Source organism: Snuella lapsa, from assembly GCF_039539345.1.
In the GTDB taxonomy this organism is placed as follows: Bacteria; Bacteroidota; Bacteroidia; order Flavobacteriales; family Flavobacteriaceae; genus Snuella; species Snuella lapsa.
This window is the reverse complement of record NZ_BAABCY010000092.1, coordinates 1-57,671: the sequence shown is the minus strand read 5'-3', so window position 1 is coordinate 57,671 and position 57,671 is coordinate 1. Positions and strand designations below refer to the sequence as shown.

Annotated in this window: 39 protein-coding genes and 1 pseudogene (1 of these 40 running past the window's edge); 10 read left to right on the top strand and 30 right to left on the bottom strand. The window is 35.9% G+C overall.

Annotation, left to right across the window (positions count from 1 at the left end; translation table 11 throughout):
- On the bottom strand, positions 1-3,715 hold the 5' portion of the coding sequence (locus ABD792_RS17040; RefSeq protein ID WP_345007576.1) for an RHS repeat protein. It extends 3,083 nt beyond the left edge of the window; the window shows 3,715 of its 6,798 coding nt (coding positions 1-3,715); the start codon lies at positions 3,713-3,715; its stop codon lies off the left edge, out of view.
- Between ABD792_RS17040 and ABD792_RS17035 the strand changes: the two genes are divergently transcribed.
- Complete coding sequence (locus ABD792_RS17035; protein WP_345007575.1) at positions 3,714-4,484, top strand: endonuclease/exonuclease/phosphatase family protein; 771 nt, start codon at positions 3,714-3,716, stop codon at positions 4,482-4,484. The two genes, ABD792_RS17040 and ABD792_RS17035, sit on opposite strands and share 2 nt — an antisense overlap.
- A 136-nt stretch (positions 4,485-4,620) precedes the next feature.
- Here the strand turns inward: ABD792_RS17035 and ABD792_RS17030 are convergent, their stop codons facing one another.
- The 21 genes from ABD792_RS17030 to ABD792_RS16930 all read right to left on the bottom strand — a co-directional run bounded on the left by ABD792_RS17030 (position 4,621) and on the right by ABD792_RS16930 (position 40,476).
- Positions 4,621-7,755 carry a DUF5107 domain-containing protein gene (locus tag ABD792_RS17030; RefSeq protein WP_345007574.1) on the bottom strand — a complete coding sequence of 1,045 codons (3,135 nt, stop codon included), beginning with the start codon at positions 7,753-7,755 and terminating at the stop codon, positions 4,621-4,623.
- 6 nt (positions 7,756-7,761) lie between these two features.
- Positions 7,762-10,725, bottom strand: coding sequence for a glycoside hydrolase domain-containing protein (locus ABD792_RS17025; RefSeq protein ID WP_345007573.1), 2,964 nt, complete (start codon positions 10,723-10,725; stop codon positions 7,762-7,764).
- A gap of 14 nt (positions 10,726-10,739) precedes the next feature.
- Positions 10,740-11,597: an endonuclease/exonuclease/phosphatase family protein gene (locus ABD792_RS17020; protein ID WP_345007572.1), complete on the bottom strand. Its 858-nt coding sequence runs from the start codon at positions 11,595-11,597 to the stop codon at positions 10,740-10,742.
- Positions 11,598-11,627: 30 nt separating this feature from the next.
- The gene (locus ABD792_RS17015; RefSeq protein ID WP_345007571.1) at positions 11,628-13,220 is read right to left on the bottom strand and encodes a cellulase family glycosylhydrolase; all 1,593 of its coding nucleotides are present in this window, start codon (positions 13,218-13,220) and stop codon (positions 11,628-11,630) included.
- 178 nt (positions 13,221-13,398) lie between these two features.
- Positions 13,399-15,567, bottom strand: a complete 2,169-nt coding sequence (locus ABD792_RS17010; protein ID WP_345007570.1) for an alpha-N-acetylglucosaminidase — start codon at positions 15,565-15,567, stop codon at positions 13,399-13,401.
- Between the two features lie 446 nt (positions 15,568-16,013).
- Positions 16,014-17,549: a RagB/SusD family nutrient uptake outer membrane protein gene (locus tag ABD792_RS17005; RefSeq protein ID WP_345007569.1), complete on the bottom strand. Its 1,536-nt coding sequence runs from the start codon at positions 17,547-17,549 to the stop codon at positions 16,014-16,016.
- 13 nt (positions 17,550-17,562) lie between these two features.
- Positions 17,563-20,841, bottom strand: coding sequence for a SusC/RagA family TonB-linked outer membrane protein (locus ABD792_RS17000; protein WP_345007568.1), 3,279 nt, complete (start codon positions 20,839-20,841; stop codon positions 17,563-17,565).
- A 162-nt stretch (positions 20,842-21,003) separates the two neighbouring features.
- Entirely contained in the window at positions 21,004-22,173 is a 1,170-nt protein-coding gene (locus ABD792_RS16995; RefSeq protein WP_345007567.1) for a FecR family protein, read from the bottom strand.
- A 200-nt stretch (positions 22,174-22,373) separates the two neighbouring features.
- Positions 22,374-22,907 carry an RNA polymerase sigma-70 factor gene (locus ABD792_RS16990; protein WP_345007566.1) on the bottom strand — a complete coding sequence of 178 codons (534 nt, stop codon included), beginning with the start codon at positions 22,905-22,907 and terminating at the stop codon, positions 22,374-22,376.
- Between the two features lie 837 nt (positions 22,908-23,744).
- Positions 23,745-25,364 carry a RagB/SusD family nutrient uptake outer membrane protein gene (locus ABD792_RS16985; protein ID WP_345007565.1) on the bottom strand — a complete coding sequence of 540 codons (1,620 nt, stop codon included), beginning with the start codon at positions 25,362-25,364 and terminating at the stop codon, positions 23,745-23,747.
- Between the two features lie 12 nt (positions 25,365-25,376).
- The gene (locus ABD792_RS16980) at positions 25,377-28,760 is read right to left on the bottom strand and encodes a TonB-dependent receptor (RefSeq protein WP_345007564.1); all 3,384 of its coding nucleotides are present in this window, start codon (positions 28,758-28,760) and stop codon (positions 25,377-25,379) included.
- Between the two features lie 161 nt (positions 28,761-28,921).
- Positions 28,922-30,040, bottom strand: a complete 1,119-nt coding sequence (locus tag ABD792_RS16975; RefSeq protein WP_345007563.1) for a FecR family protein — start codon at positions 30,038-30,040, stop codon at positions 28,922-28,924.
- Between the two features lie 140 nt (positions 30,041-30,180).
- Entirely contained in the window at positions 30,181-30,753 is a 573-nt protein-coding gene (locus ABD792_RS16970; protein WP_345007562.1) for an RNA polymerase sigma factor, read from the bottom strand.
- Positions 30,754-30,795: 42 nt separating this feature from the next.
- The gene (locus ABD792_RS16965) at positions 30,796-32,967 is read right to left on the bottom strand and encodes an alpha-N-acetylglucosaminidase (RefSeq protein ID WP_345007561.1); all 2,172 of its coding nucleotides are present in this window, start codon (positions 32,965-32,967) and stop codon (positions 30,796-30,798) included.
- 173 nt (positions 32,968-33,140) lie between these two features.
- Complete coding sequence (locus ABD792_RS16960; RefSeq protein ID WP_345007560.1) at positions 33,141-34,553, bottom strand: Gfo/Idh/MocA family protein; 1,413 nt, start codon at positions 34,551-34,553, stop codon at positions 33,141-33,143.
- A gap of 39 nt (positions 34,554-34,592) precedes the next feature.
- Positions 34,593-35,924 (bottom strand): sugar porter family MFS transporter, encoded by a 1,332-nt coding sequence (locus tag ABD792_RS16955; protein ID WP_345007559.1) that lies wholly within the window; start codon positions 35,922-35,924, stop codon positions 34,593-34,595.
- Positions 35,925-36,189: 265 nt separating this feature from the next.
- Positions 36,190-36,951, bottom strand: a complete 762-nt coding sequence (locus tag ABD792_RS16950) for a creatininase family protein (RefSeq protein ID WP_345007558.1) — start codon at positions 36,949-36,951, stop codon at positions 36,190-36,192.
- A gap of 15 nt (positions 36,952-36,966) precedes the next feature.
- Complete coding sequence (locus tag ABD792_RS16945) at positions 36,967-37,842, bottom strand: RidA family protein (protein WP_345007557.1); 876 nt, start codon at positions 37,840-37,842, stop codon at positions 36,967-36,969.
- On the bottom strand, positions 37,839-38,972 hold the full coding sequence (locus ABD792_RS16940; RefSeq protein ID WP_345007556.1) for a mandelate racemase/muconate lactonizing enzyme family protein: 1,134 nt from the start codon (positions 38,970-38,972) through the stop codon (positions 37,839-37,841). Before ABD792_RS16940 ends, ABD792_RS16945 begins: the two co-directional genes overlap by 4 nt.
- A 3-nt stretch (positions 38,973-38,975) precedes the next feature.
- Positions 38,976-39,767, bottom strand: a complete 792-nt coding sequence (locus tag ABD792_RS16935) for an SDR family NAD(P)-dependent oxidoreductase (RefSeq protein ID WP_345007555.1) — start codon at positions 39,765-39,767, stop codon at positions 38,976-38,978.
- Positions 39,768-39,774: 7 nt separating this feature from the next.
- Positions 39,775-40,476: an RraA family protein gene (locus ABD792_RS16930; RefSeq protein ID WP_345007554.1), complete on the bottom strand. Its 702-nt coding sequence runs from the start codon at positions 40,474-40,476 to the stop codon at positions 39,775-39,777.
- A gap of 133 nt (positions 40,477-40,609) precedes the next feature.
- On the opposite strand from ABD792_RS16930, the gene ABD792_RS16925 reads away from it, so the two are divergent.
- Positions 40,610-41,479, top strand: coding sequence for an AraC family transcriptional regulator (locus tag ABD792_RS16925; protein WP_345007553.1), 870 nt, complete (start codon positions 40,610-40,612; stop codon positions 41,477-41,479).
- Positions 41,480-41,539: 60 nt separating this feature from the next.
- Here the strand turns inward: ABD792_RS16925 and ABD792_RS16920 are convergent, their stop codons facing one another.
- The 6 genes and pseudogenes from ABD792_RS16920 to ABD792_RS16895 form a co-directional block, all read right to left on the bottom strand.
- The gene (locus ABD792_RS16920; protein ID WP_345007552.1) at positions 41,540-43,060 is read right to left on the bottom strand and encodes an arylsulfatase; all 1,521 of its coding nucleotides are present in this window, start codon (positions 43,058-43,060) and stop codon (positions 41,540-41,542) included.
- 144 nt (positions 43,061-43,204) lie between these two features.
- Positions 43,205-44,212, bottom strand: a complete 1,008-nt coding sequence (locus tag ABD792_RS16915) for a metallophosphoesterase family protein (protein WP_345007551.1) — start codon at positions 44,210-44,212, stop codon at positions 43,205-43,207.
- Positions 44,213-44,232: 20 nt separating this feature from the next.
- Complete coding sequence (locus tag ABD792_RS16910; RefSeq protein ID WP_345007586.1) at positions 44,233-45,030, bottom strand: endonuclease/exonuclease/phosphatase family protein; 798 nt, start codon at positions 45,028-45,030, stop codon at positions 44,233-44,235.
- Between the two features lie 108 nt (positions 45,031-45,138).
- Positions 45,139-45,360: pseudogene (locus ABD792_RS16905) on the bottom strand (LamG domain-containing protein); the annotation flags it as partial.
- 42 nt (positions 45,361-45,402) lie between these two features.
- Positions 45,403-45,819: a hypothetical protein gene (locus ABD792_RS16900; protein WP_345007550.1), complete on the bottom strand. Its 417-nt coding sequence runs from the start codon at positions 45,817-45,819 to the stop codon at positions 45,403-45,405.
- A 124-nt stretch (positions 45,820-45,943) separates the two neighbouring features.
- Positions 45,944-46,930 (bottom strand): metallophosphoesterase family protein, encoded by a 987-nt coding sequence (locus ABD792_RS16895; RefSeq protein ID WP_345007549.1) that lies wholly within the window; start codon positions 46,928-46,930, stop codon positions 45,944-45,946.
- Positions 46,931-47,317: 387 nt separating this feature from the next.
- Here ABD792_RS16895 and ABD792_RS16890 point away from each other — a divergent pair, with 387 nt between their 5' ends.
- The 8 genes from ABD792_RS16890 to ABD792_RS16855 all read left to right on the top strand — a co-directional run bounded on the left by ABD792_RS16890 (position 47,318) and on the right by ABD792_RS16855 (position 55,276).
- Complete coding sequence (locus ABD792_RS16890) at positions 47,318-47,995, top strand: TetR/AcrR family transcriptional regulator (protein WP_345007548.1); 678 nt, start codon at positions 47,318-47,320, stop codon at positions 47,993-47,995.
- Between the two features lies 1 nt (position 47,996).
- Positions 47,997-49,667 (top strand): peptidase domain-containing ABC transporter, encoded by a 1,671-nt coding sequence (locus ABD792_RS16885; RefSeq protein WP_345007547.1) that lies wholly within the window; start codon positions 47,997-47,999, stop codon positions 49,665-49,667.
- Positions 49,661-51,013: an HlyD family secretion protein gene (locus ABD792_RS16880; protein WP_345007546.1), complete on the top strand. Its 1,353-nt coding sequence runs from the start codon at positions 49,661-49,663 to the stop codon at positions 51,011-51,013. The genes ABD792_RS16885 and ABD792_RS16880 overlap by 7 nt, the downstream gene beginning before the upstream one ends.
- Positions 51,010-52,428: a TolC family protein gene (locus ABD792_RS16875; protein ID WP_345007545.1), complete on the top strand. Its 1,419-nt coding sequence runs from the start codon at positions 51,010-51,012 to the stop codon at positions 52,426-52,428. Before ABD792_RS16880 ends, ABD792_RS16875 begins: the two co-directional genes overlap by 4 nt.
- Positions 52,429-52,942: 514 nt before the next feature.
- A complete protein-coding gene (locus ABD792_RS16870) occupies positions 52,943-53,323 on the top strand; it encodes a nuclear transport factor 2 family protein (protein WP_345007544.1) in 381 nt (126 codons plus the stop codon).
- A gap of 361 nt (positions 53,324-53,684) precedes the next feature.
- Complete coding sequence (locus tag ABD792_RS16865; protein WP_345007543.1) at positions 53,685-54,137, top strand: hypothetical protein; 453 nt, start codon at positions 53,685-53,687, stop codon at positions 54,135-54,137.
- 31 nt (positions 54,138-54,168) lie between these two features.
- The gene (locus ABD792_RS16860; RefSeq protein ID WP_345007542.1) at positions 54,169-54,660 is read left to right on the top strand and encodes an RNA polymerase sigma factor; all 492 of its coding nucleotides are present in this window, start codon (positions 54,169-54,171) and stop codon (positions 54,658-54,660) included.
- Entirely contained in the window at positions 54,644-55,276 is a 633-nt protein-coding gene (locus ABD792_RS16855; protein ID WP_345007541.1) for a hypothetical protein, read from the top strand. The genes ABD792_RS16860 and ABD792_RS16855 overlap by 17 nt, the downstream gene beginning before the upstream one ends.
- 302 nt (positions 55,277-55,578) lie before the next feature.
- Here the strand turns inward: ABD792_RS16855 and rsgA are convergent, their stop codons facing one another.
- Both rsgA and ABD792_RS16845 read right to left on the bottom strand, forming a co-directional pair.
- Complete coding sequence (rsgA, locus tag ABD792_RS16850) at positions 55,579-56,661, bottom strand: ribosome small subunit-dependent GTPase A (RefSeq protein WP_345007540.1); 1,083 nt, start codon at positions 56,659-56,661, stop codon at positions 55,579-55,581.
- Between the two features lie 48 nt (positions 56,662-56,709).
- Complete coding sequence (locus ABD792_RS16845) at positions 56,710-57,249, bottom strand: GNAT family N-acetyltransferase (RefSeq protein ID WP_345007539.1); 540 nt, start codon at positions 57,247-57,249, stop codon at positions 56,710-56,712.
- Between the last annotated feature and the right edge of the window lie 422 nt (positions 57,250-57,671).

The following is a 57,671-nucleotide window of genomic DNA, read 5'->3' as shown; positions in this document are numbered from 1 at the left end:
TAGATGGGTCTATAAGATAGTCTGTATATTTTGTTCTGGTAACTTCGTTTTGCTGAATTGAAATATTTTGAGGAAACCCAACAGTAGAGATAGGAATTCCATTTCCACTTTCGATTAATTTACCTGTGGTGGTATTAATTTCAATAGCGATATTAGGTACTAATTCTCCTGCTTCGGTAATGCGTCCTAAAGCATCATATACAGTATAGCTAAAGGTATTGTTAACCAATTGTTTGGCATTTTGAGAGGCAATGATACGACCTAAGGCGTCGTAAGCAAACCGGGTTTCACCACCATCAGGAGTGAATTGCCATACCAATTGATTTAACGAGTTGTATGCATACTGCGTTTTATAATCGTGTACGGGTAACAACTCAGGCTTTTCGGTAGGTTCGTTATCTGTTCGATGTTTATCGATTCTTTCATTTAACGACACCCCACCTACCTGGGCATCCAGTTCTGCCTTGGTAAACCTATTGACCCCTTCTGGCGGTACGGTTTGTGATAAGTTACCTGCCTGATCGTAGTAGTATAGTGTATATTGGTATTCTTTATCAAAATAGGTCATGTCGAAATTTTCCACAACCTCCTCAACCGCATGCTTCAAGTAAGCATTAATAAAGTCCTCGCGTTCTTTCTTTAAAAATGCTTCGTAGGCATCGTCCCTATAACTGTTATAAATACTTGTTGCCATCTCTTCACATGGGGTCTGTTGGGGAAGAGGAATCGTATAGCCTTCTGTAGTTATGGGCAATTGGGCAGGTAAGCTTATACAAGTAGTTCCTTCATTTGTTAAGGTATATAAATAATCTGAGGTAAATTGTGCCCAAGTTTGGATTTCGTCCGTTGTTGCTACATTATTTACATGGGTTACATAGGCATCGATAATGGCTTGCATGCCAGGGCTACCATCATTAGGATCATCGTAACCATATCCAAATTCCGTCGCACCAAATTGGGCAATGGTTAGATAGTGTATGGAAGTTGCCGGATCTGTAACGCCTAATTGTGTAAGGTAATAAATATAGTCGTCTGTAATATAGGCGAACTGTTTTTCACAGAAGGCTGTTTCATCAATATTATCCAGATCCTGATCGGTATCGTTGATGCTATTAATGGTAGCCGTAAATTCTGCAAACTTATCCGTACAGCTAACTGGTGTAATAGGTTGGACGACGCATTCGTCTGTTTGGCAAGGTGTACTGCTATCTCCAAACGCACCATAAGCTATTAACTGGTATAAATTTTCCGGGTTATCTGGATCTTCATAATCGATTTGGGTAATATAACCAAACCCCCCATCGTAAGGATAAGGTATCCCTCCTTGAAACTTTAGTTGAGCCTTAAAACTCAAATCTGCACCTTGTTCATATACAAAAGGTACAGGATCATACCATGTAGTTTGTAAAGGTTTAAATGTTAAACCTGTACCAAAATCGGGGTCAATTATCCAACTGCCATTATTGAGAGGGATAACTCCATTCTCATCAGTAGAGATTGCACTTCCATTTCCTTCATTTAGATTATATATTCGTTGAACACCATTAAAATTATACGAAAAATTAAAAATATCGAAAGCAACAGGATAGTACCTATCCCAGGCAAATCTATTAATTGGAGCTCTTCTCAAACCTTCTTGTTCACCTTCATTAAAAAAATAATTTAAACCGTTATTGGACAATTTAAATGATTGTCCATTTGCGATAATCTCTACACTATTATAATCTTCAATACTTCCTAAAAAATTATTCAAGCTGACTTTGATCTCAAAATCTATGAGTTCATTTAAATCCGCAGAAAAACCCTTAGGTGAAAAATAGGCCTGCTCATAAAAAAACTTACTTTGACCATTTGGTGCTGTAATGATTTTGTTTAACAACAATGCCGGCTTAAATGTTGTAGAAACAACCGCACTTCCTGATCGGCAAATTGTTTGATGAATCTCTAACAAGACGTCTTTTAGTACCTCACTTATGGGCTCCGTTTCGTTTGATAGATCACTGTGCTTGAAACTTATATAATCAGAATCGTAAACGCTGGATCCACTGGTAAACTTGACTGGTTCTCTAGAAATTAGTCGTTTGACATATCCTAAAGGAGTTCTATATTTAATAATGTCATTTGGTGTTTGAACCGTTAAAGAATCGGTTGCTGGATCCATATCTTCTGTGTCATATAAAATAAAAAATAGTTTTTTTGATTTATTATTAGCATACATGTCACCTATCTTAAGTCGCGTAGCTTCAACGTTATCATCCCGTTCATAAGACAAAAAACAGAACGTAACATCCATAGGTACGGTAATGTTTTCCGAATTAACAATATCATCCAAATATTTGTAAAGTGCATTAGGTCGATAAATATCTTCCAGTTTTAATATTCTATTTGATCCATTAAACAAAAGATTGGGTTGGTCGTAGTAATTATCCAGAATAATGGGATCTGTTGGGTATTTCTGTGTGCTTATTGTGAGTCCGTCTCCACTGGTTTGTGTGTTATAGCCCGATGTCATATTACTCCCCCCCAGTTCATTAGCATCTGTTACAATTTGAGTAAGAAAATCACGCATACCAATCCCCATTTGATATCTAATAGATGTTTGGTTCCCGTCATTAAAATCTCCATACTTAGGCCAGTTCCAAAGTAAGCCAATATGTCTATCGCAAACTGGCGGTATATAATAATTGTTTATATCATCACAACACAAAAAATTAATTATGGTGCTTTCGGTATTGACCACACTGCCTTGAGAACTTACCTTGAGATTACTATTGTTTAACCAAGTTAGTTTTACGGTTTGGCCAACTATATCTCCCTGAAAGTTTTGCGAATAATTAAAATCTAGATTTGTAATAGTATGTGTTGTAGGCAACGCACTGTCTAAGAGCATTAAAAACTGTTGACTACCATCTACCGTTATTTCATAAGTGTTACTCCCTAAAGCATTCCATATGGTAATACCGTTACCAAAAAAATCTGGTAAATATCCTTTTACGTATGTATCTAGGTTTGTAATATCAATACCTGAGCTATTAATTTGATTATTTTTAATAAGGTTATTAAGCAATACTACCATGGCCTTACTAAAATAAGTTTCTTTATTACAGGCTCCAGTCTCATCGTAGCTATTGCCACTTCCCAAGTATTGCCCCTCACTTCTGGGATTGTCTATACTGCATGTAACACGGGCCATAGTAGTTCCTGTAATGACCACCTCCTGATAACTTCCCGCAACGTCAATTTTGGCCAGTGCACTATAATAGAACTGTTGCTCTGTTGCATTATAAGTTGTTATAACCGTGCTAACTTCTAATACATTAAATCCACTGCCATAGTTGTGCCAATTAAAAGTTGAGGGAAGGTTTACGGTAACCTGACTATTAGTAAGTAATCCGTTGGCATCATTAATACTTAAGGTAAGTATTTCATTAAAGCTCCCTGAGACTGTACCGGAAGTGGAGACTGAACTTTCAGCAGCTGGAAAGGTTCCTCCGAATTCTTCAAAAAGTGGAGAAGAAATATATAACCCATTATAAATTCTTCCTTGATCCGTAACATTTCCTATTTGGGAGCTTTCTTTAAAGTAACCATCTAGGTAAAGGGTTAAATCTCTAGCTAAAGGACAAATGCCTGTATTTATATAGTAATTATAATCCACCTGTTCTGCTGTTTCATTAAGAACATCTTCAGGTTCTGCCCCAGCATTAAAAACCATGTCATTCAATATCCGATATGACAATCCAGATGATGGTAAACAAAATTGGCACCATAGAAAAGAAAACATTGTACGGATGATTCATTTTTACGATCTGGACATCATTGGTATGCAAGAAGTACTGGTAACGCAACTGGATTATTTAAAAAAGAACCTAGATCAATATAATACTGTTGGTGTAGGACGGGAAGATGGTAAAGATAAAGGCGAGTTTTCTCCTATTTTTTATCGAAAAGACCGGTTTGAAGCACTACAAAGCAATACATTTTGGTTAAGCGAAACTCCAAACAAAGTAAGTAAAGGCTGGGATGCTGCCCTCGAGAGAATTGCTACTTGGGTATTACTTAAAGATAAAATAACCGGAAAAACATTCTTTTTTATGAACACACATTTTGATCATAAAGGGAAAGAAGCCCGAAAAGAAAGTGCAAAACTATTGAAACAAAAATCGATTGCATTGGCTGGAGATTTACCATTTATACTAACAGGTGATTTTAATCTCATTCCAGAATCGGAAGGCATAAAAACCTTAACCGCTCCTAATGGGAAGTATACTTTACTCCATTCGAAAAAAGTAGCCATTTACACCTATGGGCCTAATTGGTCTACTTGTGGTTTTGATAACCGACCATTTGAAGTACGAAAACTAATTGATTACATTTTTATACGACATGTTAAAAAGGTAAAACGATATGCTGTCCTTGCTGAGACCTTAAACGACATTTTTTTATCAGATCATTGCCCGATATATGCAGAGATAGCATTATAAAGCTTAATTTATATAAGCCACACAATTGTTGCTGATAGCATATATCATGGCTTTAAATCGTTATTTTCTAGAGAAAAGCATCAATATCAATTTCTTATTATAAGCAATAAAACCGCAAACAACATGTTTGTTGCGGTTACTTTTCAATTATGCTTAAAAGATCTATTAACAGTTCAAATTCTGTATCCACGAATTTTGTATCGTACACCTGTACCTCTGTCCCAGCTGCCATTATTTCCTGTTGAATTTTATCTGGATTGTTATTCTTATACTTAGCTTCAACCCATTTTAAATAGGTATTGGTTTTATCATGCTGCAAAACTTCATGTAAAAGCTGATCTGCTTCCTTAGTGTTTCCTGCTTTTTCCAATGCTACGAGCTGTAAATAGAGTTTGGTACTTTCATTTAAATACTTTGGGGTATTGTGCTCTGCAATTGTAGCATATGCCTTTAGTGCTTCGGAATGTTTATCCATCTGCTCCAAACTAAAAGCTACAATGAAATTATCCAGCCGTTCATCGACATCGTAATGCTTTCCAACTCCCAAGTTTTTGGGCCACAGTTTGGCTTGTTTGGCATAATCTATTGCTTTCTTGTAATTGTTTTTCCTTAGGGCTTCGTAAGCGGCTCTTACGCATGATTCGTGATAAATGGTTCTCCCAATGGTGGCCCCTTCATATGGCAATACATTAAAGGTCTTTAAAAAGTCTATACATGCATCGTACTTCTTTAAGCCTATGAGTGCTTTGGCATAATGCATTCCAAATTGAGACTTTTCAGGGTATAGCTTTAAAAACTTTTTTGCTTTTTTTAAAGCGGCCTCCAATTCATTTTTTTCCAGATAGTGTTCTATTAAGGCCATATTTACTCTCCAATTAGACGGCTCTAAACGGTACGCCTTTTCGAGCAGGTCACCAACAAGCTGGTTTTGGTCTGTAAAAAGTTTTGCCTTTGAAAGGTAGAACACAGGCGCATCGGGCAGGTTTCCGCAAGCTTCAAATGCTTTTTTTGCTTCGGCAATTAGTCCTTTGTTCCAATAGATAAGTCCTAAATAATAGTTTAGTTTCCAATGGTCATTTTCGCTTATGAGGTGCTGTAACATATCCACACTCTCTATGCGATGTGGAAACACCAAATCTACCGATTGGTTTAGTGCTTTGTTTAAATAGTCTGTTCCATTTCCTTTATCTAAAAAAGCCGACCATAAAAGTACCATAGGCTGTTCTGGGGCTAACTTCAATATTTTTAAAGCTTCTTCTGAACATCCAAAACTTTTATACTTTAAAGCCAATTCCAAATAGGTTTCGTACGGTAGCTCATTAGTAATTTGCTTATTGAATTCGGTATCATTTATTGCGTTCAAGAACACTTGCTCGGAATTAACGAATACATTGGTGGCATCCAAATTTGTGATGGCTTTAAGTTTTTCCAGAGCCAATTTTGGTTGGTCTTCCTTTCTATGGATAAGGGCTTGTAATTCGTGGGCAGTTATGTTGAATGCGTTATAACTTAAGGCCTTATCCAAATAAGTTTTTGCTTTACCAAATTGATTTTCAACTAAAAACAACTTAGCCAATGCTACGTATGATGCTGATCTGTATGCTATATCATGGCTTGCTATGGCGAATCCACTTTTGGCCTCATTGGTATTCCCTAATGCCGTATTGATTATGCCATAATTATAATTTGCCAAACCATCATAAGTATCAATCGCCATAGCCTGTTTTGTATATTCTAGGGCTATATCGTATTGCATGATGCGATAATAACTTAGAGCTAATCTATTTAAGGTTGGCAAAAACCCAGGTTCTTTTTTGTTGCTTTCCAAATAACTTACCAAGGCTTCGGGATAGCGTCGTTGTTTTTCGAGTTCTAGTCCTTCAACATATAACCCATAGGCTGTATTCCAATTGAAATCCTTATTGGGCTCAACTGGTCTATCTACATTGGAAGCTCCCGAACTATAGTACAATTTATTTTGTCCTAGCTGTACTTCAAAATCATCAGACGGTGCTACTTGAATTGTTTCGGTATGTAATTGAAGGATACTGAGTTTTACTTTTTTATTAAGAAGTGTATTGCCATTTACTTTTACAAGCAAATCATCTTCTATATTCTGTAGTGCACTTATAAACAAGGTTAGTTTGTCCTCATTAGGTTGGATATTCAAAACGCCATAGGGTGAAGCTGCCACCATACCCTTGGTTTCTTTTAAAGGAAACCAATATTCTTTCATAAGGTCGGAATCGTTCGGTGCAAATTCACGATGCTTAAATGGTGTATATGTACTACTTGCTGCTGCTTGATTGAACAACTTCCCTGATTGGTATTCGATATATTGTCCATCGGAATCTGTTAAGAGATCTTCCCATATCATTCCTTGGTCTGAAAGCCCCCATATCCATATCTTTTTTCCGGGCTTGTCATCGTATAGGCTATAGTGTCCAAAACCAAAATCATCATCGTGATAATACCCGCCAAAATAATCGGAATATGTATTGATAACGTGGTACGATTTATAGATCCCGAAATTATTCTTTTCATAAAAATTAATTTCCCTACCATCTTCTATGGGCCACGCTCCTAATTCGCCACCATGCCCAATACGTTTGTTCCCAGGATATAAAAATTCTAAATTCCCTTTTGATTTTGCAGCCGCATTCATCCAATGGTAATAGGTTACTGGAAGGTCTGAATTATTGAACCATGATGCTTTGGTTTCAAAATAAGCTTTGTCTTTAGGTAATCGTATCTCTACATTCCAATTGGTCCGTGATGGCAGGTCCAATGCCCCAACTATACAGGATACACTTCCGTCGTCATTTTCCTTAATTCGATAATCAACGGGAGTCGCACAGGTTGGAATATGTCCAATATCACCAAAATTGTATTCCAAACCACCGGAAGTCCAAGCACCACGCATAGCTACATCCCTAAATTTAACCACATGGTTGTAGTACATGAATTCCTTGCCTGTCGATTTTTCTATTGCGCCCCATATCTTACCTCCAATATCGGGACAAACAAACACTTTTATATGGTCGTTCTCCATCACCACCATATTCCATTGTTTATCTTCTGCTTTATCGGTATAACCATCAAACCTAAAATAAGGATATAGCCTCCCTATTTGGGGAATGGGGCTAGGCTCTGAAAACATATAGGTTTTCATAGTCATTTTCTCTTCTGTAATTCGAGCCTTTTGTGCCAGCATATCTTGAATTGCAAACAATAATATTAGAAATGTAATGCGCTTAATTGTTTTTACCATGATATATTATTCTATAACCAATAACCACCCTTTAGTTGGGTCGATTTTTATTGCTTCGTCTATAAAAAAGTGTTTGTTTGGTTGAAATTTTTCAATTTTAGGGGCAATCATTTTAACTTGGGATTTATTTAATCCAACAGCATCCCAATCAATATTTAATTTTACACTCACTGGTTCTTTTGCCCAACTAGCAACGGCAACCAAAAGTTTGCCTTCCTTAATATAGGCAGTAGCCTTCACGTCTGGATTGTTGGTATTTATTACTGGTCGTTTGTCCCAATAGCCTATCATCCTTGCATCTTCAATACCAAAACTATCCCAAACTTTCCAAATTTGTCTTGGATCGCAACTTACTCCTTCGGTAAACCAGGGATAACGCACAGTCATACCATACACCATACCACGCCAAGGATTTCCCCCTGCATGTAGCATATCGCCCATATGCCCGAACGGGATTCCTGAAACTTCAACCAACCAGTTCTCGGGAGGCATCTCGTCGTATTTGAAAGATTCTCCAAACCAAAGCTTATCCAAATACGGAAAAAACTCGGTATATTGCGTCGCTGGTCCCTTTGAAAACCCTGTATTGGAATGTAAATCCATCATGCATCCTGGCTTTATTCTGTCTAAAATCTTTCGCATCCGTTTTAAAATGCGTCTGTCGTAAGATACATCGTCTAAATATAAGCCATCTATTTCAATTTTTTTAACCAACCATGCTAATCCTTCTAAATAATAGTTGTACCAGCGAGAATCTCCAGGTGCATTAACAATGGAAGCATCGATGCCATTTTCAAGTGGCGAATACCACTGCGGACGGTAATCGGCTACTAAGTGCTCTCGTAACCAAGGGTATCCTCCGCCTTTGCCTGTTCCTAAAATTTCATTTCCCAAACTGCGTAACGCCCATATTTCGGTAGTATAATTAGAAAGCTCCCTAATGGTATAGTAAATTTTAACTTTTAGATCCTTGTCATGCAATTGGTCAACAAAACTTTTCATTTCTTTGGTCGCAATAAAAGGATAGTTAATATAGGGGTTATATTTACTAGCATGGTGTAGGTTTACAATCTTAACGCCATCGGTAATTTCATCATCTTTTGGCATGGGATCTAATCCGTTATGATAGTATCTATTTACAAATTGTGATTTAGTATCTATCTGTTTTACAGGAGTAATCAAAAATGCTAGCTCAAAAACCAATGTTTCTCCTTTTCGGAACTTTCGTTGCCCAGTGTATATTGTTGCTGTTGTTTCATTAGTACCTTTCTCTATTGAAAAACCGCCTTTACCTCCATTATGCCAACTTTTGGGCGGTTCGGGCTTATAAAGATTGAGTAATGGGCCGTGATAGTCACCTCCCCTCAACTCTACATGCAATCCGCCATAAGTGTTACCTACCCAGAAACTATCGTGAGGCCCTTTCCATTTTGCTTTATGTTTTTCCGGAACCTTTGTTCCTGGTAAGCCCATACCCATCATATATTCTGCTATGTTGGATTGAAAGGGTATTTCTAATTTAAAATTGTCCAGTTGGCCATCTTGTTTTGCTACAAGTTTTATCTTATAACTTAAATGGCCATCAAACTCGCTGGTATTAGTGGTTTGTATATCAAAATTCTTGGAGTACGCTGAAACTGTCTTTTCAACAACACCTTTATCCAAGTTCGTCGATTTCTTGTTTGTCGCCTCTACTGTTTCCCCTTCTATACTATATCGTATTGGTTTTTTTAAAATTTCCGTTCCCCAAACATTGATAGCTGAAGGCAGTCCATATTCATTTAATGTAACCTGCTTACCATATAGGTCAAGCTTATTTTCCTCGATTAATGTAATTGGCGCGTAGGGTTTTGTTGGTTCACTATCTAGGCCTATGGTCGAATTCAACCAACGTAAACGGGAATGCCTCCAAGGTTCATTATCACCTCTATCGGCAATGGTTTCTTCTGAAACATGTAAAATAATTTCAATCGTTTTATCGGGTTGATTATCGACCTTAATCGTAACATGCCCTTTGTATGTTCCTGATTGGGCACTTTTAGGTATGTCCACACCTACCCACAACGGTTGTACTTTCCCTTTATTAATGTCAACCTGTTTTGTAAAGGGAGTTCCATAGGGATCTACTCCATGTGTATTGAAGCAGGTAAAGGCACTTGCTGGAATTGTATTATTATTTAGGTATTTTAAGTCTTGAAATTCCAGAGATACATTTTCAAGGTTCGTTTTGAATGCATAAATCCCTAATTGAAACGCATAATATTCATGTTTCTGAGCCGTTCCTTCAAATTGATGTGTTTTACCATCTTTAATCCATTTTAAGGGCAAATGCTCTCGCATTTTAATGGGGTACTTTCTATCTTCTGCAATAGCGATATAGTTTGACGAAGTACTGTTCTCTAATTGATGTTGCTCCTGTTTAGTAGCGGTAACCTCCATTGGATAATAAGAATCGAAGTCTGTTCTGGCCTGGATTTCTTTACAAATCGCTTTTGGTAATTTTTTTGTTTTTTTAAGCTGTTCCAATTTGTTCTCAACTATCCATTGCTCACTAGGACTGTTTTCCTTCTTAAGGTAATCGTACCGATAATATCCCCAATCATTATCTGGCTTAAAGGGTAAATAGTAAAAATAATAGGTGCCTTTTTCAACGGGGCCAAATACCAACTTACAGGTTTCATTATTTATAGTTAATCGATGTACATTGGGTATGGTATCTCCCGTTTTGGCATTAATTATTAAAAGCCTTCGGTCTTCGGGGTTTTTATCGTGGCGTCTCCAATTAAAATCAAGCTTGATAGCTTCAGCTTTTTCGGGAACCTCAACAACAGCTCTATGGTTGCCAAAGCCTGCTTCCCAAGGAGTGTCGGCTATACTGTAATTTACTTCAGATTGTGCCACTAAGCCAACTGTAAAAAAGAAAAGGAATAGGGCTGTAATAATTTTTAATGTGTTTTTCGTTATGTTCATTTTTAATCGTTAATTTATTTCACTCTAATTTTGGCAGTTATCCATATTGGAAAATGATCGGATGGATATTTCATTTCATAGCTATCGGTAAGTACTCCATATTTTAAAACATCAACTATGCTATTTACAAAAACATAGTCGATTCTATATTTTGAAATTCTATCGAATTGAAATCCGTTATAGGTTCCATCAGGTCCGTATGGATCTGACTGGACAATTGTTTTAGAATCATTAAGTCCGTATGTAACCATCTCATTATATGCTTTACTTTCTGGCGAAAAATTAAAATCTCCCAATACAAACACTGGAATATTTCCATCTAATTCGTTTACCTTTTCATTAATTATGGTTGCACTCTTAATTCTAGCTTCCTTTCCTTTACTGTCAAAATGTGTATTGAACACATAAAACTGCTTTTGTGTTTCTTTATTTTCAAACAATGCCCATGTACATATGCGTGTATATCCTGCATCCCAAGATTTACTTACCCTATTGGGAGTTTCAGAAAGCCAAAATATCCCTGACTGTAACAATTTAAATCTGTTTGCTTTGTAAAAAATAGGATTGTACTCCCCTGCTTCCATTCCGTCTTCACGCCCATTACCAACCCAATTATAACCATTAACATTTTCATGCAAATACTTTAGCTGATGTAAATGAGGTTCTTGTAAGCCAATAATATCTGGTTGATGAAAATTAATAAGGGCTACTTGATGTACCCTACGATTTACCCAATAATTTTCTTTTGGTTCGCCCGAATTATACAATGCTTCATCGTAGCCAACATTGTAGCTCATAACACTAATCTGTTCTTGGCTAAAAGCTCCAAAAACAGAAAACATAAAACAATAAAAAACATTCTTTAAGTGCATTATTATTTATTTTGTATGGACACTACTATATTATTTTTTAGTTAATAAAAATGACAGCTTGCGTTTCGCATCTTTTCCACTTGGCGGAATAACCAAATGCCCTGCTTTTGAATGTTCTAGTTTTTCAATGGACACTCCTTTCGAATTGGGATTCAATTGCATGGCATCTTTATTTAGCTTACTTAAATCTGACACATAAATGCGGGTAGAGGCGGTTATAGTTTCTCTTTCTTGCCAAGTACAACTGAATACTCCTGTATCATAATCAAAGCTGTAACTTTCCAAACTACCTGACGTTTCTACTGGGTATGGTTTCTTTAATACATCTAGAAAAGAGGCGTCTAATAAAAATTTGCCATAAGCCCAAAATGCATCACTAAAACCGTGCTTACTGAATTGGTTTAGTAAAAAGTTGGCCGTTGGAATCAGTTCGGGTGATTGACCGTGCAAGGCTCCCCATTCACCAATTAATACAGGGACGTCTAATCGTTGCCCTGTTTGGGCAATGCGTTCAAAAATGAGTTCTACACGATCGTTGCTGCCCAACGTAAGTGCATCGGTATCGACCACTAGATCGTACCCATGTGCCGCATAAGCCACCAATGGGTCTTTTTTCCCCTGCTCATCGACAATTTCTCCTAGTGCTCCAACCAAGCCCATATTGGTAAAATAGCTGTGCTCCGTGAAAATAATATGGTTTTTATTGACTTTGCGAATTTCGTCCCTTGCTCTTTGGTAAAATGCTGTTAGCGTTCTGCTTTCAAAATTGGCATTGACCTCATAGATAACATCCAACCATTTTTTATAGGTTTCTTTGTCGGATAAGGACTCTAGAACCTTCATTTTATCATTATTCCACAAATGCATCACTTCCTCTAGCGAAGAAGGTGCTTCTCCCAATTCTTCTGCTAATATTTTTGCATAGGATTCTATTAATAAAGGCATCACTTTATTAGCATCAGACCCCATAAAAGGTTCGTTCATAACATCGAAACCAATTACTTTTCTGTTATCCTTATAGCGTTCTGCCAAAAACTTCCAAAGGTTTAAATAATGGTCCTGAATGCCTACGCCATCTGGAGCTGGAGCATTGGCCCAAAAATTATCGAACGCTGTTTGTACAGCAGGGCTAATTAAATAGGCCTCACTCCAAACACCGCCCGTAAGATGTGGCTCATTATTGGTTATTGTAGCCCATGAAGGTGCACCATCACTAAAATCAACACTATACAAATCTTGGTGCATGTCCAGAAAAACATACAGACCGCTATCGGTTGCCCATTGTATCATGTCATCAATCCCCTTAAGATACTCTTGGTTATAGACTCCTGGTTCTGGTTCTAAGCCATCCCATATAATACCCAATCTAATAACATTAAAGCCCCATTCCTTAAACATCTTAAACTCTTCTGGAGAAATATGCCCAAGGTAATTTGTTTTTGGGTCTTTATTTATCACGCTTATACCATGCAATGTCAAAGTTCTTCCCAAAGAGTCAATAAACTGCCTTCCTTCTATAGAGACATACTTATCATTACGATGTAAAACATCTTTTTCATGATTCTTACACTTTATTGAAAAAGTGATAACAATTAAAAATCCAACTAAGCCTAATATTCTCATTGTATTCATATTTTATTGTTCAAACGATTGACCTTATAATCGTAAGATTATTAACTAAAATGAGTTTCTAACTTCCTTCATATTTAATGTCCATCCATCAAACGCCAACTAAAATCCAATTACCACTGATAATTTTATCTTCAAAAATAACATAAATTAACTTAAACGCTTTATACTATTAACGCTTTTCAATAATTTCTTCAAGTGCATTGACAGGATTACCGAATGGTATTACCAAGTTGTTATAGCTTGATTTAATCCAATTCTCTTCCCATTCAAGTATTTTAAATGTTTTGTTCTCTTTTTGAGCATCTAACCATAATTGCCACCGCTGAGCATAATAGGTTCCTATTAAGCCACTCCAGGTGCGTGCTGCATATTCGTTTACACCTCCACCCCAGGTTGTGTTTAATCGTTTGGCGTTACTTTCGTAATAATTTTTATCTGCTTCGGTGTCTCCGAAGCCTCTTGCTAATGCAACCCAATTTTCCAATTTATGATTGGGGTGCGACGCTAACAGTTTATCCACTTCCAGCATAAGATCAATAGCCTTCTGATAGGTTTTATACTTGATGCTTTTATCTTCTTCCTTTTCGGCTTTGGTAAGCAGGCTATCTATTTCTAATCCAATATACTGTGCTCCGAGTTCTATGGCATCAAAGGTATATAAATCACTTTGCATTATTGATTCGTTGGCAGATAAGAATAATTTAACCGCTTTTTCAAAGTCTTCGGATTTATGTACGGATGGGTACCCCGAACCGGGTCTAAATTGGTACTTAAATCTCGGGTGGTCCGTAAATGTTCCCAAAGCAGATTTTCTCAATAAGTTATAGGCTTCCTTTATTTCATCAGGATAGCCTCCATATCGTGCCAAACAATAGTCCTCTATCCACGTATCTAAGTTTATTGGCGTATCTCTCCAGCCCCAATCGGATAAGAGCTCATAAATAATTTCATTATTTTCTATGCCTTCGGGCGCGAAACCGAATCCAACCAAATTACCTTTGTCTTTATACGCCAAAGCCTCTTTTGGTGCCGTTGCATAAAAATCCAACACACCATTTATGGGCACTTTACCTCCCATATTTGGAATGAAGGAATAAATCCACTGTTTGCCAAAAAAGCCTTTGTACATTTCCCACGAATAGTCTATTTTCCAGAATAGGGCATTGTATTCATTCGCCATATCAAGGATTAACAATTTATCGTCCGGGATTTTGGACATCATGGCTTGTAAGCGTTCTGGAGTCCAAAATAACTTTCCGTCTTTATCCCTATGGTAGGGAAATGTCCAACCTTGCATCACCCAAACGGCATCTGGGTTTGCTTCGGCTATGGGCTTGTAGACAATGTCTCCGTAATCTGCCAATTCTTGTTTTGCCACTTCGGGATCATCGGATAAAGGCACGTCCATTTCATTAAAACTATCGGCCAAATAAAATTCTCCTTTACCAAACTCTTTTTCCCATTCTTCTATATATAGTTTTCCTATTTTAGTAAACAGGTCGCTTTTGGGTGATAATATCTGTACTTTTTCATTAAATCCACCCCAGCCTAATTCTCGTAATTCTTCGTTGGGGTACAAACGTTCTATAGCCTTGGGCACAAAACCTGCAAAGGCATGAATTATAGGGTGCATACCCAATTCCTTCATCCTATTTTGCATTTTATGGGCCAATTCTATTTGCTTATCGAAAAAGCTTGCTGGTGGCGGACCGTCCCAACTGCCTATGTTACCCATTCTATTCCAAGGAAAATGTGCTGGACCAGAAAAATAGTCCAATGCTTCTTTATCTGTTAATCCCATTTTTTTAAATGTTCTTAACAAAATAGCTTCGTGTGCTCCTGCTATTAAAGGCATGTTCATGCCATGCATGGCCATCCAATCAATTTCTTTCTCCCAACGGCTCCAATCCCAATATGGCGTGGTGTAACCATGGGTTACCGTGTTCAAGTAGTAACGGTACTTAAAAGGTGTACTTACTCTTTTTTCGTACTGGGGAAGTTGTGAAGGTATATTAATACGATTACCCGACCAGCTAATAATTGAATGCGTGGCATTTCTTAAATAATCGTAAGCTCCCCTTGTGAGTGCTATTGCAGAGTTTCCTGTTATTATAGCTTTATTGTCCTTTACAGATATTGCATAGGTATCCAATGCATCGCTTTCTTCAAATTTTAAAACAAACTTGGACGCTTGCTCCTGTCCTAAAGTTCTTTGTAAAACATCATAAGCGCTTTCTACTTGATAGGAAGTACGCTGTTGCGGCGTACATGAAGACAAAAAAACAATGACTATAACCTTTATATAAATTGGGTAATTAAATGTATTTATATATTTCATATTATCTTTCAACTGAAACCGTTATATTTTTATTCAAAATAATAAAATATTGGCATTATAAGCCACCCATTTTATTACATGTTATGGTATTTATTTTGCTGTAAGCTACAGGTAATAGCTTAAGTATTATATGTATTCTATGGTTCTATTTTCACCAATAAATAAAGAATTTCTTGAAACGAACTATCCTCGAGGCAGAGCCATAGAGGTATACTACGACAAGCTCAGTACAGGTTTCGCTCGTTTCATTTTGACCTTTTAGGTCAAAAACCAAAATTCTGTATTTAGATTCCCATTTCCATGGGAATGACAATGTCAGTGGAAACCCCAACGCAAAGCGTCGAGGAATTCTTTTTGATTAACAAAAAACCTCACCGATCAAAAAACTACTCAAAACTAACTTTTTGACGGGAGGCTTTTCAATATATCAATTTATCTTATAATTACTAATATCCAGAATTCTGAGTTAAATTTGGATTGTTAATCAACTCAAAATCAGGTATTGGCCAGATATAGTCTCTAGGTGCAGTAAATACTCTATTTTCTAGTGACACAACGGCTTCAGCTGGTTGATTCATAGTTGTCTCCAACAATCTCCATCTGTGATAATCGTAATAAAGAATCCCTTCAGCAGCTAATTCAATGATTCTTTCACGTTTAATAATCTCTCTAAAGCTTTCTTTTGTAAGACCAGATAAGGCAATTGGAGGCACAATAATATCAGAACCATCAGACGCTGCGCCTAGTCCTCCTCTTGTTCTTAGATCGTTAATCATATCCAATAACTCTTGAGATGGGCCATTGACCTCGTTCATAGCTTCTACGTAATTAAGCATGACTTCTCCTAACCTAAATACAATCCAATCGTTATGACTTTGTTGTTCTTGGGTTTCGTCTGGATTGATCCATTTTCTGAAATTAAACCAAGTTCCGTTGTTAACAAACATAGCACCTTCATAATCTACATCTTCTTCCCAATCAAATATGGATTGATTTAGCCTTGGGTCTCTATTATCAAACGGATTATCCTCATCATAGATTAAACTTGTTGAAATATCTTCACCATTAATATCTGGATATCTGTCCACAAGTGCTCTGGTTGGTGTGAAAATAGACCATGATGCATGAAAACTAATTGGTCCCAACCATTGTCCTAAAGAATGATATCTTCCCGGAAGATCTGCATTTACTCTTGCCAGAATAATCTCAGAGTTACCTTCTCCTTCTGGTCTAAACAGTTCTGTATAATTATCATGAAGGCTAAAACCACCTCCCATAATTTGATTAGCCAGATTAGCACTTTCTGTAAGCATACTGCTATCGGTTGCCAAAGTGCCTTCATATAAAAGGATCCTCGATTTCAATGCCATAGCTGCCCATTTGGTAATTCTACCATACTCTGGCGTGTAACCAGACGAAGATAACTCTGTTATGGTTTGATCTAATTCAGACAACACAAAATCCAATACAGTAGCTCTAGAGCTTGGTTCTACTTGCCCTTCATCAACGCCTAACACGCGATCTACTAGTGGCACATTTCCAAATTGGTATAACAATTTATAGTGTGCCCAAGCCCTAAAAAAGCGCACCTGTCCTTTATACTTTGCCAATGTTGATTCTGACAAGCCTGCTTTATCTACATTATCCAAAAACCAATTGGCATCTCTTATGGTCTCATACTGACCTGTCCATAAGCTATTTACAAGAGAAGAGCCTGGATTGATCCCTCCTGTAGAGATTTCGATAGATGGACCACTTTGGCTAAATACAATCTCGGTTAACGCATCCCATTCTATCTGTCCTACATTATTTAAAGAAAAATAAAGGGCATTAGCCGCTTGACTAACTTCTTCCTCACTGGTCCAAAACGCATCTTCTGATAATGCTGTCACGGGAAGCTTAGTAACATCCTCTTCTGAACAACTTAGAAACATGCTAAAAGCAAAAATTACTAAGTACATTGTTTTTATATATCTTTTCATAATAATTATCTTTTTAGAAATTAATGTTTACACCCAATGCGAAAGTCTTTAACGGAGGAATCACCAAACCGTTACCTCCAGTCTCAGGGTCAAACCCTGGTCTGAAATCAGAAATGGTCAACAAATTAGTACCTGTAAAATACAATCTTGCCTTATCAATGTACTTGTTGTCATTAATTGGTAGTGTGTACCCTAATTGGAGGTTCTTTAATCTGAAGTAATTCGATTTAAAAGTCCAATAACTCGATGTAGTATAAAAATTTTGAAAATAGGTTTGCTGTGCAAATAGCAACAATCTTGGATAAGTTCCATTAGTATTATCTGCACTCCAAGCATCGTTGGCTTCTTCTGGAATCCATCCTGAATTTCCAAATAAATCATTAGCTCTGTGTTCTTTAGATTTCCCTGTACCTTGGAAAAACAGTTGTAAGTCGAAACGCTTCCATTCTGCATTTAAGTTAATACCATAAGTTATTTTTGGTAACGTTTCTGCAATCGCAACATTGTCTTCAAAATCCAATTTACCATCTCCATTTTGATCTACATAACGGATATCTCCCATAGTGGTATTAGGACTTATACCAGACGTAATTTCAGCTTTATAGGCGTCTACCTCTGCTTGTGAAGACAAAATACCATCAGCCACATACCCATAAACGGTACCCAAAGCATCGCCTACACGATAAGAGGTGCTGAATTCTGAAAAGGCATCTGTTAGTTCTGTAATTTCATTCGTGTTATAAGTACCATTAATAGAGATACCATAGCTAAGACCATTGGATAATGTATTACTATGATTTAATATTAATTCGAATCCTTTATTTTGAACATTACCAGCATTGATGGCTGGCCCTCCTCTAAATGTACCAACGGTACCAGGAACAGGACTACCCAAAAGGATATCTTTTGTTTCTTTAATATAATAATCTAAAGACCCAGACAAGAATCCATGATTTAATGAAAAGTCCAGACCAAAGTTGGTTGTATTAGTGGTTTCCCATTTTAAATCCCTAAATGGCACGCCTCCTTCAGCGGCTGTGGGCACTACAATATCGCCCATGCCAAAAATATAGGTATTAAAATCTATATTCGAAAAGTAACTACCAGACACCCTATTATTACCTGTTGTACCATAAGACGCCCTAAACTTAAGACGGTCAATAACGTTTGAGTTAAAAAAGTCCTCTTTGTCGATAGCCCAACCTAATGAAGCTGAAGGGAAAAACCCGTACCTGTTTTCAGGTGCAAATATTGATGATCCGTCATAACGTCCTGTTAACTCAATAAAGTACTTTTCGTCGTAATTATAATTAATCCTACCAACGGCTGATTGCAATGCGTTTTCTACAGTATTACTACTCAAACCAGTAATATCGTCTGTATCCCCTGAGTTAGGCGCATCAAATTCAGTCAATAAATTATCAAACTGAAAATTTCTTCGTCCTGCACTTATAAAGGAATCTTCATTAAATTGTAAATCCCATCCTGCCAAAACACCAATATTGTGTTTATCGATAGACTTATCGTAACTTAAAAATGTTTGGGCATTGTATTGGTTATTATCACGCCATGTTTGCCCCATACTATTTACATCAGAAAACCATGGTGGTCCACCTGTGGTAGAACGTTTATAAATACTTGACACCGTTTTACCTGTATTAGATATTAAAGAATAGCGTCCAATTAATTTAAGATCATCTATGATCTCCCAAGTTAGATTGGTATTAGCAGTAAAGGTTTTACTTTTCGTATTAGATGTACCAGCTTCCAACTCCCACATCACGTTCCAAAAACCTCTTCCATAAGCTCCCGCCTGGTTAAAAAACTCAAACTCACCATCGGCGTTTCGTACTGGCAAAAATGGTGCGGTTGAGTTCATATGCTGATAAATATTATCAAGACCCGCATTTACATTAGGTGCTGTATTGTTGGATAACACATAGCTCAAATTAACATCCAAATCGATGTTATCCCGTAACTTAGTCTTTAAATTGGATCTTAAACTGTATTGCTTTCTATCAATACCCGACTTAACAATACCATCTGCATTTCTATAACCTAAAGAAAAATAATATGATGATTTTTCACTACCTCCTGTAGCACTTAAAAAATATCGCTGTGTGATTTCAGTCTTTAAGAATTCCTTTTTCCAGTCGGTATCTGGATAGGCAGGATCGTTTCCTGATTCAAACTTAGCAATATCTTCAGCAGTGAATAAGGGTTGGCCTCCAGAATTCACAGAAGCCTCATTCATAATATTGGCCGATTGTATTGAATTAGCTGATTTCTGAGTAGTTGTTAAGTCACTAAAGCTTACAAAGCTTTCAAAATTAAATGTAGGTTTTTTATTTTTCCCTGATTTGGTCTCTACTATAACAACACCAGCTGCAGCCCTAGACCCGTAAATAGCAGACGCTGCTCCATCTTTTAACACAGAAATGGCCGCTATATCGTTAGGATCGACAGAAAGTAAATCCTGAGGAACCCCGTCTACGATAAATAACGGAGAATTATTACCTATGGTTGTAGCCCCCCTTACCTGAAGCGACAGCCCCTGATTATAACCTGCATCGCGTATATATAAACCTGGTGTACGGCCTTGTAATGCTGCTGCAATATTGGAGGTTGTAACATTTCCCAACTCTTCAATATCTACAGATGTTACGGCAGAAGTCACACTTGTTATTTTTTGTTTACCGTAACCTACCAAAACAACTTCTTGAAGTGCACTTACATCTTCAGCCAATTGGATGTTGATGTTTGTTTGATTAGCTACAGGTATCTCCTGGGTTGCAAAACCGACATAAGAAATTACTAATACAGCATCACTTGAAGCAACCTCTATAGAGAACTTTCCATCGAAATCGGTTTGGGTTCCATTGGTTGTTCCTTTTTCTAAAATAGTTACGCCTGGTAAGGGTTGTCCATTGGAATCTTGAATAGTACCACTAACTTGAACTTGCTGTACTTCATCTATTTCCTTTGGAGCCTTTATAACAATAATCTTATTGTTTTTAGTGATGTTAAAGTTAAAATTAGACTTAGAAAGGCTTTCCTTTAACAGTTTGTTGGCCTTAATAATCCCTTTTTTAACTTTTATCTTTGGTGCATCTTTAAAGAGGTCTTCTTGATAAATAAATGTAAACTCTGTTTGCGTTCTTAATATGTCAAAAACCTCATCGATGGTAATGACCTTATCTTCTTCGATAACAACTTTTGTACTTTGAGAAAAGACATCACTCGCGGTAAAACTAAAAACTGTTGAACAGAACAAGAGTATAAAGGTTCTCATAATAATGTGTAGCATCTTTTTCCTTAAAAGGAAAAAGCGATTAGTTGATTTAATTTCCATAAATTTGTGGTGTTAGTTGATTAAACATCATTTTAATTAATTAATGGTTAAAGGGGATAAAGCGTTTTACTTTCCAGGTATAGATCTTTGTTCCCCTTTTTGTTACTTAATTGTAATTTTTTTGTTTTTTATTTCATAGGCGGTTATAAAGTTAGTGTTCTTAATTGCGTCAAGAATTTCTTCGATCTTATCATTTTTGCTCAATACACCATTAAATTTCACATTTTCCAATTCTGTATCGGTAAACTCTATTTCAACATCGTACCATCTGGATATTACCCTCATTATCTTATTTAAGGTCATGCCTTTAAAACTAAAGAGTCCTTTTCTCCATGAGGTAACACTTAGTACATCGACGGTATTAACGGTTATATTTTTATCCTTAAGATTAAATATTGATTGCTGGCCTGGCACTAAACCTAACTTAGAGTCATCATTACTTACACTTACTTTTCCTTCTGCTAGTGTTGTGTAAATTTCATCTTCATCCTCATAGGCCTTGATATTAAACTCTGTACCTAAGACCTCTACTTCCTGCGACTTATTGAATACCTTAAAACGGGCTCCTTTATGTTCGGTACTAGGAGACACATCAAAATAGGCTTCTCCATACACCAATTCTACCACTCGGTTTTCACCTTCAATAAAACTCACGGGGTACTTTAATTGTGATTCCGAATTTAACCACACTTTGGTACCATCGGATAATGTTATTTGAAATTGCCCTCCTCTTGGGATCGTTAAGGTGTTATAAATGATGTTCTTTTTTGAATTATTTACCGCTTCGTAAACAATCTCTTTTCCGTTACTAACTGCATTTTGCAATTGAAGCCCTTTTCCGTCCTCTAATGTTATTTGAGAGCCATCTCCTATAGTTAAAGTAGCTTTGTCTGTTCCTGGCTCTATGCTGTTAGTTATAACTGGGGTAGTATCATTCGTTAGGGTTGTGCTAAACAAACTGTCCTTAAAGAAATAGGTTGTGGCTAAAATTCCAACTACAATTGCTGCTGCCGCATACCTCCAAACAAACCACTTTCTAACAGGAGAATCTATTCTGCTCTTAATATTTTGCCAACCTTCTTCCTCATCGATTTGATTTATTAAATCCAAACGTTCCTTAATTAATTTATCGTCCGTAAGGTTCTTTAAAATATAATCTTTGTCTTGCTCATTGAATAATTCTGAATCTTCCAGAACTTTAGGGGATTCATCCTTTAATAAGGACGCTGCTATTTTCTTTGAGAGCAATAATATTTGTTTAAAAATGGACATAGAAATACTGGTTTGTATTTATTATGACGAAAAGAAAAGGCTATAGGGTCAAAAAAAATAAAAAAAAGTGGCATATGTGTTTTTCTAAACAATTTAGACGGGTGGTTTTAATAAAAGAAATGAAACAGACAGACCTCTACTAAGGGACAAGGAAAACTCCAGCTACAAAAATCGGAGCATTTAGGATTTATAACGCTTCCTTAATCAAATATGAACGCTATTAATATAAAGTAATCTTTTAACAAGGGTTTTAATTTTTTATAAGCTATTTTTTTTTGGGTTTTAACCGTATTAATAGAGATCCCCAATTCTTCAGCGATTTGTATATTGGTGAATTCTTTTATGCTCAACCTTATTATCTGAGCACATTTCCTTGGTAAGGAATTGATAGCTTTATCTATAATCGTCGAGGTTTCTATGATAACGACCTCACGTAAAAAAAACGACCTTTTTTCCATTTTTTCCATTTCATTTGTCGCAAAATGATCTGTTGATTTGTAACGTTTGCTTTTTAGGTAATCCAGAGATTTGTTTTTTACAGACGTATAGAGGTACGATTTAATAGCATGGTCATCTTTAAATTCAATTTTATCTTCCCATACCTTAACAAATACATCTTGAACGATATCTTTAGAAGCTTCTAAATCCGTTACATACTTGTTAGAAAAAAGACATAGTGATGTATAGAGTTTATTAAAAAGACCTTCATATTCTTTCAATGTCAACTTATACATATAGTTATTTTGAGCTTGCTTATATTCGGCTAGTCCTCTCCAAATCTAAAAAAAGAAATGGACTTGTAACAAAAAAAAACAATTAATTAAATAGTTAAGGACTCGTTTATGTAAAATGAAACAATTTAAATTCTCTAATTCTTTTGCTTCTTATGCAAAAAAATATTTCTTTATTGTCCTTATAAGTTTTTATTATTGAGAGATATACGATTTTACTTCAAACCTTAAAAAACACTTTTCGTTTGTATAAAAAATATAACAGCCACATTTGAAGCATGATTACACCTGTAATTAATATTACCGAACCAAAATTTCCCGACATCTGTATTAATCCATGTAACAAAAACTCGGAAGTATGTCTAAAGTCAACCATACGATAAGCTAAGTATATAAAAATAGGATTGAGTCCTATTAAGATAAATGGAAAGGTCCATCTTGTATTGTTCTTTACATCAATAATGAAGTAAACAACCTCCGTTTTTAACGGAGGTTGTTTATTATACTATTTTTTATGCTATAAAGTTAAATCCTTTGTCCCATTATAATATCATTTTACCAATAGTTTCTAAACTTGTTTTTTGTTCTTTTTAATCTAAAGAATTCCTCGACACTCAGCGTCGGGGTTTAGCTGAAAAGTTTGAAAAAGTGTACTTTCGAAATGATAGAACACATTTTCAAGAGACATAACAAACGTTACTATTATATCATTTGGTTTTTCCTTTGAAAAATATGAAATCAGTCATCGCCGATGAAATAGGAGAAGGTTTAAAACAAATATGGTAGGGCTTTACAGCCCTACCATTTAACAAAAAAATTGAAAAAAAATAACCCTGTAAATCAATACCCAGGGTTTTGGGTCATATTCGGATTAGAGTCCACTTCTTCTTGTGGGATAGGCCACAGGTAATCTCTAGGAGCCACAAAACTTCTAACATCAACAATTCTTCTTACATATTGCCAGTCTGCTGTAGTTCCCATTCCATCACCAGGATATGACATATCTTTGAGATAAGTGTGATCATACCCCTCAGAATCAACCATGACTTCCTCTCCTATTTTCCATCTTCTAATATCATTTAACCTTAGACCTTCATATAAAAACTCTACCCTTCTTTCATTTCTAATAACCTCACGCATCTCTTCTTGACTTAGCCCAGGCATTGCATCGGTTAAAGTAGTCATTCCTATACGGTTTCGTAATTCATCTATAGCTGAATACACAGATGCATCAGGCCCTGAAGCTTCGTTTTTAGCTTCAGCATAAGTTAACAATACCTCTGCATATCTCAAGAATATCTTATTGTTTCCTTCTCCACTCCATCTATCCATTTGCTTTCCGTCATTCATCCATTTTTTGGGCTTAAATCCAGTTCCTCCTAAGATCCAATTTTCTTGAAACCTGTTATCTTCTGCTGTTCTACCCCAAAACTCTACTCTCCAAGGTGCACCGGGATAATAAATTGAAGCATACAATCTTGGATCCCTGTCCATATATGGATTTTCTGGATCGTAACCTGAACTAGGATCTGTAATAGGCAAACCATTATCCATATAATATGCTTCTGCCATACTTAGCGAAGGAAGCACCATTGGCCACCATTCCATTATTGGAGTTTGGAAGAATGAAGCATTAACATTGGGCGTATAAAAAACTTCCAGAATAGCTTCTGAATCAGAAACAGCCGATTCATTTACTTCAAGAAACAAACCTTCATAATCAGGGAATAGCGAATATACCCCTAAATCCATACATTCTTTGGCTACAGCAGCTGCTTCAGTCCATCGTTCTTCAAACAAAAGGACTCTTGCCTTAAAAGCAATTGCCGCTCCTTTTGTTATTCTTCCTTTTTCATTTCCAGTATATGAAAGCGGCAAAACAGATATTGCTTCATCTAAATCCTTCAAAATCTGGGTAATCACTTCTGATTTTGGAGTTCTACTTGGTTGGCCTTCCTCAAGATTAGGTTTATTCAACAGTAATGGAACATCTCCATAAAACATTACCAAATCATGATAATACCAAGCTCTTAAAAATTTAGCTTCGGCAAAATATCTCGGAATCTTGTCAGATTGTATTGGAGATTCGCTTACCAAATCTATAAAGGTATTTGCCCTGGCTATGCCTTGATAATTACGCTTCCATTTCCATACCACTCGCTTATTGTTTGCTGGCACACCTCCCTTAGCAAAAGCGGTTGTTCCATGCCAGGGCTGTAAATCAACAGAATTATCGGTCATATTATCAAAAACAAATGGATTAAGCTTTTGATCGGCATCACCAGTTCCACCAAAATCCAATTGGTGATACACACCATTCAACAAAATTTCTATTTGTGCTTCATTTTCTAAGAATGTTGCAGGAGTAATAAAATCCTTAGGTGTCGTGTCCAAGTAGCTTTCACTACACGAATGAACCAAAATTCCTAGTACCAATAATTTTATAACTAATTTTTTCATTTTCATAATAGTTTAAAATTTTACGTTAATTCCTAAAGAATAAATTCTCGATTGAGGGTATTGTAAAGAACTTGTTGTAGAACCTGGTTTTTCAGGATCAAAACCATATCTCATTTTTGTCCAAGTTAGGGCATTTTGGATATTGCCATGAATTCTAAAACTAGTTATACCTAATACATCTACCACAGAAGAAGGAAGAGAGTATCCCAAAGTGATATTTTTCAACCTTAGGTATGAAGCATCTTCTAAATAGTAATCAGATATAAGGTCAAATCTACTGTTATCTGTAATTACACGTTGTATAGTCTCACTTGGTTTTTCCTCAGTCCATCCATTTCTATACCACGCTCCGGTACCAGCACTTCCACCATGGAAAGGAAATACTGCAAATTGTCTGTTAAATGTGTTTATACCACTTACACCTTGAAAGAACAAGGACAAATCCCAATTTTTCCATTTAAAATCAATATTCGATGAATATATCCAATCAGGGAAAGATTGTCCTAAAATAGTTTTATCATCTTCATTAATTAAACCATCATTATTTCTGTCTTTTAATCTTATGTCTCCAGGTTCTGCAACTAAGCCGGCATAAGTATTGCCCATACCCGTAGCAGTTAAATGGGCATCTATTTCGGCTTGAGACTGGTAAATACCTTCGGTTTGGTAACCGTAAAATGAATTAAACGGATGTCCTTCTTTCCAAATAATATCATTAAAAATAATAGGATCTTGACCAGCTAAATCAGTGATTTTAGTTTTTGTATTGGAAGCTGTTAAATTTGCATTGAATTCAACTTCTTTTATTTTTCCAGAATAACTTAATAGTAACTCAATTCCCTTATTCTCCATAGCAGCTACGTTTTGATATGGGAATGTTGATAAACCTAAGGTACTTGATAAGGGTAACTGCATTAAGATATCAGAGTTCTTTTTGACAAAGTAGTCTATTGACCCAGTAATTTTATTCTTTAGAAGACCAAAATCTACTCCAAAGTTAACCTGCTCTGAGGTTTCCCAACTTGTAGCCTGATTTGCCAATATTGTAATAGCGCCTGCGGGTGTTACACTGTTGTTAAAATTAGCAAAAAGATTAAGACTTAATTCATCTGAAGCAGCATAATAGGAGTTAATGTTCTCATTACCCAACTGTCCCCATGAAGCTCTTAATTTCAAGCTGTTAATAAAATCATTGTCTTTCAAGAAATCCTCATTAGAAATTTTCCAGCCTGCCGAAACAGAAGGAAATGTTCCCCATTTATCAAGAAACCTCGAACTTCCATCTCTTCTGATAGTCCCTTCAAGAAGGTATTTGTCATTAATATCAAGATTTACCCTACTAAAATATGATAACCATTTACCTTCTAGGTCACTTCCACCATTTTTTTGTGTACTAGGGTCACCTATTTCCAAATTAGGTAAATTTGCTGAAAAATTAGACCTACTCATAAACTTACTTGAAAAGTTATATTCCCTAGACTCTAATCCAGCCATGACATTCAATTTGAAGCCTTCAATAAATTCTGTATTGTAATTAATTTGTGAATTAAAAACTTTAGTTAATGATTTCTCTGTATTTATATCTAAACTTGAATTACTAGGCGTGCTTTCTATAATCGTACCATCTTCTTGCAAACCAAAAGTAGTAACAGATGGTCTCCAAATTTCAAGTTCTTTGCTAGTCCTGTAAAAATTAAGGGATGATCTAACCTCTAAGTTATCCAAAACTTTAAGGCTACCCGCTAACCGAACAGTAAGCGGAGAAGAATTTGAATCTCTACCTCCACCAGCATCTAAAACAGCCCAATTATAACCAGCTCCAGTATAACCTACACCTTCAAGGTGTCGTCTTGTTAATGGTGATTGTACAAACGTATGGTACATAACCTCACCTATACCTGTTACAAAGTCTTCTGTATTTTGATCGTACCCAGACAGGTTTAGATCTAAACGCAACCTATTATCTTTTAAAAAGTAAGATGATAAATTGGTTCTAAAAGTTAATCTTTTTGTACTGTTCCCATCTACAATTCCTTCTTGATCTAGATATCCGACCGATGCAGAATATTGAAAATTATCTTGCCCCCCAGAAAAATTAATATGGTGATCATTAATCATCGCATCTACTATAATATCGTCAGACCACGAATAATTTGTGGGCCATCTCTGTTCATCTACCTTATTTATAAAGTTCTGACGAACTTCCTCTGTATACCATGATGGAAAAATACCTCCATTCGCATTTGCCACCGCCAAAGCATTTAAATCATAGTGCTCTAGTCCTTTAAGTAATTCAGGAAAGTCGGTAACAGACTGTACCCCTAAATAACCCGTGTATTCGATTTTGTTTTTTCCTGTTTTACCTCTTTTGGTTGTTATCAATATAACACCATTCGAAGCTCTGTTCCCATAAATAGCTGCAGAAGCAGCATCTTTTAGAATTGACACAGATTCCATGTCCTTTGGGTTTACATCTTGTAAACTACCTTCCATTCCGTCAATTATTACTAACGGATTATTGTTGCCTAATGAACCAATCCCTCTAATTAAAATAGTTGCTTGATCATTTCCTGGTTGCGCTCCATTTTGAGATATGAATGCACCTGCAACCTGACCTTGTAATGCAGAACTGGCTTGAGTTATTGGTCTGTCGCTAAGCCCCTCTACTTCTATAGACTCTACAGCCCCAGTAAGATTTACTTTCTTTTGAGTTCCGTATCCAACAACAACAACTTCATCCAACTCCGATGCTGATTCCTGTAAAGTTATGGTTATATTAGTCTCATTACCTACGGGGATCTCCTGGGTTGCAAAACCTACATAGGAAATCACCAATACAGCGTCACTTGAAGCAACCTCTATAGAGAACTTTCCATCGAAATCGGTTTGGGTTCCATTGGTTGTTCCTTTCTCAATAATTGTTGCACCGGGCAGGGGTTGTCCATTGGTATCTTGAATAGTACCGTTAACTTGAATTTGTTGAAGTTCTATCAAGGATTCATCGGCATGGCCTTCATCAAGATCTAAATGATTTTCATTTCTTTTAATAATTATTTGTTTTTTAAAAACTCTATATTCAATATTAGAGCCTTCAAACAATCTATCTAAAATGGATGACACCCTTTCGTTTTCAGCCTTAACAGAAATTACTCTTTCATAATCTATATGCTCATAATCGTATAAAAACTTAAACTCTGTCAAAGATTCGATTTTGTCTAAGGCACTTTCTAAACTTACATCTTGTAGATCAATTGTAATTTTTGTGCGTTGAGCATAAGACTCTGTAGCTTGCAGTTGAAATAAAGAAACTATTAAAAAGAATGTGGTTAGTTTCATTTTTAAGTCAAATTTTAGTGGAAAAGAAGCATGCTTCTTTAACCTACGTACTTTTTTCATATTTTTGTAAAGTTTTTAGGTGGTTAATTATTTTAATCACTATCTTAAATCGGAAGATGTTCGCAGCATCTTTCGATTTTTTTTTTAGCTCCTACAAAAGCAGGATGTATTCATAGATATTTTTTTAATTAAGGTTGGTTTATTTCATAGGCATATTGTTTTTAATTAATTATTATTTTATTGTCAGAGATTGTATAATCAATACCATAATATTCCTTAAATGCATCAAAAACGTCTTCAATTGTTTCTATATCAAAACTTGCCGCAAGATACCTACTCGACAGTTCTACATTATTGTTAAGTATTGTAACGTTATAATGGCGTTCAAGTTTCTTTATAACATTATTAAAGTTGGTATGCCTAAATATAATCCTGCCGTCAATCCAGGCCGTATGCATTTCAATATCGGCCTCTTTAATTACAATATCTTTTTTTTGCTTATCCCAAGACGCCATAAACCCAGGTCTTAACTCTGTTGCAACAGAAGATTGTTTATCAAGGATACTTACTGCACCTTCTACCAACACAGTATTAATTTTATTATCTTCTGGATAAGAAGATATATTAAATTGTGTCCCCAGTACCTTAACATCCATATCTTTGGCTGTAACCACAAAAGGGTGCTCTTTATCTTTAGCCACATTAAAGTACATTTCACCTTCTACAAATACTTGACGGTTTTGCCCTTTAATGAAATTGACAGGATATTTTAGTGAAGATCCTGCATTAATATCCACAACCGTACCATCAGACAACTTTACTTGAAAACGTTTCCCATAGGGTACTACTAATGTATTATAAACCAATTGCTCTTTTTTAACCCCATTGTTATTGTAGATTAATTGGTTTCCTTTTTGAACTCCAACAACATTACCTTGTTCATCCACTATTTTAATAGATCCATCTTCTTCAACCACCTCTAATGTTCCATTGTCCAATTGAAGGGTAATCTTCTCCTCTGGTATTATAAGCTGCTCATTATGTTTTGAAAAAACACCTTGTTGGTATAAATAGGCAAGCCCCAAAGAGATCACAAAAATTGCAGCATACTTGTAAAAACGCCCAAACGACTTCTTTTTCTTTTTACTATTCAATTTTTCTTGAATTCTAGACCAAGATTGCTCTTTAAACATGTCTTCACTTCCTAAAATAAAATCTGGCCATCTACCTTTGCGCTCTTGGTAAGATTCCAAAAAGGCCTCCAACAATTCAAGTTCTCTTTCAGAACACTCGTTGTTAACATACTTTGTAAAAATTCTTTTGGCTTGTTTTTTATTCATTTTGAAAACATTATAGTTTGGGAGAATTGCTCCTCGTTATTATTAAGTAACAAAAAACACTTCATGGTACACGTCCGTATACCTATTTTTTTTAAAATTTTCTTTAAAATAATATTAAGAGACTATTATTATGGGCAATTTTAAACCAAGGGAACACTTATAAAATAAAGAATTACCCCATCACTTTGAAGATCTTTCTTGATAAGGGAAAGCGCTTTTGAAATTTGATTTTTAACGGCTTGAATGGATATTTCCAACTCCTCTGAAATCTCCTTGTTGGTCTTATAATGGAACCTGCTCAATTCAAAAATTTGTTTGCAGCGTTTTGGCAATTTGTCTACCGAAGAATGTATTGCTTCTTCAAGTTGGTAATACTCCATTTTTTGTGAAGCACTAATGGAAACATCAATTATATTTAACCTTGTAATATCCTCCTTAGATATCCTTTGATCTCTAAAATAATTGAATATTTTATACTTTACTGACTTGAAAAGATAGGATTTAACATTATTTATACTCTTGTTTTGTCTTTTGTTCCAAACATCAATAAAGATATTTTGAACCATGTCCTCACACACTTCTTTATTCTTTATAATATTGAAAGCATATAAAAACATTTTTGTAGCATATCTATCATGCAACACTTTAAATGCCAGTTCATTATTTAGCACAACCAGTTCGAATAACTCCTTGTCCTCTTTAATTTCAAGCATAAATTTTATGTGTTAATTTTACACTAAAATACGTATTAAAATTTAATCTTTAATTATCAAATTGAGTTCTTTTATTAACGACGCAATATCATCATTTTCATTTTGTGAAGACTCATAAGGACTATTTATCCAACGGTCTTCCCATTTTTTTATTTTAAATTCCTCGCCTTCCTTTTGAGCATTATACCAAGCTTCCCATCTAGCCAAATAGTAATCCTTTAAAAGTCCGCTCCATAATCTTGATGCATACTCGGTTAGACCACTTCCCCAAACCGTAATAATTCGCTTCGCATCTGATTCGTAATAATCACTTTGCCCTTTATCTACTCCCCAACGTCTTGCTTTAGCAACCCATCTTTCTAAATTAGATAAACTATGGTGGGATAGCATGTTATCTATTTTAATCACCAAATCGGAAACCTGTTCCATTTGTTTGTCAGATTCCATTACTGTTCGTTGGCTTATATTACCCCTTAAATCCATTATCAAAGCATCTGCAATAGCCATATATTTGTATGTAGCCAATTCGATAAGATCATTTATATAAAGTTGATTGTTCTTAAATACTTCGTGTTCTTCTAAAAACAAACTTAAAGCTTCATTAACATTCTCATCTGCTTTAGGTAAAACATGATAGGAACTCGCTAAAGTGATCGGGTTAGACTGGATCCTGTTTACGGCATGATCGATTTCTTTATTATAAATAGAATGACATAATAACAACCAGGCATCATACAATTTGTCTGATTTCATACCATATCGATTATTGCAATATGATACCAACCAATCTTTATAATCCAAGGATTCATTGTTCCACATGGCATCTGACGCCAATTCGTAAATTACCTCATTGGTTTCTGTTCCTTCTGGAGAAAACCCAAAGGCTTTTAGTTTTCCGTCTGCTTTTGTTTTTGCTATCTCAGGAATTAAATGTCCGTATTGTGTTAATAAACCTCCTATTTGAGAAGCTCCACCCCAATTAGGGATTATACTATACATCCAGCTCTTACCAAAAAAATCATCCATGCTTTTATAAAATGGACTTGCCTCTGCATATAGATCCAATACCATCATCTTATCATCCGGAATCTTACTCAATAATGCTTTTGCCCTGTCGTTGGTCCAAAATCCTTTATCCATAAATAACCAGCCCATCATTAGCCATGTAGCATCTTCATCTGCCTCAATAATCGATACGTATATAGCGTTTCCAAATTCAGCTAATTCTTTTTGTAGGACTTCTTCAGATTCATCACTAACAGGGGGGCGTAACTCATTAAAGGCATCGGCCAAGAAAAAGTCTACCTCTCCAAATTCTTTTTTCCAAGTATCAATAAAATCTTTTCCAATCTTTTTATAGTAAGGCGATAGAGGATGTAAAATATGCGTTGTATTATCCCCTTTAAAACCTACCCATCCATCAACATGCCTAACTTTGGCATCAGGAAATTTCGCTTCAAATTCCTTAGGAACAAACCCAGCAAAAGCAGAAGCGACAGGATGTATCCCAATGGATCGCATCTGCTTTAATATTTTCTTTTGAAGCGTCTTTGTTTTTTCAAAATAATCACTCGGAATGGGACCTCCATGCTTATTAATATTTCCCATTCTGTGCCATGGTAAATAAGCTGGTCCCGTAAAGTATTCTTCCAACTCTGCAGTGGAGAACCCATATTTTTGCCAAACCTCCTTCCAAATAGCTTCGGTGCCTATTGGAGCCAACATCATATTATAGCCATGTACAGCCATTATATCCAGATATCTTAACCAATCTTCCCATTGATAATACGGTGTCGTATATCCAAAACCACAGATATTATCTTGTAAGGTATATTGAAAAGGACACACCACACGTTTTTTTGTGTAGTCTGGCCAAGTTTCGGGGATTTGAATATTACTTCCGCCCCATGAAATCAAACTATTACAAGCTTCCTTAAGATAAGTGTACGCCGCTTTACATTGGGCCACTCCAGTATTTCCACCAACTTTTAGAATACCATTGCTAGCTTCGATTTCAAAAACCATATTATCGGGACTTAGACTATCGTTAGGTAAGAAATAAAATTGTATCTCTTTTGCTCTTTCTCCTATTAACCTATATAAGACTTCACTCGCTGGTAATTTTTCTTCTTTGCGGTTTGACTTTTGGGAACACCCGATAGCACATACGCTAAGTATGAGAATAAAATTAAATTTACTGATAATGTGTTTCATTTTAAAGCTATTGTAGCATTCTAAGCCGTATCGCTCCATACGGGTTTATAACCTAATATTTAATATTTAAAGACCACTAGTTAATGGAGCGTTCAATCTATGGAAACTAATTTGAATCGAGTTTTACTGCTTAACTAAAACTATATCTTTAATGTTTTTTAGATTCAAAAAAATCACACCTTTAAATTCACATCAAGGACTTTACCCCCTTTAAGACGGCTTTTTTCTGCTTGGAACCCTATTAAATGGCTTTCCATTGAGGCTTCTATAGTTGACGTTAACTGTGTAGGATCCTGTAATTTTACGGCTCTCACAAAATCTTTTGCCAAACGCAAATCACCACCACCATGACCATGACCAGCATAAATGCCATCATTAATGTCTTTTGCCGTCCAGTGTTTTCTCTCTCTGGTTCTAAAATCAAAAACGGTCATACTATCCATATCTCCAGTGATATCTCCCATGGTGCCCATGATACGTGTACGTCTGCCGCCATAACTGGTAAGCCCTTCCATAGAGAACGAAGCCGTGATATCGTCTTCAAACTGCATATTGACTACCTGATGGTCCACAACATCATTATCGCAGTGGTACACACAACGTCCGTAAGGTCCTGTCTTTAGGTTTTCCATAATGGAGTCTGTATCATGTTTTTCAAGTTTTAAGTGATGTAAGAATGCTTTTCGTTCGACATAAATCTTTATGGCTGAAAACGGACATTCCCGTTCCACAGCACAACCATCGGTACAACGTTTAGTACTGCCTTGGGGTGCACTTTGGGACCTGAATAACTTTAAAGACCCAAAAGAGGATACTTTTTTACAGGGTTTCCCCACCAACCAACGTATAATATCCGTATCATGACAGGATTTGGATAGGATCATTGGTGTTGACTTTTTTGAATTTCCCCAATTACCACGAACAAATGAATGGGACATATGGATATGCTCCACAGGTTCGAAGTGTTGTACACTAACCACCTCTCCTATTTTACCGGAATCGATAATTTCTTTCATCTTAACAAAATAGGGTGCATAGCGAAGTACATGACAAATGGCTACAATTTTACCGTACTTGCGTTGTTGTTTCAAAATATCATAACACTCGTCCCAAGTTTGTGCTATCGCTTTCTCCAACAATACATCATATCCCATTTCAATGGCTTTCATTGCGGGGCCATAATGCAGGGCATCGGGGGTTGTTATAATAACAGCATCAGCAAATTTAGGCCGCTCAAAAACATGTTCCCAAGTTGTAAATTGATTGCTTTCGGAAATATTATGGGATTTGGAAAAGTTATTCCTTCTATATTCTATAGGCTCAGCTACGCCTATAATGTTCAACTCTTTTGGATTTTCAAATGCATACCCTGCATACACATTACCGCGCCCACCCGCTCCAAGGACAATTGCCGTTATGGGTTGATCAAAATTTAGGGGTTGTTTCTCTTCTTCCTCAATATATTGTGTATTATCAATCCCTTCTTTTGAACTCGCATTCACAACACCTATTGCTCCAACGGTTACTGCTGCCGACCCTAATCCGATTCGCTTTAATGCTTCCCGTCTACTGAAATTACTTTTCATCTTATTCTTTTTATAATTAATTATGTGATAAAAGTTGCATCATTTATTTTCAAACTCAATTTCTTCCAAGGTTTTATTTGTGGTCTCAAATAAAAATGTTCTAAAGAAAAAGAACCCTAAAAGTGTCATGATTGAAAAAAAGGCAAAACTGCACCCTATGCCTTTGCCATCACTAAAAGCTCCAACAACTATTGGGAACAGAAACGTGATGGATCCGTTCACGATCCAATTTGAAAAAGAGCCTAAGGCCATCCCTCTTGACCGTATGTTATTTGGAAATATTTCTGCCAACAATACAAAGACCACGGCTCCCATAGATGAAGCAAAAAATGCCACATAACAAATGAGTATACCCAATAACAACCAACCTTCTGTATTGCCTGTATAGAACGCCCATGAAAAAACACCTAAAGAAATGGCCATTCCAATGGTGCCAACATATAACAACTTTTTTCTTCCTATTTTGTCAATTAAATTCATGGCCAATAGGGTAAATATTAAATTGGTCGCTCCAAGGATTACCGTTTGCCCTATGGCAGAATCGGTTGAAAAACCAGCAGCCCTAAATATATCGGTCGCATAGTAAAAAACGATGGCCACGCCGGTAAACTGACTAAACAAACCTATACAAATCCCTATCAAGGTAAACTTTAAATTGGGCTTCTTAAATAGTTTTTCTTGCTTGCTTTCTTGTTCCAACTTAATAGATGTTTCTATTTCCTCAATAATACTTTGTACATCAACATTGGGATTGACATCTTTAATGGTATTTTTAGCAGCTTCTTGATTTCCTACCTGCATCAACCAACGTGGACTCTTACGGACTTTATAGAGTAAAATCAAAAATGCCAGTGCTGGTATCGCTTCTGAAATGAACATATAACGCCAATTGTTTTTACCGGTATCGATTAAAATATAATCTACAAAAAAGGCTACTAATATCCCTACGACCAAAGCCAATTGAAAGGTTATAATTAATCTTCCCCTATGGGTTGCGGGGGCTATTTCTGAAATATAAATAGGCGACAGTACCGAAGCTGCCCCAACTGCCAAACCGCCAATAAACCTAAATAGGATAAAGCTATTGATTTCTGGTGCAAGCCCGGTACCGACTGCTGAAACCAAAAACAACAAAGCAGAAAGCTTAAGCATTTCGCGACGCCCATATTTGTCGCCGGGTTTGCCAATACCAATCGCGCCAATAATGCATCCCAACAAAGCCGAACTCACAGCCCAACCAGTCATAACATCGTTTAACTGGAAATGCGATTTAAAAAAAGGCAATGCCCCATTAATTACGGCCGTGTCGAAACCGTACAGAAGCCCACCTATGGCGGCTACCAAAGTATATAGTATTAGTTTTCCTTTCATACGTTTAAATTTTATTAATCACTTAATAATAAACTAATTATAAAATTAAGAACGTATGCAACCGCTACGCTCTCTCATTAAAAATTTTAAACATCCTCCTTTGTGAAGAAATTTTTAAAATTTGTTAATGTTCGTTTCATGTGTTAGTATTTATTTGTTTTTTAAAGGTCACACTTCGACTAAGCTCAGTGCAGGAATGCAATGCCCTAATTATCATTTTCGGTTGGTTTGCAACTTTTGTTAATGGGCATTTCATGTGTTTATTTTATTTTTTGACAGTTAAAACATCTTCAATAATTTTTTTTAAATCATTGACAACTAGCTTCGAAATTTGTTTGCCTTTTTCTAAAGTTCCGTATTCTGGATCTCCAAAAACACCATTAGTAGTCATTTCCTTGGTGGATCTGTAATAGGATGCCTTGGGGCCACGCAACATATCACCGTTGCTCCATGTAAACGTATCGGTATGTTTTCCTTTTTCTATGTTATCCAGATGTACTAATTGTGGTGCTATATTTAACATTAATGCTGTTTCAAATTCCCCTGCATGCCCTACGCCTCCTTTACCACTTTCATTTAAAGTGAATAAAGCTTCGGATGCTAGTTTCCACCACGTCACCATAACGATATTTGTTGTAGGGTTCTCATAGCCCAGCTTTTCTACCAATACCTGACCAACCGCCTGATTGCCGCCATGACTGTTTAAAAGGATGATGTTCTTAAACCCGTGGTGTATTACCGATCTTACTATGTCTTCAACCTGCCTTATAAATGTGTCGTGACTAATGGTTAGTGTTCCTGAAAAATCCATATGGTGAGAAGAGCATCCTATACTAATAGTTGGTAATACGAGTACTTTATCGGGAATGGCTTTGTGTAACTCATTAGCAAAATGCTCCCCAATCAATCTGTCGGTTGCCAGTGGTAAATGTTTACCGTGCTGTTCTGTAGCGGCCATAGTAAGGATAACCGGTGTGTTCTTGGCTATCTTACTTAATTCTAATGATGTTAATTGATCCCAAATCATAATGCTCTTGTTTTGTTATTTTTTAGCTGCCCACATTTCAATTTCAACAACCAGGTTCATTAACAATCCTGTTTGCACTGCTGTACGTACGGGTTTAGGGTCTTTAAAGTAATTTTTATAAACGGCGTTGAATCTTGGCCAATCGGCCAGATCTTTTATAAAAACATTGACTTTAAATACATCATTTAGGGTACATCCTGCCGAGGCTAATTGCATACTACAATTGTCCATCATATAGACCGTTTGCTCCTCTATGGTATTCCCTATAACGTTTCCTAGTTTATCTATGGCTGCTTGTCCGGAAATAACTACTAGTTTACCTGGATTCACTTCCAAAACCGGGGAATAAGGACCCGCGGTAACATGTTGGCCTGCATGGGCCGGCATTTGTTTAGCTGCTTGTAATTCTGGGGTAGAATTGACACTAAAAAATGGTAAATAGCCCGTAAATCCGACCATCTTCCATTCTCCGTCTATTTTTCTACATCTATAGAGTGTTTGCCAATTTGTTTCTACGTAACTTCCGTCTGCTTTCTTTATATCGCCAACAAACTTCTTGTGCAACAATGCGGCATCATCTATAATTTCTATGTCTTGTAATATGGTTACCCTGTGCAATGCTTCGGTTACATCTTCGCCCCATGCGGTTTCATGAAACTCCTTAGCCTGTTGTAACCAGGAGGTTTTATAGCTTTCCAAATTTGGAAAGCTCAATTTCCATTGGTCAATACTTTGGGATTTGCCTCCATCGATTCCCATAAAGCCTTCTTCATGAAAATCATTTTCTACCATTTGCCAATCCTGGTTTACAAAAGCCTCGATGTCTCTTTTGACCACCATGTTCCAAATATCTTCTTTGTTTTTATCTATACCAGTAAATGGGTTGTTCATAATGTATATGCTTTTTGTTTTGTTTGGTAATGTTTAACAGCGTCCATATCTACCTCAATACCTAAGCCCAATCCTTCTGGTAAATGGGCATAGGGCGCCTCAATTTTTAGCGGTGATTTTAATAGGTCGTGCTCACGTATTAATCGTCCAAAAATATCGCTTGGCCAATTGCAGGAAGCCGCAGCTGCTGCAGAATGTATGTACATGGCCTCTAAAATACCAAGGTCTATTTCGGAACCGTGCCAGCAGTTTAATTCTGCAGCCGACGCTATATGGTCTAGTCTCTGAAAATCTGCTAATCCGCAATTAAAATTAAAGCCATCCACCGCACCTAGCTGAATCGCCTGAATACTATCTTTTATCCTTTGTCCATGAATGATATAAGGCAACGATACATGAAGTACTATGGGCACGGATGCGTAGTTTCTTAATTGGCGGTACTCGTTTAATTGCCAACGTGGAAGCGGGTCTTCCAAACATAAAACGTTTCCAATTTCCTGTAAACCATCAATGCGCTTTTTTGCCTCAAAAGCATGTAACCAACGCTCGTTGGGGTCTAAAATAACCTGCATTTCCGGTGCGGTTTCAGCAATTGTTCTACACCATCCTACAACATCGTCTTCTAAATCGCTTTTAAATTTCATACACGTATAGCCCATATTTTGAAATTTTAAAGCCAGATCTGCGATATCTTCTTGACTGCGATGACTGGACCATGCGCCTACTTTCACCTTGTCTTTTACAGGCCCACCTAATAAGTCTACTACGCGCATGCCTTTTAGTTTTGCATAAGCATCCCAAATAGCGCACTCAAAACCGTCGTATTCCCTGGAAAAGGCAAAAGGTAATTTTTGTAATGTTAGTTTTTCAATATCCTGTCCAAGCAATAATTCGCATATGGCATCTACTGTTCCCCAATTGTGGCTTCTGTACAGTTCTCCCCATCCAATGATACCATTCTTTAATTCTAATTGTACCAGTAGCTTGGGGACTTCATCAAATTGCACACTCCACCCTGCTTTGGCTCCCAAGGGCAATTTATGCAATCCTTTATTGAAACCCTTACTTTCAATAGCTCCTGGGTGGGCTGGAACTATGACTTCAAAACACGTTATTTTACTAATTATCATGTGCTATTTTTCTATAAATGAATTGTTATACAGCATAGCGGTGGTTCCATTGTCTACATAAATCACCTGACCGGTAACTGCCCTGCTGTATTCTGAAGCTAAAAAGCCTACCACATTGCCACAATCTTCGGCCAGTATTTCAAACGGCAAACTTTGATAGTCTTTGGTGTGCTGTTCTACCCAAAGTTCAGGATCGTCGGCAAATGTTTTAATCAGTTCCAAATTCTGTTCTGCATGTACGTAACCGGGCGCTACAGCATTTACCCTAATGTTGTGTTTTCCCAATTCTACCGCCATGCCCCTGGTTAACCCTTCCACTGCGCTTTTTGCACTGGCATAAACGGCGTACTTAGCAATGGTTGCTGAAGCATGTACGGAAGAAATATTGATGATACTGCCTTCAGTATTATTTTCGATAAGTTGATTAGCAAATAATTTAGATAGTTTCCATACAGCTCTTACATCTATATTGTATAGATTGTCAAATTCCTCGTCGGTAACATTATGTGCTTCTTTGCTTAGTCCGATACCTGCATTATTGACTAAGCCGTGTATAACGCCGACTTGTTCCGCCAAGGTAGTGAACATAGCATCTACCTGATTTTCATTGGTTATATCGGCTGCTACTGCAATAGCATTGGGCAAAGTATCAGCGACAGCTTGGGCTTCTTCCAAAGTTAGGTCGTTTACAATAACCCGGGCACCCATTTTTGATAATGCAACTACTACTCCATGACCAACTCCAAAGCCTGCAGCTCCAGTAACTAAAATATTTTTATTGGATAGATTCATCATTGATTAGTTACATGATTCCGAATTTCTCAAAGGCTTCCACAGTGCTCATACCTTCTTCCAAAGCCTTTTGCACCAGTTTTTCTCCTCTTGCTTTTTCAATAGCTCCTTTAAATGCTTCTTTTTCCACTTCTTTGGGCACGATTAAGACCCCATCTCTATCTCCATAAACAATATCTCCGGGGTTTATGCGAACGCCATTGAATTCAATAGGCACTCTATAATCGATAACTTTTCCTCTTGGTCCTTGGTCCTGGGCATAGGTTCCCAATGAAAATGTTGGAAAGTTTAGCTTTTCTATCTCGTTGGTATCCCTTGAATACCCATCAACAATAGCTCCCGAAGCCTTTAGTTTTAAAGCTCTTGTACTCATTAAACCGCCCCATAAGGCATATCTGGGCGATGCTCCTGAACATATATAAACTTCATTCTCTTGTAAACTGTCCAAGGCTTCAAACATAATCCCAAAGGGTTTCTTCATTAGGGGGTTGTTTGTTTGCTGTGAAGATTCTTCAAAAGTATCGGCTTCCAATACTGTCATAGCCCTTCCTATGGTAACCATATCTTTTCGCAGTGGTTTTATGTTTGGCGAAAGAAATTGGTGCAAATACCCCATTTTATCCAATATGTCCCCCACTAGTGCAACGAACAATTCCTCTTTAGCAATTTTGAAAAGTTCTTGGTCATTTTTCCAGGTTATATGCTTGTTCATAATAGTATCTTCTTTTAAAATTTAGTAGTCTCTAATATCGACCACCCTTCCTTGTTTTAAATTCTGGATAATCAAAGAAAATTAAAAGTTTAAAAAATATTATTAATTTTAGTACGATAATACTATTTCAAAGATGCAAGAACTTGATAAAGTCTCTACGGAAGAACGCCAAATAATTGATTTGGAAGGTTTAGGATTTGAATGCATAAAGGTTTTGGGATCCTATAACTATAGGCAAATGAACAAAAGCCTGGAAATGCATGTTCATGAAAATATGATAGAAATATGTTTTCTTGAAAAGGGTACACAGTATTATCATATTCAAGGAGAGGATTACAGAATTAACGGCGGGGATCTTTTGTTAACTTTTCCGGGAGAGGAACATGGCACAAAAAGTTTTCCTGAGGAACGCGGACGTTTATTTTGGCTTATCATGGAAGTACCCGATAAAAATAGACGCCTTTTAAATTTAACAAAAAAGGACACGAAATTGTTCATAGAGAGTTTCATGAGCCTAAAATCGAATAGAAAATTCAAAGGTTCTGATAGGCTAAAGCATGATCTTAATACTATTTACCGAATTTGCAAGCATCCTATAAGCGGATTGGACAAGATTAAAATAACCAATTTATTGTTGCACTTCCTATTGAACGTTCTGGAATTTGGTAATAAACATTCCAATCAAATTATAAGCAAGGAAATAGTTGAGATATGTACTTTTATTAAAAACAACCTTAATGAACCGCTTCCCTTAGAACAGTTAGCCCAACTGAGCAACTTGTCTTTATCCCATTTTAAGTACAAGTTTAAAAATGAAATGGGCTATTCTCCAACAGATTATATTTTGAGGCAAAAAATTGAAAAATCCAAGGAACAATTGTGCATTAAAACGAATAGTGTACAGGATGTGGCCTATAATTTAGCTTTTAGTTCGTCATCGTACTTTGCAACGGTTTTTAAAAGATATACTGGTATAACCCCTACACAATATACGCTTTCTTAAAAGTAGTTTAGTAATAAAGAATTTCTTGATTTGAATTAATTATAGGATTCCTTTGTAGCCTCAATCTAAGCTAGGGTACATCCAATGTGCAACACCCGAGGTTTCTTTTTGTTTATTATAGTTAACCCAAAACGGTTTTTCGTCAGCTAACGACACCTTTTCATTAACCAAAAATGGTTCTATAGAATTCCACCATTTATCATATTCTTTTCTCATTTGTTCCACAATCAACGGATATTCTTCGGCAATATTGGTTGTTTCTCCTGGGTCATTGATTAAATCATAGAGCTCGTTATTGTTAGCTAACCTATACTGCTCATTTCTAACTGAACAGTTTTTGTATTTAGAGTTATTAGGGTTGGAACTTTCTTCAGTTCCTACCCATCGATCATCAATTTTCTGATTATTAACATTTTTTGGATTAAGTGGCCATCTTCCGAGGTGTACAAATCTGTATCTGTCTTGCCCCTTATATGTATCACTATTTAGATACGAAAGAAAACTTTGCCCATCTAAATCACTTAAATCAGAAATATCAATATCCAATAGATCTGCCAGAGTAGGCAATATGTCGTAGTGATTTAATAAAACATCTACCTTTTTACCTGCTTTAAATTTATTGGGCCATCTAATAAAAAAAGGAACTCTGGTACCGCCTTCATATACACTGCCTTTAAAACCTTTCATACCTGCATTGTATGTTTTGCCATGCACCGTATTTTGTCCCCCCCAAGTTTTTCCATTATCGGACATAAATATCAAAATCGTATTGTCAGCGATTCCCCAATCCTCTAACTTTTTCATTAAAACGCCTAAATTGTCATCTACGTTCTCTATCATACCGTAAAAACCTTGAGCATTTAAAGGATATCCCTGATTAACAAATTTCTCCTTATACTTTTCGGGAGCAATAAAGGGACCATGGGGTGCATTGGTTGGTATGTAAGCAAAGAAAGGTTTATTTTCCTTCGATTTTTGACCTATCCATGACAAGGCTTGTGCAAAAAAAACATCGGTGCAGAATCCGGTAGTCTCAATAAAGGTTCCATTATGTTTAATGGTAGGGTTAAAATATTTATTATCAGGAACATCGGCGCAAGAACCCGGATAAGCCTGACCTATACCTCCACCTCCATGAATAAATACCTCATCAAAACCACGGTTTTCTGGTTGGTATTTGGTTTCGTCGCCCAAATGCCATTTACCAAATATCCCTGTTGCATATTGCTTTCGCTTAAACACTTCTGGCAATGTCGTTATGTCTAAGGCCATACGTTCCCTTTCCAATATGGTATGGGTAATACCATTTTTAAAAGGATGTCTCCCTGTCATTATCGCAGACCGTGTTGGTGCGCATGTTGGGCTAACATGAAAATCCTCTAAACTAATGCTTTGTGATTTTAACTTATCCATATTGGGCGTTAAAACATCTGGACTACCATGCACAGATATGTCGGCATATCCTTGATCGTCCGTCATTACCAAAATGATATTTGGCAAATGGGTTTTATTCGAACAACTACCGAAGAACAGGGATATACATAATAAAATTGTGGAGAAAGGCAGTGATAAGGAAGTCATACGAATTATTTTTATTTTTTGCTTGATATCAATATTTCATTTCATCAAATTCATTTAAAGGTATGTAAAACTAAATAGTTACAGAAAACAAAGAATTTTTGGATGAATTATACCCAAGGCGAAGTCTTGAGGAATTCTTTTTGATTAAATTCTATCTGTTTTAAACTTGATCTTATAATCGGATATTTCAGCTGAAAAAGGAACATCCTGGTTGTCACTAACCATTCCCATATCGTAAGGTGACGGAGACATCCAGTTACTTTTAACGCCATCAACTTTCATAATTCCATTTGGCTTTAGAGTCACAAAAGCGTACAACGGGTCTTGATAGCCTGCAATGTGATGCAGGTTTCCATACTCCTTATACAGTTCTTTTGGGAACCTTTCTGTGCTTTCAAATTTACCTGATACCCATTTGTAAGACATACTATTTATTCCTATGTAATCTATACTATTTTTGTGAAAATGAAAATCTGTATGGTCGTGACCATTTAACGCGCAAATAACTTTTTGTTTGTTTTTTTCCATGATATGCTGTAAAACCTGCCTGTTGCCCACATCGTGCCACAAACTTTGATGCGAAAACACAATAGTAGGTAATTGGGTGCTCTCTAAATCTGATTTAAACCATTCTATTTGCTGATCGTTTATATAAGCTCTAAGATTACTATTCACATAAAAATTAGCATGCTTATAATCTATAAACTTCCCATCTTGATATAAAAAATTAGCATCTAACACTACAAAATGGTAGCCTCCCAAATCAAAAGAATAGTAATTTTTATGCATACCCCAGAACTCCATTACTTCTTCTTTAGAGTTCTTATCCATGTCGTGATTCCCCAAAATATGATATTTTGGTCCATTAAATGCTTCCCATACCTTCATAAAATCCTTGTTCTTGTTATCTCCAAAACAAAAATCGCCCATTTGAATGATGAAATCTACATTCTTTTTCGTAGCCTTATTCACGAAAGCTTCAAGACGTTGGTCGGCATCTGGCATTAAATCCTTATGCACATCGGTTACAATACCAAAGGTTATTTTTTTTGACAAGCCCCTGGTCGCAGGTGTAAAAGACAGCAATGTTGATGGCATTACTGATGCAACCACTCCTACTCCTAATTGGTTAATGAACTTACGACGTTTCATTATAATTGTATTGTTTAAATTTATTCTAATTTAAAAACCGTAAAAACAGCTGCGTGATCGGAAGGAAACATTACAGGATGATAGTCAATCACCTTAGACTCTATTGGCTTTAACGGTCCTTGATAATAAATATAGTCTATTCTATCTCTTAATCCATATTTCTTTGAAGAGGTTGCCGCTCTAGGGGTCCAGGTTAAACCTGCATCTAGTAATGGGTCTACATGAAGTGCTCTATAACTATCAATAAACCCAGCCTTTTCCATAGCTGTACTTACGGGCCATTTTATACTATATCCATAATGGATTTTTCTAGTATCATCTGTCCAATCCAAATGCGACCCAACATTAAAATCTCCAAGCATTATTACAGGTTTTTTATTGTTAGCATTTAATATAGGGCGTATTTCTTTTAGTATTTGATTTATTTCTGCCGATCGGGTGCTTTGTTCCTCATGGATTATGGCTTCAGATGACATTTTACCTTCTTTGATATTAGCTGAATAATTTGGAAGATAATGCAACCATGTATCCAAAAATAAAATTTCTTTCCCATCTCCAATATCTAAAACAGCTCCTCCAAAATTAAAGGGCTTAAACGCTTTAATGGTTCTTTTGATTGGATAACGGCTTAAAATGCTAAGGTTAGAACTAATAAGGTAGAAATGATAACCTAGTGAATCTGCAATGATCTCGCCAGAACCATAGGTTTCTATTAAACCAATTATATCTGCATGTGTTGCTTTAATAGTTTCAATAACTCTCTTTACTCCTACGTGCTCTCCATATCTTCTTCCACCGTGCCAAATATTCCAAGCCATTGTTTTTAAAATTGTATTGGTTTTTGGATGTGTTTTATTGAGCTTAAAAAACCTGTTGTAATCTCCTTCAATTAGTCCTAAATTGGCATAAAAAGTATCTATTGTTACTTCATCCAAAAAGCCATTAAATGCCTTCCATTGCCCCATGGAACCGTATTCAAAATATTCATGCGTTCCCCCGATAACGGTTTTATTTATATTATTAAGGCTTCCTAAGTTAGGTATGTTATAAATAGCTACGTTTTTCCCGTCCATATAAAACCATACTTCACCTTCATCTCTATTTATACTAAAAGCCAATTGATGCCATTTTCCGTCGTTTATCGCTTGTCTTGCTGCGGTGGGTCGATACGAGAAACTATTTACCCCATCCTAAATATTCACAGCCCATGCTCCTGATTCCTGAGTATAAATTATCCACCCGGCAGATTTAAGATCTTCTTTTGGCTTATTCCCTATAATCACTGTACCTTGCGCTGCGTTTTCTAAGGTTTTTACCCAAACTCTAACCGACAAAGAAATGCTTTCATCATAATTTGGGGTAGATAGGCTATCAACTACCAAGGGTTTTCTTAACGGAGCTTTCTCTGAAAGATCTAATGCTCTTCCTATTAAACCTTCTGCAAACTGTGGTTGTTGCAATTCTGTAACATACACAGCATCACCACTTGGTATACTAGGGTAATATTTTTCTATGATATCATCAAAACCTGTGTAAAAACTATTTTGGGCTTTGCAAAAACAACTGCAAAGACAAACTATTACTATGGTTATTGTTCTAAGCATCATACTTTACATCTTTTAAATGGAATCATAATATATTCTGTGTAAATTAATAAATTTGGTCAAGACAAGGTAATAGCCTGATAAACAACAAGTTCCTTTATTATTTATTACCAAATATCAAAACTATTTATATTTTCATTTTAAATCCGGAAATACTAGGAACTATTGGATCGTCTAAACGTTGTTCAGGCATTCCCAACTCATCCGGACCAGGACCTACAAATACTGTTTTTCTAGGCTCAACTATAATTTTGTTATTCTTTATGTTCATAAACGTAAATAGCGATTCTTTATACGGAATGGTATATTTTATCCATTTATGGGTTTTATCAATCGCTTCACTATAACGAATTGTTTTATAATCGCCTCCTACCCATCGATATGAAGCACTATTAATTTGCAGGTAATAAATGCCATTTATATGTGTCATATAATCTGTATGTGTATGGCCCGATAAGCAGCACATTACTTTTTTGAATCCTGCTTTTTTATTGGCATCTTCCAAAATGCCTCTTATCTCTTTCATGTTTGCCACACCATCGTATTCTAGCTGTAATGTTTGGTGACTAAAAACAATGGTTGGTTTGTTGGTATTTTGCAAATCTTGAATCAACCAATTCTTCTGCTCTTCTCCAATGTATCGATCGTATCCCGACCAAGGTTTTGGGTTTGGGTCATTACCATCCAAAACAATAAAGTGAACGCCTTTCTTATCAAATGAATAATACCGTTCGTTCATGTCCCACCACGTCATGGTTTGCTCCCTCGTAAACCCATGATCTCTCATATCGTGATTTCCCAATACATGATATTTGTCTCCTTTATAAGCATTCCATGTGTCCAAAAACGGTTGGTTCTCTTTATTTGGCAGAGCAAAGTCTCCCATTTGAATAATAAAATCGGGGTGACGTTTTTTAGCTTCATCCAAGAAGACACGTAATCGTTCCACACCATCGTGAATCACATCTTGGTGTACATCAGCAATAATACCAATTTCTATATTTTCCCTTCCTAAAGAATTCGAAAATCCATCAATTGGCAAGACCATGGCTGCTCCTGCCAATGATGAAAGTTTGATAAATTCCCTACGACTTGTTTTTGTTCTTTTTGTCATGACTCCTTATTTTATGTTTTAAATGTCCTAAATTATAAATTTATCCTCTATTGATTTTTGTTTAGTTTGAACGCTACAAATACACCTCTGTGATCAACTTTATTACAGTATGCCCAAGGGTTTTCTTTTACCCAGGCTTTTACGGGAACTAAATTTGTACTACGTATATATATCCTATCAACGCGTTTCATATAATCGTCTTATCCGGGGCAGGTCGCATCTTTTTCTATGTTCCTATTTTTAACGGCTGAATTATAAACAACCATAAAACCATCATCCAACAAATAGATAAACTTTCCCATATAATAAATTTAACATTTATTTAATAGTAAAACTATTTTAAATTAATAGTAATACTATTAATTTTGAAAACATAACTACTGATAAATGGAAAAATTATTATCAAATTTAAAGATTGCAGTACCTAAGAAGATCTACATTAAAGATCCTGAATCTTCTGATTTAGGTCGACGTATTGTAAAACATAGTATTTTTTTAATAGATGAGATAGGTTTTGAGGCATTTACCTTTAAGAAGCTGGGGAATAAGATAGGTTCTAATGAGAGCTCAATATATCGTTATTTCGAGAGCAAACATTACTTACTACTGTATCTTTCCTCATGGTATTGGTCCTGGAAAGAATATCAGCTTGTACTCGAAACACATAGCATTCCAGATCCTTTAAACAAACTTGAGAAAGCTATTGAGGTTTTAACAAGGGCTATTAATGTGGATAATAAATTCACACATATAAACGAAGTTGTATTAAACAGTATTATTATTAACGAAAACTCTAAATCTTTTTTAACAAAGGAGGTTGACCAAGAAAATCAAGAAGGCTATTTTGTAATCTACAAACGTATTGTATCACGCCTGAAAGAAATGATCTCAATTGTTGATAAAGACTATAAATATCCTGCTTCATTAGCCAGCACCATATTAGAAGGAGGGTTGCACCAGCATTTTCTAAAAGATCATTTTAAGTCCATAACAGATTGCAGCAAAGATGTGACTCCTACTTCGTTCTTTATCCACTTAATCCATAACACCTTAAAGAGCCATTAATATGAACCATACAAAGATTACACCCTGGCGGCGATTTGTTGGGCTACTCGAATTGGAACGAAAAGACATTTTTCAGATATTTTGCTATGCAATCTTTTCTGGTTTTGTTGCTTTGTCATTACCCTTAGGTATTCAGGCCATTATTAATCTAATTCAAGGTGCCCAGATATCTACCTCTTGGGTGGTATTAATAATACTTGTTACTCTAGGAGTTTTATTTTCAGGTGTTTTACAATTAATGCAGCTTCGAATAATTGAGACTATCCAACAACGTATTTTCGTTAAATCATCGTTTGAACTGAGTTACCGATTCCCCAAAATAAAAATGCAAGAATTGCACAAATTTTACCCTCCAGAATTAGCGAATCGCTTTTTTGACACCCTTACAATTCAAAAAGGACTTTCTAAAATACTGATTGATGTTCCATCAGCATTTCTACAAATTGTTTTTGCCTTAATCCTATTATCTCTTTATCATCCATTCTTTATCATATTTGGAATTCTATTACTCATATTAGTATATACCGTTTTTAAATTTACTGCCGAAAGAGGACTTCAAACGAGTCTAGAGGAATCAAAAAACAAGTACAAAGTGGCCCATTGGATACAGGAAGTCGCACGTGCGGTAGTAAGTTTCAAGTTATCAGGAAAAACAAGCTTGGCTCTTGACAAAAATGACACTTTGGTTAGCAAGTATCTACAATCACGGAGAAGCCACTTTAGGGTGTTGGTGGTTCAATTCATGCTTATGATAGGATTTAAGGTATTGGTAACGGGAAGCCTACTATTAATAGGAGGCACATTGGTACTGAACCAAGAAATGAATATCGGACAGTTTGTAGCGGCAGAGATTATTATTTTATTAGTCATTGCATCGGTAGAAAAGTTGATATTGGGTCTGGAACCGTTTTACGACGTCGTTACCTCTATAGAAAAAATAGGTCAAGTAGTAGATAAAGCGCTAGAAATACAGGACGGTGAAACTCCAAACTTTGACCAAAATATATTAATTGAATTCAATAAAGTATCGTATGAAGTAATTGATAGGGAAAAAACTATTCTCAAAAATATTTCTTTAAAGGTTGATGCTCAAAGCAGACTTCTTGTTAAAGGCGAAAGCGGTTCCGGAAAGTCCAGTCTGCTACGAGTAATGGCGGGTGTCATTCAACCTACTAAAGGCGAGGTAACCGTAAATAATTTTGCTCTCGAAAGCTTGAAATTGAATCACTATCGAGCACATTTGGGCATGTCACTTTCTGAAGAGACACCATTTGAAGGAACCATAAGGGAAAATATGGCCTTTGGCGATAATAATATCAGTGATGAAGATATTTTATGGGCTTTTGAAAAAGTTGGTCTTCTTGAATTTTTAAAAGAACAACCCAACGGTCTTAACACAATAATATATCCTGAAGGTAAAAAGTTATCTTATACCATTGCAAAGAAACTTGTGTTGGCAAGGGCAATAGTAAAAAAGCCCAAAGTATTAATATTGGAGGATGCTCTAGATCAGTTCAATAAGGAAGAAACAAACAAAATCATTGATTTTCTTATTTCGCCAGAGCATCCATGGGCATTGGTAGTAGTGAGTAGTAATGAACGTTGGCAAACCCATTGTAATGATATTATCACTTTAGAAAACGGATACATAAAAGATTATAAAAAATGTTGAATATATCCCATAACTCGGTAAATAAACAAGTAGAGCTTTCTCATTTTCGATCTGGTAGAATGGTATTGAAAAATGGCTACCATAAGCGTTTCAATCAGTTTTTATTGGCTTTTGCTATTACAGGAATTTTGACACTCTTCTTACCGTGGACACAAAATATAACGGCTAAGGGTCTTGTTACTACATTAAAACCAGATCAACGTCCTCAAACCATACAATCACAGATACCCGGTAGAATAGAAGAATGGCATGTTCGTGAAGGCGATTTTGTAAAGAAAGGAGACACTATCCTTAGGATCTCCGAAATCAAGAGTGATTATTTTGATAATCAATTGGTGGAGCGCACAAATGATCAAATTAAGGCTAAATCTTCTTCGGCGTTAGCTTATCAAGAGAAAGTGCAGGCTTTGCAGCGGCAGATAAATGCGCTTCTCAATGAAAAGCGTTTAAAGTTACAACAAGTCGATAATAAATTGATTCAATCCAAGCTAAAGGTAAAGAGCGACAGTATCGCCACGGAAGCTGCCTTGACGAATGTTGATATTGCCCAACGTCGCTACGATCGTACAGTCACACTGCAATCAGAAGGTTTAAAAGCTGTAAAAGATGTTGAAGAGAAACGTTTAAAGCTACAAGAGACACAAGCAAAACTCATTTCGCAACAAAACAAGTATATAGCCAGTAAAAATGAAGTCATCAATGCAGAAATTGAGCTATCGAGAGTATCTACCGAGTTTGCCAACAAGATATCCAAAGCTCAGAGTGACATGTTTACGGCCCAATCCAGTCAGTATAACACACGCGTTGAAGTCACAAAACTTGAAAACAGCTATACCAATTATAAAAAACGAAATGATTTGTTGTTCATAACTGCTCCGCAAGATGGGTATATCACCAGAGCTATTAAAGGAGGTATTGGCGAAACTTTTAAAGAAGGAGATCAGATTGTAAGTATAATGCCAGCCAATTATGAATTGGCTGTTGAGACATTTGTTGAGCCTATCAATTTACCATTGATACACATAGGGGAAAAAGTCCGTGTACAGTTCGACGGTTGGCCAGCAATCGTTTTTAGTGGTTGGCCAAATGCATCTTATGGAACTTATGGAGCAAAGATTGTGGCAATTGACAATTTTATTAGCGATAATGGCAAATATCGCATACTTCTGGCTCCAGATGACAAAGACAACGAATGGCCTAAGGCAATCCGAGTTGGCTCTGGTGCTCGAACCATAGCCCTACTTAATGACGTGCCTATCTGGTTTGAATTGTGGAGACAGTTAAATGGGTTTCCTCCTAATTATTATCAACCAGGCTTTGGAGGTAAAAAAGTTTCTAAAAAATGATAAAAAGAATAATTTTTGGAATTGCTGTTTTCTGTTCATGGCTTTCCTGCTTTTCTCAGGATGTCGATGTATTGAAATTCGAAGAATATTTGGGGTACGTTAAACTATACCATCCCTTTGTAAAACAAGCAAACTTACTTGTTAGCGAAGGTCAGGCTAAGTTAATGAAGGCCCGTGGTACTTTTGACCCAAAACTAGAAATTGATTTCGATCGTAAAAAATTTAAAAGTACAGAATACTATGACAAACTTAATGCTACTTTTAAAATCCCAACATGGTTCGGTATTGAACTTAAAGGAAATTTCCAGGAAAATACAGGTGTATTTCTTAATCCCGAGGGTAGTTTACCTAAGGATGGATTGTATAGTGCAGGCGTCTCGATACCTGTAGCTAAGGGATTTCTCATCAATAAAAGGATGGCTTCGCTTAGACAGGCAAAACTTTTCAGAGAACAGGTATTGGCAGAACGTCAATTGGCGGTTAACACAATTTTATACGATGCCAGTATTGCTTACTTCAGTTGGCTGAAGGCATTTAATGATTTACAGGTTTATGCAACTTTTGTTAACAACGCACAGATACGGTTAGATGGCGTTAAAAAGAACTTTGAAGTTGGTGAAATCCCAGCTATTGATACACTTGAGGCTAGAATTATTTTAAACAACAGAAAATTGGAGCATGAGAAAGCACGAATTGCTTATGTTAAATCTTCATTGGAACTATCAAACTATTTATGGCTGGACAATAACATTCCTATTGAAATTCAAGACAATGTAATTCCAGATGCAAACACTTATAATACTGTGGATGAAACACTAAAAACTTCAGGATTGAACATTCAGAACTTTACAGTGGAAAATCATCCTAAATTGCGAGCCTTAAATTTAAAATATAGAAGCCAAAAAATTGAACGGCGACTAAAATTGAACAATCTATTGCCTCAAATAAATTTAGAATATAACTTTTTATCAGAAACTCCCGAGCAGATAAACTCATTCAATACTACAAATTATAAGTCAGGTGTGCGCGTAAATTTCCCATTGTTCTTAAGAAAAGAACGTGGAAATCTAAAATTGGCTAAGCTCAAATTAAATGATACCGAATTTGAAATAGCCAACACAAGAGTTAGTCTTAAAAATAAGTTTGACGCTTTAACAAGAGAAATTAACTCTTATGCAGAACAAAACAATCTTACAAGGGTGATTATTGATGACTATTTGAAGCTCCTAAAAGCTGAAGAGCGTAAATTTAACTTAGGAGAAAGCTCTCTATTTTTAATTAATTCGCGAGAATCCAAATTAATAGAAACAAAACTAAAGGCTAACGAAATTGAGAATAAGTTTTTTAAAGTAAAGGCTAAAATATTTCAATTGATTAATTTTGATACGCAACAAAAACTGAACAGTAAATCATAAAACTAATTTACAAGAATTTAGATACACATCTTTAATTTAAATCCATCACTATTTTCATTCGTTTAAATTTTGATAATGAATTAATTATAAAATTGAGAACGTATGCAAGCGCTACGCCCTCTCATTAAAAATTTTAAACATTCCCTTTTGTGAAAAAATGCTTAAATTTTATTAATGTTCGTTTCACACCTAATAAATAGTTGTCATCTTTAAAGCTTAACATTCAGATGAAAGACAAATCAACTATGCCTCATGTTTTTGGCTATTCGGTTGTAGCCTTCCCTAAAAATGTAGCCTTACTCAAAGGCTTACACTTTGAATAATTAAATTAATCCTCTTACTTTTTTCAAAAACGAGACGTTTTGCGAGGTCTCTCGTTGTACAACAATTTGAGCCGTCTGGAAATAAGGCCACATATTTTTAATAATTATGCAGAAAATTTAAGTGTAGTTGACATAAGGTTGTCATACCCCCCTTCTACTTTTGTTTCATTAATAAATTAAAATTTAAAACCATGAATCAAAATGAAATTATTTCAGCAGCTAAAATGTATCCTAAAGCTTTTAAAGAACTTAATATTGAATTAATAGATAAATACTTTACTATAAATGCTACCAAAACTGGGTTTATGTACGACTATGATTCAAATAAATGGCTAGACATATCTACAGTTGAAATTAATGAAATCAAACAATGGGCTACCACATATAATAAAAATAACATTATGCCTGAAAACGAAATTAATGTGAAAATATTAGATACTAAAGATAAAATAGCTGTTGTTAGAATTGATATGTATTGGGCTGAAAATAAAAAAGGATGTGACTATTTATTTCTAGTTAAAGAAAATAATTCTTGGATTATAGATAAAATATTATATCAAAGTATATTATAACACAAATAACTGGCTACAATATTCGCAGGGGCTAATGTAGCCCCTGATTTTAAAAGTAGCGACGAAAAACGTCATTTTAAGAGCACTTGTTTATGTGGCTTACCTAGAGAGCTACAAAGCCACTGGCTCCCTTTTTGTGCTTAGAGAATCAAGCCTAAGTAACACAGTTTTTATTTAAGAATATTACCTATATTTGAGCAAATACAAAGGTTAATATAGTTACTAAGGTAAGTATATATAATTCTTATCACCAATACGCAAATGGATAAACTTTACGCATAAGCAATATCTATTGAAAAAATATTTCATTAGGGTGTAATAATCTTTGACTTTAGCCACTAACTAAGTAAAACAAATAATTATGACACTAAAAAAAGTAAAGAACCATTTTAAAAGCTCACTATCTAATACGAGTAAAAAGTCTGAGATCAAGTTTTACGAAGAATTCATTCAAATACTAACCAGTTTGGAAAAGAAAAATCTTTCGGAAGTAGAAATTCAATCTATAGAGAAAGTACTTGATAATCTTAATTTAAATTCAACTGGCACAAACAATAAAAGATTTTTAAATCAAGCACTCAAGCATTTTAAAAAATACTTAAAGGATTCTTATTCTTTTACTTATAAAGGGTATTACACCAACATAGGTTTCGGTTTAGGGGCCTCATTTGGGGTTCTATTTGGAGTGGTACTTCTATCCGATTTTGAGCGCTCTTTGGGCATCTCTTTAGGTGTCACTTTTGGAATGTTAATTGGCTTAATTATTGGTCAAAATATGGATTCTCAGGCGAAAACCTTGGGTAAAATGTTATAGTAAATGATTGATAAGTCATTAAACAAAAAGAGTGAGTAACGATTTTTATACTTCATCAATTCTGCCGTATTCTGCAATTATCATAAAGATATGTAGAGCATATACAGATACCCAGGAAGATTTCGAAGATTATTATCAAGAGGTGTGCTTACAAATCTGGAAAAGCAGAAAGAACTTCAAAGCGCAATCTGAATGGTCTACATGGGTATATCGGATTTCATTGAATGTAAGTATGACCTTGCTGAAGAAAAGGAAAAACAACCTTCAGCATTCTTCCTCTAATCTCTTGGCAGAGGAAGTTACAGAAGCTCCCCCTGCTTTTGCCAATGAATCTCTCGATCAACTATACCATGCAATTCGACAATTATCAGAAGTAGACAGGGCTGTGATTCTACTTTATCTGGAAGAAAAATCATACCAAGAAATTGCCGACATCATTGGCACCAACCCGAACAATATTGGGGTACGCATCAAACGAATTAAAGAACGACTTAAAAAAATATTAAATGGAAAATTCAATTGAAACCATGTGGAAAGACGGTTTCCTAAATAGTGATGCTTTAATTGCACCAAAGGTTAATAACCTATACGACAAAAAGTCACTGCACATTATGACTAAATTTAAGAAGATGTTCTCGAAAAACATCTGGGGTATTCTAATTGTTTCTTTCCTTCTATTCATTGGGGCATACTTTCTCGGAGCCTTACTGGCCGGCAGTATTGTCTTGACAATGATGCTGTATGTTGCCTATACCGCGTATAATGATCTGAAGGATTTAAAAAAAATAGATAAAGGACAAAGCAGTTATTTATTTTTAAGATCATTTAAAGACTGGATTGAACTATCTATTGAGCGTTATGGAAAGATGTATAGGGTCGTATATCCAATCCTCATTCTTACGTTCTACTTTGGGATCTGGTTCTCTGATAGTTTTATGGGCTTTCGAGAAAAAGTTGGTGAGCATAGTAATTTGGTTTTTGGGCTTCATCTCGGTTCGACTATTCTTGTTCTTACTTTTGCTTTATTGATGAGTATTTTTAGTAAAGTCATTCATCGTAAAGATGTAAAGACCATTTATGGTGGAATAATTAACAAACTTGACTCGTCCCTTGCCGAAATGGAAGAGTTACGAAATTAAGACTTTATTCAATTACCCAAAATGGTGATAAGATGGTGTATACCCCATAGCTCTGTGGGGAAAACTACATTTTAAGGGCGTTTGCTTATGTAACCTTACCGATAGAGAAGTACAAAACCATTGGGAAATAGCTTTTCGCTCTTAAAGAATCAAAACTTGGAACACCACTCACACATATGAATATTATCTATATTTGGGTAGGTATAATGGATATGTAGTTACCTCGGTAGTTTTAAGCAATTGTTGGCTAAAATTTATGATAAAATTAGGAGCGGTCTTGGATAACCGCTCCTTTCTTTCAGCTATCTTCTCTTGAGAGATTTCTGATTTATGGCTTGTTTTACCATTTTACCAAAGGCTTTATCCTTTTTTCGCTTTTCATACATAGTAGTAGAAAAACGTGCCTGTTCCCTTTCGAGCTTCATGAAGTTATCATAAGTTTCTTGATGCAACTCTCCTGACCCTAATGCCGCAAGAATGGCACAGCCTTTTTCATTTTGGTGGCTACAATCATTGAATTTACAATCTTCAGCCAATTTATAAATCTGCTCAAAGGTCATTTCCAATGCAACCGAACTATCCGTAATACCAACTTCACGCATTCCAGGATTATCAATAATTACTCCTCCTGTTTCAAGCACGATCAACTCTCTATGTGTGGTAATATGTCTCCCCCTATCAATGGCTTCACTGATGGCTCCAGTTTTCATGAGAACATTGCCAGCTAAGCTGTTAATTAAAGTTGATTTGCCTACGCCTGAAGACCCAAGCAAACAATAAGTATTACCTTTCTTTATCACAGGCCTTATAAACTCTAATCCCTCACCAGTCGTATTACTGATCGGGATAACCAATATGCTCCCTATACGACTGTTTACATCGTTTATCAACTTAGTAAGTTGTTCTTTTTTAACTAAATCCACCTTGTTAAGAATGATGACGGGATCAATATTGGCTGCATGACAGATGGTGATGTACCGCTCTAATCGATTGATACTGAAATCCCTGTTGACCGATTGGACTATAAGCCCATAGTCTATATTAGAAGCTATGATTTGCTTCTCACCATTCCTTCTTGGAGATTGTCTTTCCAAAACATTTTTTCTTGGATAAACAGTATGAATCAATCCTTTGTCAGAATCATATTCACTGAGTGCCACCCAATCACCAACAGCGGGTAAATCAGCCCTGCTCTGAGCTGTATATCTCAAATTTCCAATCAGCTCACAATCCAACTCATCATACTCAGTCAGCACAACATATCGTTCCTTATGTTCCAGAATAACCCTTCCCACACTAAAGGTTTCCAGGTTATTATCTATTCTAAATTTACCAAGGTTTTTATCAAACCCTAAATCGTTTATATTGTAATTCTTATTAGTCATTTTTCTTAAATATTTTGATTGATAAAGGTATGGACCAATTTCCCATTCCTACCATAAATCAATTGTATTAATCGCTTCAACACAATAAACTTTACCCTTAATTGGTTTCAAATCTTCACCTGCTAAGGATTGAGCAATCCAACCTTCAGGATATGTCAGTTTTAAAGGTGAAGGAATAACCTCTTCCGTTATGGGCTTGTAGCCAACCTTTGAATAGAAATTAATATCTCCATAGGTTACAACTTGCTGTACACCTTCATTCTTCAAGAAATCCTGCGAGTAATTTATTAAACCTTGCCCTAAGCCTGTTCCCTGCATAGAAGTAGCTACAGCGGCAGGTGATAAAAGCCATGTATTTATCATGCTTTCTTCAAAAGTCAATCTAGAAAAGATCACTCCACCTACTACAAGATTATCCTCTACAGTTAGAAAAACACGAATGTCTTTCTTGGGTGTATTCTCAAGAAAACGCTTTACTAGCGCTCCAATAACGACACCCTTGTTTTCTCCTTCCGAATCGGTAAATGTTTGCTTAAATAGTTCGATGATCTCCTTATCAAGACCACCTTTATATAATGAATGTTGCATTATTATCAATTTTATTATTAATTAAATAAAGGATGCTTTTAGACCTAATCTCACACAAATGAGTGTAGCTGAAATCAGTTAAAACAGAAACAAACACAAAGGACTTAAAGACCAAACGAGCTTGCTGCAAAGCAATAAAATGATAACAGGACACACACCCTTACAACTACGGTTAGGTCACCGTTGCATAGGTATTTTGAAAAGATTCGACAGTAAAAAATTGAAGACTCAATTCTAATTACTGCCTTTTATACCGACTCCTGAGAGTTTAATATGTGAAGAGCGATTGTTCTCATAAAGGTGCAAAGATATGAATTACTCCTAAGAAAAACTAAATAAATGACTTTGTAGCAGGGCAATTTCATTTAAAAAATTAGGGAATTGATTTAGATAATAATTATCTTTCCCAAGTCTAAGTTTTC

Excerpts from the sequence above, each read along its gene's own strand:
- ABD792_RS17035 (WP_345007575.1), top strand. The coding sequence starts at position 3,714 with ATGTCATTCAATATCCGATATGACAATCCAGATGATGGTAAACAAAAT.
- ABD792_RS17030 (WP_345007574.1), bottom strand. The coding sequence starts at position 7,755 with ATGGTAAAAACAATTAAGCGCATTACATTTCTAATATTATTGTTTGCA.
- ABD792_RS17025 (WP_345007573.1), bottom strand. The coding sequence starts at position 10,725 with ATGAACATAACGAAAAACACATTAAAAATTATTACAGCCCTATTCCTT.
- ABD792_RS17020 (WP_345007572.1), bottom strand. The coding sequence starts at position 11,597 with ATGCACTTAAAGAATGTTTTTTATTGTTTTATGTTTTCTGTTTTTGGA.
- ABD792_RS17015 (WP_345007571.1), bottom strand. The coding sequence starts at position 13,220 with ATGAGAATATTAGGCTTAGTTGGATTTTTAATTGTTATCACTTTTTCA.
- ABD792_RS17010 (WP_345007570.1), bottom strand. The coding sequence starts at position 15,567 with ATGAAATATATAAATACATTTAATTACCCAATTTATATAAAGGTTATA.
- ABD792_RS17005 (WP_345007569.1), bottom strand. The coding sequence starts at position 17,549 with ATGAAAAGATATATAAAAACAATGTACTTAGTAATTTTTGCTTTTAGC.
- ABD792_RS17000 (WP_345007568.1), bottom strand. The coding sequence starts at position 20,841 with ATGAGAACCTTTATACTCTTGTTCTGTTCAACAGTTTTTAGTTTTACC.
- ABD792_RS16995 (WP_345007567.1), bottom strand. The coding sequence starts at position 22,173 with ATGTCCATTTTTAAACAAATATTATTGCTCTCAAAGAAAATAGCAGCG.
- ABD792_RS16990 (WP_345007566.1), bottom strand. The coding sequence starts at position 22,907 with ATGTATAAGTTGACATTGAAAGAATATGAAGGTCTTTTTAATAAACTC.
- ABD792_RS16985 (WP_345007565.1), bottom strand. The coding sequence starts at position 25,364 with ATGAAAAAATTAGTTATAAAATTATTGGTACTAGGAATTTTGGTTCAT.
- ABD792_RS16980 (WP_345007564.1), bottom strand. The coding sequence starts at position 28,760 with ATGAAAAAAGTACGTAGGTTAAAGAAGCATGCTTCTTTTCCACTAAAA.
- ABD792_RS16975 (WP_345007563.1), bottom strand. The coding sequence starts at position 30,040 with ATGAATAAAAAACAAGCCAAAAGAATTTTTACAAAGTATGTTAACAAC.
- ABD792_RS16970 (WP_345007562.1), bottom strand. The coding sequence starts at position 30,753 with ATGCTTGAAATTAAAGAGGACAAGGAGTTATTCGAACTGGTTGTGCTA.
- ABD792_RS16965 (WP_345007561.1), bottom strand. The coding sequence starts at position 32,967 with ATGAAACACATTATCAGTAAATTTAATTTTATTCTCATACTTAGCGTA.
- ABD792_RS16960 (WP_345007560.1), bottom strand. The coding sequence starts at position 34,553 with ATGAAAAGTAATTTCAGTAGACGGGAAGCATTAAAGCGAATCGGATTA.
- ABD792_RS16955 (WP_345007559.1), bottom strand. The coding sequence starts at position 35,924 with ATGAAAGGAAAACTAATACTATATACTTTGGTAGCCGCCATAGGTGGG.
- ABD792_RS16950 (WP_345007558.1), bottom strand. The coding sequence starts at position 36,951 with ATGATTTGGGATCAATTAACATCATTAGAATTAAGTAAGATAGCCAAG.
- ABD792_RS16945 (WP_345007557.1), bottom strand. The coding sequence starts at position 37,842 with ATGAACAACCCATTTACTGGTATAGATAAAAACAAAGAAGATATTTGG.
- ABD792_RS16940 (WP_345007556.1), bottom strand. The coding sequence starts at position 38,972 with ATGATAATTAGTAAAATAACGTGTTTTGAAGTCATAGTTCCAGCCCAC.
- ABD792_RS16935 (WP_345007555.1), bottom strand. The coding sequence starts at position 39,767 with ATGATGAATCTATCCAATAAAAATATTTTAGTTACTGGAGCTGCAGGC.
- ABD792_RS16930 (WP_345007554.1), bottom strand. The coding sequence starts at position 40,476 with ATGAACAAGCATATAACCTGGAAAAATGACCAAGAACTTTTCAAAATT.
- ABD792_RS16925 (WP_345007553.1), top strand. The coding sequence starts at position 40,610 with ATGCAAGAACTTGATAAAGTCTCTACGGAAGAACGCCAAATAATTGAT.
- ABD792_RS16920 (WP_345007552.1), bottom strand. The coding sequence starts at position 43,060 with ATGACTTCCTTATCACTGCCTTTCTCCACAATTTTATTATGTATATCC.
- ABD792_RS16915 (WP_345007551.1), bottom strand. The coding sequence starts at position 44,212 with ATGAAACGTCGTAAGTTCATTAACCAATTAGGAGTAGGAGTGGTTGCA.
- ABD792_RS16910 (WP_345007586.1), bottom strand. The coding sequence starts at position 45,030 with ATGGCTTGGAATATTTGGCACGGTGGAAGAAGATATGGAGAGCACGTA.
- ABD792_RS16900 (WP_345007550.1), bottom strand. The coding sequence starts at position 45,819 with ATGATGCTTAGAACAATAACCATAGTAATAGTTTGTCTTTGCAGTTGT.
- ABD792_RS16895 (WP_345007549.1), bottom strand. The coding sequence starts at position 46,930 with ATGACAAAAAGAACAAAAACAAGTCGTAGGGAATTTATCAAACTTTCA.
- ABD792_RS16890 (WP_345007548.1), top strand. The coding sequence starts at position 47,318 with ATGGAAAAATTATTATCAAATTTAAAGATTGCAGTACCTAAGAAGATC.
- ABD792_RS16885 (WP_345007547.1), top strand. The coding sequence starts at position 47,997 with ATGAACCATACAAAGATTACACCCTGGCGGCGATTTGTTGGGCTACTC.
- ABD792_RS16880 (WP_345007546.1), top strand. The coding sequence starts at position 49,661 with ATGTTGAATATATCCCATAACTCGGTAAATAAACAAGTAGAGCTTTCT.
- ABD792_RS16875 (WP_345007545.1), top strand. The coding sequence starts at position 51,010 with ATGATAAAAAGAATAATTTTTGGAATTGCTGTTTTCTGTTCATGGCTT.
- ABD792_RS16870 (WP_345007544.1), top strand. The coding sequence starts at position 52,943 with ATGAATCAAAATGAAATTATTTCAGCAGCTAAAATGTATCCTAAAGCT.
- ABD792_RS16865 (WP_345007543.1), top strand. The coding sequence starts at position 53,685 with ATGACACTAAAAAAAGTAAAGAACCATTTTAAAAGCTCACTATCTAAT.
- ABD792_RS16855 (WP_345007541.1), top strand. The coding sequence starts at position 54,644 with ATGGAAAATTCAATTGAAACCATGTGGAAAGACGGTTTCCTAAATAGT.
- rsgA (WP_345007540.1), bottom strand. The coding sequence starts at position 56,661 with ATGACTAATAAGAATTACAATATAAACGATTTAGGGTTTGATAAAAAC.
- ABD792_RS16845 (WP_345007539.1), bottom strand. The coding sequence starts at position 57,249 with ATGCAACATTCATTATATAAAGGTGGTCTTGATAAGGAGATCATCGAA.